The sequence below is a fragment of the Synechococcus sp. M16.1 genome (assembly GCF_014279895.1).
Lineage (GTDB): Bacteria > Cyanobacteriota > Cyanobacteriia > PCC-6307 > Cyanobiaceae > Parasynechococcus.
Map to the genome: position 1 here is coordinate 1,959,442 of NZ_CP047954.1, position 55,150 is coordinate 2,014,591.

Below are 55,150 nucleotides of genomic sequence, written 5' to 3' on the forward strand. Positions count from 1 at the left end.
TCAATATGATCTACAGTCTCCATTGACTTGTCAAAAAGCATATTATTTTGCTGAACGAATTTGCTGTAGTAAGGAAAAATTTTACGCAGATAATTCTCCATTTCCGAAGAAAGTAGCAATCGCGAAGAGAGTAGAGAAAGTTTGCCAAGAAATTTATTCCTAGCAAACCCCAACATCGATTCATCAATGAAACCATTAGCATCTATGCTTATTTTCTTATACCTATGCGTAGCTTGGGAATAGTAAAAGGGAGCAATTTTGGAGTTTTTTATTTTCTCAAGCTCTGCGACAATTGAATCAATTTGTGAAGCAGGAAAGGCATTTTTGATTACCACAAAGCCTTCTTTTAAAAACTCAGAATTTAGCTCCCAATCTGCGCCTATATTCATTTTCAAATTCTAATAATAGCATATGTAGTCAAATCAACGCAATAAGATTGATGTCCTTACACTTGGTGGGCTGCCGACCAAAACTTACTGACAGACCCACTACAGCAAGTTTGAGGTCCATATGAGACAAAAAAAGAGCCAGCACCATGCCCAAGCAAACAGCACTTCTGCATGATACTGTGATAAAAACAAAGAGACATGAATGATTGGCAAACTTTTAGACGTTTATTCCCACTTTTTCGCAAAGGTTAAATTCAGAAAATTCAACAAATTTCTTTTTCTCGCGGGAGCGAGAGGTCTTGGAATCCTTAATTACAAAACCTCCTGGGCAAGCGGTGAAGAACCATTTCTGAGGAGATTTCTTATGGATTATGACAACTCAGACTCAATTGTTTTGGATGTAGGGGCGAATAAAGGCCAGTTTGCATCATGGGTGCTACGCAACTCTTCCAAGCTAAAGGTATTATCCTTTGAACCCAACCCTGCAGCAGCAGTCATTCTGAAGAAAAATATTGACTCAAGCAAACGACATTTGTTAATAGAAAAAGGCGTATCGAGTTCTATTAAAATAGGAAAAATATACGATTACAGCAAAAATGCTGGGAGCGGACATGCATCTATGTATAACGAGGTCATTACTGAAATTCATAACCACAAAACTTTTTCAGAAACCCCAATTGAACTAACAACCATTGACCATGAATTAGAAACACTTCCGACAAAAAGAGTATGCCTTCTCAAAATTGATACCGAAGGCCATGAAAAAGATGTCCTAATAGGCTCCAAGATCCTCTTATCATCGAACCCCCCCGCAGCAGTACTGGTTGAGTTCAATGAGATGAATGCGGTCAGCAACACACAATTCCGCACAATAAAACAACTAATAGGTGATAAGTATATTCCCTATAGATTACTGCCAGGAGGCTCTCTCCTTCCTCTAAAAGGGCAATCACCTTTGTATACAGAGATCTATGCATATCAAAACCTTGTATTCCTAAGAGAAAACTAGAGGGACTAAATTTATCGAAGTGGCAATAGATTTGATTCAACAAATTCCTTCTAGCTACCTTTTGCATCTCCTATTCTTCAATATGGCTATGTAGTTTTTAATTTTAATGGGAATGAAAGGCCAAAAAAGGCTTTATAATATGTTTTTATGAATTAAGTCGTGTAATCGGCGTTGATGCGCACGTACTGATCCGATAGGTCACATCCCCAAGCCTGACCACAGCCGGGACCATGCCCCAAGCCGAGGCGAATCGGAACATGCTCCTGCTTCAAAACATTGCTGGCTGCAGCGCGATCAAAGGCCACGGGTTGACCAGCCGCCATCAGTTGATGGGGACCAATCCAAAGAGCAACCGCATCCGGATCGAAAGACACACCAGAGCGACCCGCGGCCGCCACGATCCGCCCCCAGTTCGGATCCCGGCCGTGGACCGCTGTCTTCACCAGAGACGAACCACAGACCGTGCGCGCCACCTGCAACGCCGCGGCCTCGTCAACCGCACCCTCCACCTGCACCTCGATCAGACAGGTCGCCCCTTCGCCATCCCGGGCAATGGCCTGGGCCAGCTGTTGCATGGCCTGGGTGAGGCCCTGTTCCAGAACGGCATGGTGTTGTTGGGCCAGCGCTGGGCCTGCCGCAAACGCCAGCACGGTGTCGTTGGTGCTGGTGTCTCCATCCACGGTGATGGCGTTGAAGGAACGCTGCACCGCACGTCGCACCATCCCCTGCCAAACGCTGGCATCGATGCCGGCATCACAACTGAAAAAGCCGAGCATCGTGGCCATATCGGGATGAATCATTCCCGAGCCTTTGGCCATCCCTCCGATGCGCACCCGGCGCCCCTCCAGTTCCAGTTCGAGCGCCACCTGCTTGTCCACCAGATCGGTGGTGAGAATGGCGTTGGCCGCAGCATCACCCCCCGCGTCATCCAAGGCCTCCACCAAAGGAGCCAACCCGGCCAGAAGGGTGGGCATCGGAATCGGCACACCGATCACGCCCGTGGAGCAGATCAACACCGACTCCGCATCGACGCCAAGCTGATCGGCCAGCACCTGGGTGGCGCGCTGACTGTCGACCAGACCGCGATCGCCGGTGCAGGCATTGGCCTGACCGGAGTTGATCAACACGGCACGGGCCTGGCCGGCAGTACTGACGAGGCGATCACGGCAGAGGTCAACACAGGCCGCCCGCACCACGGAGGTGGTGAAGGTGCCGGCACAAACGGCCGTCACCGGTGCCAACACCAGCGCCAGATCAGGCTTACCTGAGGGCTTAAGACCGGCAACGATGCCAGCGGCCTGGAACCCATTCGGTGCCGTCACACCACCCTGGATCGGTTGCCAAGAAGAAGCCATCGCCACCGCTGATCCGCCGCGAGACACTGGGTGCATCCTGCTCCGACACCATGGCGCCTGGCGAGCCGTTCTCGCAACGACGCATCGGACTCACGGGCGGGATTGCAAGCGGCAAGAGCAGCGTGGGCCATTGGCTGGCGCAGCAAGGGCTGCCGGTGCTGGATGCGGATCAATTCGCCCGAGAGGCCCTTGCACCCGGTCGCCCCGCCACGACCAGCGTGATCCAGCGGTACGGCGCTGGAGTCCAGGCTGAAGGGGGCGCAGCCGTCGACCGCGCTGCCCTGGGTCGGATCGTGTTCCAGGACCCCGCGGAACGGCGGTGGCTCGAGCAACTGGTTCACCCGATCGTGCGGGAGCGCTTCGACCAAGAACTCAGCCTCCATGCCAAGACACCAGCCGTTGTGCTGATGATTCCGCTGTTGTTCGAAGCGGGGCTGGAGTCGCTCTGCAGCGAAATCTGGCTGGTCGACTGCGATGCATCCCAGCAGCTCGAGCGCTTGATCGCGCGGGACGGGCTCAGCCCTGACGCCGCTCAAGCCCGCATTGCCGCCCAATGGCCCCTAAGCCGCAAACGTGGCTTGGCAGATCACGTTCTTGCCAATCGAGGCCAACCCGGCGCCTGGAAAGCCCAGGCGATGGGTCTGCTCAACGCGTCGCTGCCAGCAGATCCCGGTTAACCGTTCCTCCCGAAGTCGGCACGGAACCACTTGGTGATCACCCATTTGTGGCCCGCCTGCACCGGCAAGGCCTCATGCAGCGTGAAGGGGTTGGGAGTGCCATCGGCCTGGAGGTTGTTCCAGGCCAACGCCATTCCAGGCACAGGCGTGAACGAGCGCCCCAGGCGGCGGAACAACGTCTCTCCACCCCGCTCCACAGGGTTGAGATAAACCATCACCGTCCACGTGCGTTGCCCGCCACTGTCGGTATGGGTGGCGTATTCCTCCGTGCCCGGCATAAACCAATCCGTGTGTTCCTTGAAGTATTCGCCAGGGTCGTAGCGCTGCCCCTGAATCGGTTCCGAGAGCCGCGGATCCACGCCGAACAAGGCCGCAAAGCGCTGATCAAGGCTCGCCGCCAGCTGGGGATGGTTTTGGCGCAAATGACAGGTGCGACTGGTGCGGTAATCGCTGCTGCCGCGGGTCACCGTTGACGGCTGCAGTGACGTGTTGATGGCGTCGATCACCTGCTCGCATTCCTCGTGGCTGAGCAGCCCTGGCAGCTCGTAGACCTGGGCCAGCGACGTATCCAACCGCCAGGCGCGAGGCCGGTGCTCTGGCCGGGTGAGGGGGGACTCGAACCAGGCGAGCCAATCGGGCGATGGTGGGTCCGTGGTTGTGAGCCGAAGGAACGACGAATCGAGAACTGCCGCAATCGCCTCTTGCGCAAACCCCTGGTCGAGGGCCCGCTGCATCAAGCCTTGAGGATCACAGCCGCGATCCCGGTTCTGCAGCAGCCATTCCTTCCAGGCATCGGGAATGACTGCCGCTCCGCTCATCAACCCTTGAGCTTCTTGCTCAGAATCTGGTTGGCGAGCTTGGGATCCGCCTTACCGCCGGTCTTCTTCATCAACTGTCCGACGAAGAAGCCCTGCAGCTTGGTCTTGCCCCCGCGGAAGGCCTCCACCTCATCGGGGTGGGCCCCCAACAGCTCATCAACGATGGCTTCGATCGCCGCCGGATCGCTGATCATGCCGAGACCGCGCTCGTCGACAATCGCCTTTGGTGAGCCGCCTTTCTCAAGCAGCTCCGGAAGGATCTCCTTGGCGATCTTGCCGCTGATCTTGCCGCCATCAATCAGTTGCACCATCTCGGCCAACTGCTCCGGCCGGAAGGGCAGTTCGGCATAGCTGAGCCGATTGCTGTTCACGTGGGCGGCGATGTCGCCGGTAATCCAGTTCGCCGCAAGCTTGGCGTCAGCGCCGGCACCCACCACGGCCTCGAAATAGTCGGCCATCGGTCTCTCATCGGTGAGCACCCGCGCGTCGTACTGGGAGAGACCCAGCTCATCGGCGTAGCGATGCCGCTTGGCCGCTGGAAGCTCAGGCAATTCAGCACGCCAGGACTCCCGCTGATCCGCGCTCACCTCAATCGGGCCGAGGTCGGGATCCGGGAAGTAGCGGTAATCGCTGGCGCCTTCCTTGCTGCGCATGCTCTTGGTGAGCTGCTTGCCCTCATCCCAGAGGCGGGTCTCCTGAACGATCGGCTCACCGGTTTCGTAGGCCTTGATCTGACGCTTGATCTCGTACTCGCAGGCCTTTTGGATGGCCGAGAACGAGTTCATGTTCTTGATCTCCACCTTCGTGCCGAAGGGCGCATCCGGCCCCCGTCGCACGGAGATGTTGACGTCGCAACGCAGGGATCCCTCCTGCATGTTTCCGTCACTCACCCCCAGATACCGCATGATCCGGCGGATCTCCGAGGCGTACTCCGCCGCTTCACGGCCGGTGCGCAGGTCCGGCTTGCTGACGATTTCCGCCAAGGCCACACCGGCCCGGTTGTAGTCCACGAGCGAATGGGTGGAACCCGCCAGGCGGTCACTGCCGGCATGCACCAACTTGCCGGCGTCCTCCTCCATGTGCAGTCGTTCGATGCCGATTTTCTTGAGATAGGTGTCCTTTCCCTTCTCCGCCACTTCCACCTCGATCCAGCCCTCCTCGGCGATCGGCTGGTCGTACTGGGAGATCTGGTAGTTCTTCGGCAGATCTGGATAGAAGTACTGCTTGCGGTCGAACTTGCTGTGTTCGGCGATGTTGAGGTTCAACGCCATCGCTGCCTTCACCGCATACTCGAGCACCTTCTGGTTCAGCACCGGCAATGTGCCAGGCAGACCGCACACCACCGGGTCGATATGGGTGTTGGGGTCATCACCAAAGGTGGTGGACGCAGCCGTGAAAATTTTGCTGTCCGTTCCCAGCTGCACGTGGGTCTCGAGACCGATCACGGCCTCCCAGGCCGGTTGGGTTGCTGCGTCGGCCATGCGCCCGTGATGTGAAGCAGATTCCGGGATCCTATGGAATCAGGATGAAGCCCTCTCCTGACACCATGACCAGCAAGGGCCTTTCTTGCGCATGACTGCCGCCTCTGCCTCAGCCGTCTGTGTTTTGGGCGGGGGACTGATGGGCTTAGCCGTTGCCCATCAGCTGGCCCGTCGCGATCAGCGCGTGACCGTGATCAGCCGCCGCCGCAGCGAAGCGGCAGGCTTTGTGGCTGCAGGGATGCTGGCGCCCCATGCCGAAGGCTTGAGCGGCAACCTGTTGGAGCTGGGTCAAGCCAGCCTCGCGCTGATCCCCCGCTGGGTGGCGCAGATCGAGGCGGACAGCGGCCTGAGCTGCGGCCTGCGCACCAGCGGCATCGTGGTGCCGTTCCGAACAGCGACCGAGCGGGACGCTTACCCCACCGCCAGCCTTGGGCAAACCCTGGACCGCACCGGCCTTGAGCGGGAAGTCCCAGGCCTGGGGCCGGAGTGGAGCACCGGGCTGCTGTTCGAGCAGGACGGCCAGATCGACAACCGCAGGCAGTTGATGCGGGCCCTGGAGCGGGCCTGCGTGTCCCTGGGCGTGCAGTTCATGGAAGGGGCCGAAGTGCTTGATCTGGAGCGGGAGTCCGCCGGACAGCTCTGCGGCATCCATCTGCGCAGCGCCGAAGGAGAACAGCAGCAACTGCGCTGCCAGCAAGCCGTGCTCTGCAGTGGCGCCTGGAGCCAACAACTGGTGCCGCAACTGCCCGTGTTCCCGGTGAAAGGGCAGATGCTGTCACTGCAGGGTCCGCGGGAGGCACTGAAGCGGGTGATCTTCGGCCCTGGCACTTATCTGGTTCCACGCGAAGACGGATTGATCGTGGTGGGGGCCACCAGCGAACGGGACGCCGGATTTGCCGAAGGCCTCACCCCCGATGGCCAGAAACAACTGCAAGCGGGGATCGCCAGCCTGCTGCCAACAGCGGCCACATGGCCCCCGATGGAGCGTTGGTGGGGGTTCCGGCCCTGCACGCCCGATGAAGGCCCCTTGCTCGGCCCTGGTCCGCTACCTGGTTTATGGCTGGCCTGTGGGCATCACCGCAATGGCGTTCTGCTTGCCGCCATCACGGCTGAGCTCACGGCCGGCGGCGTCATGAAAAAAGCCCCCAACGCCGCCGAAGAGACGTTGTTGGGGGCATTCCGCTGGAACCGGTTCGAAAACTGAGCGATCAGCCTTCGACGCGCCACTCCTGATCGGAAGGAGACCAGTCGTTCAGCTCAGAGGCTTCAAACCAAAGGCCGATCTCGAAGGCAGCGGTTTCCGCAGCATCGGAACCGTGGATGACGTTGCGGCCGATGTTGACGGCCAGATCGCCACGAATGGTGCCGGGCTCAGCCTCGAGGGGCTTGGTGGCACCGATCAGCTTGCGGGCACTGGCGATCACACCATCGCCTTCCCAGACCATGGCCACCACGGGGCCGGAGGTGATGAAATCGACCAGACCAGCAAAGAAGGGACGCTCCTTGTGGACGCCGTAGTGCTGCTCAGCCAGGGCGCGGCTGGGAGTGATCTGCTTCAGACCCACCAGCTTGAAGCCCTTGCGCTCAAAGCGGCCGAGGATCTCGCCCACCAGGCCGCGCTGGACGCCGTCGGGCTTGATGGCGATGAACGTGCGTTCGGCCATGGATTGGTGTGAAGTAAAAGCGCCGCCATCGTCAGTGCTGGCCACCCCGCTTGGCAAGCACTGACCTTGGGCAGCGCAGGGAATGTCCCTAGATTCCGGCCATCCACTTCAAGCAGACGCAGGTGTCAGACAGCGAACACTGGTCGATTCAGGACAGTGCTGCGCTGTACGGCCTCGACCGCTGGGGCGATCCGTATTTCTCCATCAATGGGCGCGGCCACATCAGCGTTCAACCCCAAGGGGATCGCGGCGGCAGCCTGGATCTGGTGGATCTGGTGTCGGAGCTGAAAAGCCGCAACCTGGCGCTGCCGTTGCTGATTCGCTTCGACGACATCCTCGAAGACCGCTTGGAGCGGCTTCATGCCGCCTTTGAACGCGCCATCGCGCAATACAGCTACCCAGGCCGGTACCAGGGCGTCTTCCCAGTGAAGTGCAACCAGCAACGCCACGTGGTGGAAGAGTTGGTGAGCTGCGGAAAGCGCTGGAACTTCGGGCTGGAAGCGGGCAGCAAGGCGGAGTTGCTGATCGCTCTCTCGCTGCTGGACGACCCCGAAGCCCTGCTGATCTGCAACGGCTACAAGGATCGGCTCTACATCGAGACCGCGATCCTGGCGCGACGGCTGGGACGGCAGCCGGTGGTGGTGATCGAACAGCCGGACGAAGTTGACCGGATCATTGAAGCCAGCAAGAGCCTGGGGGCAGCGCCCTACATCGGTGTAAGGGCCAAGCTCTCCAGCCGCAGCACAGGGCGCTGGGGCAGCTCCGTCGGCGACAAGGCCAAATTCGGCCTTTCGATTCCCGAGTTGCTGGCCACAGTGGAGCGGCTGCGGGAGAACAACCTGCTCCCCGATCTGCGCCTGCTGCACTTCCACATCGGCAGCCAGATCAACGACATCGCCGTGCTCAAAGACGCCCTCCAGGAGGCGGGGCAGATCTATGTGGAGCTCACCCGACTGGGGGCTCCGATGGGGTTCCTGGATGTGGGTGGTGGACTCGGCATCGACTACGACGGCAGCCGCACCGCATCAGCCGCCTCCACGAACTACTCGCTGCAGAACTACGCCAACGACGTTGTGGCCACGGTGCGGGAATGCTGCGAACCCAATGGTGTGGCCGTACCCACGCTGGTAAGCGAAAGCGGCCGCGCCATTGCCAGTCATTTCTCCCTGCTGGTGTTCGACGTGCTGGGCAGCAGCGCACTGCCGGCATCGGTTCCCAAGGCCAGCGGAGATGAACCACTCACCGTTCGCAACCTGCGGGACACCCTCGCCACAATTCAAGAGTTATCGGCGACGGCGGATGCGCAATTGGTGCGTCTGCAGGAAGCCTGGAACGACGCCTTGAAGTTCAAGCAGGATGCGCTGGCCGCATTCCGGCTCGGGTACATGGGGCTGCCCGACCGCGCCACCGCTGAACAACTGACGTGGGCCTGTGCTGATGCGATTGCGCAGCGACTGCCCAAGGATCAAGCCATCCCGGAAGAGCTCGCAGCCCTCAACAAGGCATTGGCGGGAACGTATTACGCCAACCTGTCGATCTTCCGCTCAGCACCCGACACCTGGGCCATCGACCAGCTGTTTCCAGTGGTGCCCATCCAGCAGCTGGATCAACGACCGACCCGACTGGCCAACCTCGCCGACCTCACCTGTGATTCCGATGGTCGGCTGGATCGCTTCATCGGAGAAGGACAACCGAAACACCTATTGGAGCTGCACGAACTCGACGACAACAACCCCTATCTGATCGGCCTGTTCCTCAGCGGTGCCTATCAGGAGGTGATGGGCAATCTGCACAACCTGTTCGGCACCACCAACGCCGTGCACATTCGCCTCAGCCCCGGCGGTAGCTATCGCATTGACCACGTCGTGCGGGGTGACACCAATGCCGATGTGCTGGAGGCCATGGAGCACGACCCCCGTGCCTTGCTGGAGCGGTTGCGGGTGGCGGCGGAAGCGGCCATCAACAACGGCCAGCTGCGCATCGACGAGTCACGCCGGCTGCTGGATCACCTCGAAAGCAGCCTGCGACAGACCACCTACCTTCAGGACTGAGCCAACGCTGCCGCCAGCTCGGAGCGAGCGGACTCAAGAGCAGCAGGGAGGGCAGCACCATCGCGTCCCCCGGCCTGGGCCAGGTTCGGGCGTCCACCGCCGCCACCGCCGCACTGTTTGGCAATGCCTCCGATGAACTTGCCGGCCTGGAGCTTGGCAGCGATCACCTGCTTGCCGAAGGCCGCCACCAGGATCACCTTGCCCATGTCGCCAGGATCCGGCAGACCGCCGATCACCACGGCCGCACCATCCCCCAGCTGATCCGCCAGGCTCTGGGCTGCACCCTGCAAACCAGCGCCATCCACGCCGTCGAGGCGTTCCACCAGCAGTTGGAAGTCGCCCACGGCCTCGGCCTTAGCGGCCAGAGCGCCGGCTTTCGCCACCGCCAGTTCCGCCTGAGCCGCGGCCAGCGCCTTGCCGGTGGCCTTGAGCTCCTCCTGAAGGGCCGCCACACGATCCACGATCTCGGCCGGCTGAGCCTTGAAGCGATCCCCCAGCTGCTTCACCACTGCATCGCGCTCGTTCAGATACGCGAGCACAGCGGGACCAGCGACGGCTTCAATCCGGCGGATACCGGCCGCAACGCCACTTTCCGCCACGATCTTGAACAGGCCGATCTCAGCGGTGTTGGCCACGTGGGTGCCGCCGCAGAGCTCCATCGACACACCGGGTACGTCGACCACCCGCACCACATCGGCGTACTTCTCACCGAACATCGCCACGGCACCGGCCGCCTTGGCCTGATCAATCGCCATCTCCTGCACCTGGAGCGCATGGGCCTCGTTGATCCAACCGTTGATCAGGGTTTCAACCTGCTGCAACTGATCCGCCGTCACCGCCGTGGGGCAGTGGAAGTCGAAGCGCAGGCGATCGAAATCCACCAATGATCCGGCCTGGCCGATGCCTGGATCCACCACCTGCTTGAGCGCTGCTTGCAGCAGGTGGGTGGCGGTGTGATTCGCCTGGGCCCGACGCCGGCAGGCACGATCCACCTGGGCCTTCACGGTGTCGCCCAAGGCGAGCTCGCCGCGTTCCACCCGCCCGGCATGGACGAAAACATCGCGGCTGCGGCTCACCGACTCAATCCGAACAATCAGATCGCTGCCTGCAAGCACGCCGCGATCGCCCACCTGACCGCCGCCTTCTCCATAGAACGGCGTGTTGTCGAGCACCACCTGAACCGCATCACCCGCCTTGGCGGTGCTGGCTGGCTCACCGTTCACCACCAACGCCCGCACACAGGAGGCGTGATCGAGGGCTTCATAGCCCTCGAAACAGGTGGCCGCCTGATCTGCCACCACCTGGTCGATCGCATCCTGCAGGGTGAGATCGATGCTCACCGCGGCCGCCTTGGCCCGCTGGCGCTGTTCCTCCATCGCCGCCTCGAAGCCATCGAGGTCAACGGCCAGGCCCTGCTCCTCAGCGATCTCCTGGGTGAGCTCCAGCGGGAAGCCATAGGTGTCGTACAGCTCAAAGGCCTGGGCACCGCTGATCTGGGTGGGCTTGGAGGCCAGCACCTCCGCCAGCAACTTCTCGCCGCGCTCGAGGGTCTCGAGGAAGCGGGCTTCCTCCCGCTGGAGCTCGGCCAGGATCACCTCCTGGCGCTCGATCACGCTGGGGTGGGCCCCCTTCAGCAGGGCAATCGCCGCCTCGCCCATGGTGACGAGGAAGGGTTTGTCGATGCCCAGCAGGCGGCCATGGCGCACCACCCGGCGCAGCAGACGCCGCAGGATGTAGCCGCGGCCCAGGTTGCTGGCGGTGACGCCATCGCAGATCAGCTGCGTCACCGCACGGCTGTGATCGCCGATCACCTTCAACGACGTCTTGCCCTTGTCGTTGAGCTGGTGGTAGTCGACCCCCGCCAGATCCGCGGCCGCTTGGATCAGCGGGAAGATCAGATCGGTTTCGTAGTTGTTGGGAACCTTCTGCAGAATTTGGGCCATCCGCTCAAGGCCCATGCCGGTGTCGATGTTGCGGTTGGCCAGCGGCGTGAGGGTGCCCTCCGCGTCGCGGTTGTACTGCATGAACACCAAGTTGTAGAACTCGATGAAACGGTCGTCGTCCTCGAGATCGATGCCCTCATCCCCAAGCTCGGGTTTGAAGTCGAAATAGATCTCCGAGCAGGGGCCACAGGGGCCGGTGGGGCCGGAGGCCCAGAAGTTGTCGGCCTCATCCATGCGGATGATCCGCTTGGGGTTCACCCCCACCACATCACGCCAGATCTGCTCGGCTTCGTCGTCTTCCCGGAAGACGCTCACCACCAGGTTCTTGGGGTCGATGCCGTAAACGCCGGTGCTGAGCTCCCAGGCCCACTCAATCGCCTGCTGCTTGAAGTAATCCCCAAACGAGAAGTTGCCGAGCATCTCGAAAAAGGTGTGATGCCGGGCCGTACGCCCCACGTTCTCGATGTCGTTGGTGCGGATGCACTTCTGCGAACTGGTGGCCCGGGGCGCGGGTCGCTCCTGCTGGCCCAGAAAAACCGGCTTGAACGGCAGCATTCCTGCAATGGTGAGCAGCACCGTTGGGTCTTCGGGAATCAATGAGGCGCTGGCCATCCGCTTGTGGCCGCGCTCGGCATAGAAGTTGAGAAAGGCCTCACGGATCTCCTCCCCACTGCGCGGTGCAGACGCTGCAGAAGACGACGATGCGGCGGCAACCATGACAGGAAAGGGGGATCCTGCCGTCATGATCGCCTTTGAACCGCCGGCGCCCGTGGCCGTTCCACCCAGTGATCCCGAGATTCGCCAGCGACTGCGGCTGCAGTCGATCGGTTGGGCGCTGGCTGCCGGCATCAGCGCAGGGCTGCTGAGCTTGCCCTGGGGTCTGGAAGCTGCGGTGCGTTCGGGCGGTTGTGGCCTCTTTTACGGCCTGCTGGCTTTCCACCTGCAACGGGTGGACCCTGATGACGGGCATTTGCAGGCGGGTCTGGTGGGGGCGGTCTGCGGGTTGCGCAGCCTCGGCATGCCCCTACCCCTTGACAACTGGCAGGTCGATGGCCTGGCATCATTACTACTGGAGCTACTTCAGGCCTGGCTGCCGTTGATCGGCAGTGCTCTCCTGCTCCACGGCACCCTCCGCTTCCTGCCCGCGTCGCGGCCATGAGCCTGCTGCACGCCACCTGGCTTCCCGCCATCCGCACCTCCAGCAGTTCCGGTCAACCGGCACTGCTTGTTTGGGCTGACACCTGGCGGGTGGCCACACCGGAAGGCCCCGGCCTCACCCCCGCGCTGCACCCCTTCACCCTCAGCCATGAAGACCTCAGGGCCTGGCTGAGCGAACGCGACCTTTTGCCGGGCGGCTGCATTGATGCCACGGCCTGTCTCACCCTGCCGAGCCGCACGGTGAAGCCGCGCAAAAGCCGCAGCAAAAAAGAGGAGCCAACACCGGAACCACCTGGCTGGACCGGGCTACCGATGCAGGCCGGCGAACCGATCCCCAAGCAAACCGAATGGTGGCCCTGGCAGGTGCAAGGGCTCGCGGTGGAACCATCAGCTGCGACGGAGTGGCTGTCCCGATTGCCCCTCTCCGGCACCAATCCAGACCTGGCTGACGAGCTGCGCTGGTGGAGCCATCTACAGCGCTGGGCCCTGAGCCTGGTGGCCCGGGGCCGCTGGATTCCCCAGATGGAGCTCAGCAAAGGGGAGGGTTATCCGCATCGGGCCCGCTGGGTGCCGCTGCTCAACCGGGAAGAAGACCGGCGCCGGCTGGAGGATCTGGCGGCCAGCCTGCCGCTTGTGGCCACCTGTGCCTTGCCCTGGCGAGAACCCCTTGGGCGCCGCAGCAACCGCACCACCCGGTTGCGACCGGAGGCCATGCGGGCCGCCAACCCTGTGGCCAGCTGCCGGCCCCGCAGCGGACGCCTGCGGGTGGCGACGCTGCTGGAAGACCTGGTGGACGCGCAGCTGCGCAAGGACTTTGAACCATCCACCGATGGGCTTAATCCCCTGCTGACCCTCTGGCAGGAGGCCCTGGGGTCGGAGACCGGGGTGATCGAGATCGGTGATGAAGAGGCCGAACGCCTGGCCACCGCCAGCCATCACTGGAGGGAAGGCATCGCCGGCGGTTTTGCTGCGGCCCGCACCTGCCTTGAGCTGCACACCCCGCCGGATGGGGAAGATCTCTGGGAGCTGCGCTTCGGGCTGCAGGCGGAAGCCGACCCCAGCCTGAAGCTCCCGGCAGCCGCAGCCTGGGCCTCCGGCGCCGAGATGCTGCAACTCGGGGAGATCCAGGTGGATCAACCGGGCGAAGTGCTGCTGGAGGGCCTGGGACGAGCCCTCACGGTGTTCCCACCGATCGAACGGGGGCTGGAGAGCGCGACGCCGGACACGATGCAGCTGACCCCTGCCGAAGCCTTCGTGCTGGTGCGCACGGCTGCCCGCCAGCTGCGGGATGCCGGCGTGGGGGTGGAGCTGCCGCCGAGCCTCTCCGGCGGCCTGGCCAGCCGGCTGGGCCTGTCGATCAAGGCCGAACTCCCGGAACGCTCCCGCGGCTTCACCCTGGGCGAATGTCTGGACTGGGAGTGGGATCTGATGATCGGCGGGGTGACGCTCACCCTGCGGGAACTGGAGCGTCTGAGCGGCAAGCGCAGCCCCTTGGTGCGCCACAAGGGGGCCTGGATCGAACTGCGGCCCAACGACCTCAAGAACGCCGAACGCTTCTGTGGCGCGAAACCGGAACTGAGCCTCGATGACGCGCTGCGGCTGACAGGAACGGAAGGGGAACTGCTGATGCGGATGCCGGTGCATCGCTTCGACGCCGGCCCAAGGCTCCAGTCGGTGCTGGAGCAATACCACCAGCAGAAGGCGCCCGATCCCCTGCCGGCTCCTGAGGGATTCAGCGGTCAGCTGCGGCCCTATCAGGAGCGGGGCCTCGGCTGGCTCGCCTTCCTGCACCGCTTCGACCAGGGGGCCTGCCTGGCTGACGACATGGGCTTGGGCAAAACCATCCAGCTGCTGGCGTTTCTGCAGCACCTCAAAGCAGAGCAGGAACTGAAGCGCCCGGTGCTGCTGGTGGCCCCCACCTCGGTGCTCACCAACTGGCGACGGGAGGCGGAATCGTTCACCCCGGAGTTGAGGGTCACCGAGCATTACGGCCCCCGCCGCCCCTCCACACCGGCCGAACTCAAGAAAGCGTTGAAGGAGGTGGATCTGGTGCTCACCAGTTACGGACTCCTGCAACGGGACAGCGAACTGCTGGAAACCCAGGACTGGCAGGGGGTGGTGATTGACGAAGCCCAGGCGATCAAGAACCCCGGCGCCAAACAGAGCCAGGCCGCCCGGGATCTGGCCCGACCCGGCCGCAGCAAAAGCAACCGCTTCCGCATCGCCCTCACCGGCACCCCCGTGGAGAACCGGGTGAGCGAACTGTGGGCCTTGATGGACTTCCTCAACCCCAAGGTGCTGGGGGAAGAGGACTTCTTCCGCCAGCGCTACCGGATGCCGATCGAGCGGTATGGGGACATGTCGTCCCTGCGGGACCTCAAAGGCCGCGTGGGTCCGTTCATCCTGCGCCGGCTGAAAACAGACAAAACGATCATTTCCGATCTGCCGGAGAAGGTGGAGCTGAGCGAATGGGTGGGGCTGAGCAAGGAGCAGAAATCCCTGTACAGCAAGACCGTGGAAGACACCCTCGATGCCATTGCACGGGCACCGCGCGGGCAGCGCCACGGGCAGGTGCTGGCCCTGCTCACCCGGTTGAAACAGATCTGCAACCACCCCGCCCTGGCCCTGAGCGAAGGGGCCGTGGACGATGGCTTCCTGGGCCGTTCGGCCAAGCTGCAGCGGCTTGAGGAAATCCTCGATGAGGTGATCGAAGCGGGCGATCGGGCCCTGCTGTTCACCCAGTTCGCCGAATGGGGGCATCTGCTGCAGGCCTGGATGCAGCAGCGCTGGAAATCAGAGGTGCCCTTCCTGCACGGCGGCACCCGCAAGAGCGAGCGCCAGGCGATGGTGGATCGCTTCCAGGAGGATCCCCGCGGTCCGCAGTTGTTCTTGCTCTCGTTGAAAGCAGGTGGTGTGGGCCTCAACCTCACCCGGGCCAGCCACGTGTTCCACATCGACCGCTGGTGGAACCCAGCTGTGGAGAACCAGGCCACCGACCGGGCCTATCGGATCGGCCAGACCAACCGGGTGATGGTGCACAAATTCATCACCAGCGGCTCGGTGGAGGAAAAGATCGATCGCATGATCCGCGAAAAATCACGCCTGGCTGAGGATGTGATCGGCTCCGGCGAGGATTGGCTGGGAAGCCTCGGTGGCGATCAATTGCGCGATCTCGTCGCCTTGGAGGACACCTGACCATGACCCTCAGCAACGGCAGCAGCAACGGCATCACCGCCATCGGCGACGACGGCCTGGGCCAACAGCCCTGGTGGGTGGAGCAGTGGATGGAGCTGATCAACGGCTACCGCTTCAAGAAACGGTTGGAGCGGGCCTGGGGCTACGCCCGTGAAGGCCATGTGACCTCGATCCGCTTCGAAGGCCGCCGCGTGCATGCCCGCGTTCAGGGCACCGATGAAGCGCCCTACAAGGTGAAGCTCTGGCTGGATGTGCTCAACGATGAGGACTGGGGCTATGTGCTGGAAGCGCTGACCCAGAAAGCCCGCTGGTCGGCCCAGCTGCTGGCGGGGATCATGCCCTCCGACATCGAACGGGCCTTTGCCGCCAGCGGCAAACGCCTGTTCCCGTTCAAGTTGCAGGAGGTGCGCAGCGAGTGCAGCTGCCCCGACAAAGCCAACCCCTGCAAACACATCAGCGCGGTGTATTTCCTGATGGGGGATCGCTTCAGTGAAGACCCCTTCGTGCTGTTCCAACTGCGGGGCCGCAACCGGGCTCGGCTGCTGGAAGACCTGGCAGAGCACCGGCGCAAGGCCCTGGCCGAGCGGGCGGCGGCAGCCAAGGAGGAGAACAAAGCCAGCACATCTGAAGAGGCAACACCGCTGCCGCCCCATGCGGCGGTGCAGGACCCGGCCCTGTGGTGGCGCTACAACCGCAGCCTCGATGGCGACCTGGTGGTGATCACCCCAGCCATGGAGGGCGACACGGGCCTCGATGCCGCCGGAGAGCTGCCGCTGGCCGAAGACCCACGCTTCGCCGATGCGCGCAGCACCTTCCTGAACAACCTCAAGGCCCATGGCCAGGCCAGTGCCCAGAAGGCGATGCTGCAGGCCATGGCAGCCGGCAGCTGACGCGGAGCAGAGCCATGGCCCGTGAAGCCGCCTGGCTCACCGCCGACAAACAAAGGCTCGCCGCAGTGCTGCTGCAATCGCATCAACGGGCCTTCAGCAGGCCGCTGATCGCCTCCGCCCAACCGGGCCAGCCGAAGCGGCTGCTTTGCCAGAACCTGTTTGCCTGCGGCTTTCCGGTGCTGGCTCACGGCACTGAGCAGGATCCCTCACTCAGTTACGCCAACGCTGCGGCCCTGCAGCTGTGGGACAGCCACTGGGATGGGCTGATTGGCATGCCCTCACGGCTCACCGCCCCGGACAGCGAACGGGCGGAACGCAGCAGCGCCCTGGGCCAGGCCAAACGCCTCGATGCCGTGCAGAACTATCGCGGCATTCGCATCAGCCGCAAAGGGCGGCGATTCATGATCAACAAGGCCCGGATCTGGACCCTCTGGGATGCAGAAGAGCGGATCTGCGGCCAGGCGGCCTGCTTCAGCGACTGGTGGTGGCTTTAAGGAGATTCGGTTTCAACACCATCCCTGTGGTGCCAGCCGAACCTGGTGGTACAGACCGAATCAAAACGGACGGTTCTCACGCTTCTGGTTCTCATCCAAGCGGCGCAGATTGTGATGGCGGGCGATCAACCCAGTCCGCAGATGTTCATTCTTCGGAGCCACCATCATGCTGACCCTGCGCCAATCCCCCTTTGATCTGTTCGAGCGTCTCGAACAACAACTGGCCACCGCTGAGCGCGTTCCCAACGCCGAAATCCGCGAAACCGAGACCAGCTACACCGTGCAACTGGAACTGCCCGGGGTGGACCGCGACTCGATCGACGTCAAGGCCACCGATCGCAACCTGGTGATCAGCGCTGAACGCCCAGCCACAGGCAGCGATGACAGCAACGCACCGCTGCTGAGCGAATTCCGCAGCGGCACCTGGAGCCGCAGCTTCCGTTTCCCCCAGAGCCTCGATCGCGACCAGCTCAAGGCCAGTTATCGGGACGGCATTCTTGAAATCAACGCCGGCAAAGCGGTGGAACACACCAGCGTTTCGGTGAAGGTGGAGAGCTGATCAGGTCCTGAATCAGAACCTGAGCACTAAGCCTTGAGCTGGACAAGCCCAACACACCAAGACAAGAAGAACGGAAGCCCAACCCCTGCCAACGGCAGGGGTTTTTTGTTGAAGCAAGGGCGAAATCAGCCGCCGAGGCCGAGGAAGAAACGGCCGATGAACAGCAGGCTGAAGCCACTGAAAAACACCAGACCGAACCAGCAGAAGGCCTGGGTGAGCCGCCCATAACGGTGCGCCACTGGAACCAAGGGGCTGTTGATCGTGTCCATGGCCATCCAGGCGAACAGAGGAGCGGTGAGGAAGCTGCCGGTCATCGCCCCGAAGACGAAATCCTTCACGCCGATTCCGCCGCTCTTGGCCACCACCAGCGCCAGCACAGCGGCCAGGAAATGCACGATCACCCAGATGTCGAAGCGACGCTGCATGGGCCCCGGCGCTGAATCTCCACTGTCGTGATGACGCAGCAGCCCCTAAATCGCCGCAATGCTGCGGGGATAGGCATCCAGGCAGGTGAGGGTGGTGCTGAACATGGCGGAAAAGGCCGCCGGGATGATCACCCAGGCCGCCCAACCACCCATGGCGGCGGTGTAGAGCTTGATCAGCTTCTGGGCGAAGGACACGCCACTGCCGGCCAGCATTCCGTCTCCGCTGCCGTACATCGTGTAGGCGCCCAGGATCACAAAGAACATGGCCGTCACGACGGTGACGCCATAGCCGAGGTTGAAATCGAACTCGGCCTCCTTCGGCGTCGCGGTGTGCTCGGTGTCGCGCGCCCGGGAGAACATCCACAACGATGGCCACACGCACATCTCCACCGGTCCGGGCATCCAGCCCATCAGGGGAATCAGGAAGGCCAGGTTGGCCAGGGTCCAGGGGCTGGGATCCGTGCTGACCCAACTGGCCGCCACATCCCCGACGGGGCCGCGGATCAGCAGCGATGCAGCCGCAATCCCCGTGAGCAGGGTGAGCAGCACCACCAACAACTTGGAGAGACGGTCGAGCGCCCGGTAATGCCCCAGCAGCAGCACCAGGCCACTTACCGCCAGCACGGCGATGGACAGTCCGTAGGGGTCCAACCCCGCCAGCAGAGGGATGTTGGTGAGCAGCAGCCCCGCCACAAAACTCACCGCCGCGATGGTGAAGGTGCCGGTGACCAGGCTCACCACCAGGTACAGCGGCAGGTAGAGGGGATTGCGTTTCTGGAAACCCTCCAGCAGCGACAGTCCGGTGGCCGCTGTGAAGCGGGTACCCACGCGCAGGAACGGGTACTTGATCAGATTGGTGAGCAGGATCAGGCCCACCAGCGCAAAGCCAAATCGGGCACCCGCCGTGGTGGACGACATCAAGTGGGATCCACCGATGCAGGCACCGGCCAAAAGGATCCCGGGTCCAATGCTGCGTCGCAGCGTCGATGACGCCATCACAAGGTTGCGGTTGCTACCAGTCTCCGCCGCCTTGCCCCGCTGAATCTCCGTAGAGTCGACTTCCGTCACGGTCGGTTTCATGGTCGTTGCTCCCGCTGCTCCGAAGCTGTCGCTGCAGTGCGAGGCCATCGCCGCCGACACCACCACGATCCGCTCCCTCGACTGGGACCGCAGCCGCTTCGACATTGAATTCGGCCTGCGCAACGGCACCACCTACAACGCCTTCCTGGTGCGGGGGGAACGCACCGCCCTGATCGACACCAGCCACGCCAAGTTCCGCGACACCTGGATCCCCCTGCTCAAGCAGCAGATCGATCCAACTGCGATCGATGTGTTGATCGTGAGCCACACCGAACCCGACCACTCCGGATTGATCGGTGACCTGATCGATCTCAATCCTGAGATCGAAATCGTGGGATCGAAGGTGGCCCTGCAGTTCCTCAAGGACCAGGTGCACAGGCCGTTCAAATCCCGTGCGGTGAAGTCGGGCGAGGAATTGGATCTCGGCACCAACCCCGAGAGCGGCATCCAGCACCGCTTCGAATTCCTCAGTGCTCCGAACCTGCACTGGCCGGACACGATCTTTTCCTTCGATCACGGCACCGGCATCCTTTACACCTGCGATGCCTTTGGTCTGCATTACTGCTCTGACGACGTCTTCGACGCCGACCCCGGCGCCATCGCCCCTGATTTCCGCTTCTACTACGACTGCCTGATGGGCCCGAATGCCCGCAGCGTGCTGCAGGCCCTCAAGCGCATGGATGGCCTGCCGAAGATCAACACCATCGCGGTGGGCCACGGGCCGCTGTTGCGGCATCACCTCAGCCACTGGATCAGCGACTACCGCGAGTGGAGCGGCCAGCGCAGCAAAGGCGAGAGCTATGCCGCCGTTTGTTATCTGAGCCAGTACGGCTTCTCCGATCGGATCAGCCAGGCCATTGCCCACGGCATCGGCAAGGCAGATGCCCCGGTGCAGCTGGTGGACCTGCGGGCCACCGACCCCCAGGAACTCACCGCCCTGGTGGGCGATGCCAAGGCTGTTGTGGTGCCGACCTGGCCCGCGGAACCGGAACCGGATCTCCAGGCCTCGATCGGAACCCTGCTGGCGGCCCTGCATCCCAAACAACTGGTGGGGGTGTACGACGCCTTCGGCGGCAACGATGAACCGATCGACGCCGTCGCCGATCAACTGCGCAGCCAGGGGCAGAAGCAAGCCTTCAGCCCATTGCGGATCAAACAGCTGCCCCAGGGCAGCGACTACCAACGCTGTGAGGAGTCGGGCACCGACCTCGGCCAGCTGCTGACCAAAGAAAAGACAATCGCGGCGATGAAAAGCCTCGATGGCGACCTCGACAAGGCCCTGGGTCGCATCAGCGGTGGCCTTTATGTGGTGACCGCCAGCCAGGGGGAGGGCGAATCGCAACGCCGCAGCGCCATGGTGGCCAGCTGGGTGAGCCAGGCCAGCTTCACCCCACCGGGCCTCACCATCGCCGTCGCCAAAGACCGTGCGATCGAAGCCCTGATGCAGGTGGGCGACCGCTTCGTGCTGAACGTTCTACGGCAGGACAATCATCAACAACTGATGCGCCATTTCCTCAAGCGCTTCCCCCCCGGTGCCGATCGTTTCGCTGGGGTGAACGTGCTGGAGGGAACCGCTGATGGCGGCCCGGTGCTCGCCGATGCCCTGGCCTTTCTGGGCTGCCGAGTGGAGCAACGGATGGAGGGCCCCGATCACTGGATCATCTATGCCGTGGTGGAGCAGGGCAATGTGGCCGATGCCGAGGCCAGCACGGCGGTGCACCACCGCAAAGTGGGGAACCACTACTGATGAGCGTGACCAGCACCGCAACCTCGCGTCGCACGATCCAGCTGCCGATCGACGATGGGGTCGTTGGTCTGCGCGGTCTGAGCCCTCAACGGCACCGCTTTGAACTGGAATACGCCCTGGAGCGGGGCAGTACCGCCAACAGTGTTTTGTTCGAGGCCGGTGATGGCGCCCCTGCTGTGCTGGTCCATCCCCCGGGGGTGGCCTACAGCGCGGCCTTTCTACCGGTGCTTGCCGAAGCCCTGCCCAGCAGCGACGCACCGTTGCTGGTGGTGGTGGGCCACGTCAACCCCAACCGCGTTGCCCTGCTGCGGGATCTGGCGGAGGCCTACGCCGGCCTTGAACTGATCGTCTCCAACCCCGGCGCCAAGCTGATCGAAGAGCTGTGGAGCCAGCGCAAGCCGGCCCCTCCCGGTGAGACGAGCGAGCAACCACCACTGCCCGATCTGCCGCCCCTACGGGTGATCCGCCAGGAGCAAACACTTCCGCTCAGCCATCAGCGCAGCTTGATGCTGCTGCCGGCCCCAACCCCCCGCTGGCCCGGCGGATTGCTGGCCTTCGAGGAAAGCCTGGGCCTGCTGATGAGCGACAAGTTCTTCAGTGCCCACCTCTGCACGGACAGCTGGTCCGAAAGCAACCGCAGCAGCACCGAAGAAGAACGCCGGCACTTCTACGACTGCCTGATGGCCCCCATGGCCCGTCAGGTGGATGCCCTGGTGGAACGACTCGAAGAACTCGACATCCGCACGATCGCGCCGGGCCATGGCCCGGCCATCGAAGCCAGTTGGCGCAGCCTGCTGAATGACTACCGCCGCTGGGGCGAAGGCCAGCAGAACGCCAGCCTGACGGTGGCTTTGCTGTTTGCCAGCGCCTACGGGAACACCGCAGCCATTGCCGATGCCCTGGCCCGCGGGGTCAGCCGCACCGGCATCCGGGTGAGCAGTTTGAACTGCGAATTCACCCCCGCCGATGAACTGGTGAGCACGATCCAGCAGGCCGACGCCGTGTTGATCGGCTCACCCACCCTGGGGGGCCATGCCCCCACACCGATCGTCTCGGCCCTGGGAACCCTGTTGGCGGAGGGGGATCGCAGCAAGCCCGTGGGGGTGTTCGGCAGCTTCGGCTGGAGCGGCGAGGCGGTGGACCTGCTGGAAACGAAGCTGCGGGATGGCGGCTTCAGCTTTGGTTTCGAGCCGATCCGGGTGAAGTTCAGTCCGGATGCCGCCCGGGTGAAGGAGCTGGAGGAAACCGGCACCCGTTTCGCCCGCCAGCTGCTGCAGAGCCAGAAACGGGCGCAACGTCGCAGTGCAGGGGGCTTGAGCGAAAGCCGCAGCGATCCAGCGGTGCTGGCCCTGGGCCGTGTGATCGGCTCCCTCTGCGTGCTCACCACCCGCAAAGCGGAGCTGAGCGGCGCCATGGTGGCCAGCTGGGTGAGCCAGGCCAGCTTCAGTCCTCCCGGCATCACCGTGGCCGTGGCCAAAGACCGCGCCGTGGAAGCGCTGCTGCACAAGGGCGATCGCTTCGCCTTGAACGTGCTGGCCGAAGGCCGCGAAACCGCCCTGATGAAGCAGTTCCTGCAACCGTTCGAACCCGGTACCGATCGCTTTGCAGGCCTCGAGCTGGACACCAGCCCCGCCGAACAGCCCTTACTGCCGGATGCTCTGGCCTGGCTGGACGGCAAGGTGAGTCAGCGGATGGAATGCGGCGACCACTGGCTGATCTATGCCGAAGTGGATCGCGGCGGGGTGCTGGATGCGGAGGGCAGCACCGCGGTGCACCAACGCCGCAGCGGCGCCAACTACTGAGCCGGCAGCCTGATCCGGCCAACCGAACTTCCTGCTAACTCATACTCACTATGAGTTAGAGCTAGGCTGATGGAACGATCCCCGGGGCCATCGATGGACCTTTCCAAGCCTTCCACCCACGCCAATCTCGAGGCCGCTTTCGGTGGCGAGAGCATGGCCAACCGCAAATACCTGTTCTTTTCAGAGGTGGCCAAACAGCTGGGCCACAAGGACCTGGCCAAGTTGTTTCGTGACACCGCAGCGCAGGAAACGGAACACGCCTTCGCCCACTTCCGCCTGCTGCACCCTGAGTTTGTGGTGAACGATCCCGAGCAGCTCAGCGACGAGGAGAAGCAGGCCATCCTGAGCCGCTGCCTGGAGCTGGCGATTGAAGGCGAAACCTACGAGTACACAACGATGTATCCGGAGTTCGCCGCCCAGGCCCGGCAGGACCGGGACAGCGGAGCCGCAGCGGAATTCGCCGAGCAAAGCAGCGAATCCAAGGAGCATGCGGGCCTATTCCGCTCCGCCGCCAAGAACTTCGGCCTGCTGACCCCGATCGAGCAGCATCACGCCGAAACCTATGGCGTTGCCCTCGAGGCCCTGCAAGGCAAGGGCACCGCAGGCCAGGCCGATCAACCGATCCCGGGCAAGTGGATCTGCAAGGTGTGCTCGATGATCTACGACCCCGCCGAGGGGGATCCTGATTCCGGCATCACCCCAGGCACGCCGTTTGAGGCGATTCCCGACGATTGGCACTGCCCGATCTGCGGCGCCCGCAAAGCCAGCTTTGTTCCTTACCGCGAAGCCGAATTGAAAACGGCCTGACGCCCTTGCACGATTCCATCAAGAGCCTTCGTCTCCATGCCCTCCGACCTCATCGTTCTGACGGCGAGCAATGGCGAAAACCGGAAGCTGGCGGAACGCTTCGTGCAGGCCGCCGCAGCTCAGAACGCCAGCGCCGAACTGATCGATCTCACGCAGCTCAACCTGCCCCTGTTCACGCCACGGGTCCAAGCAGCAGGGGCCGGCCCTGACCTTGTCGCCCTGCACGACCAGCTGCATGCAACCCCACGCTGGGTGATCTGCGCCCCGGAATACAACGGCTCGATTCCGCCGTCGCTCACCAATGCCATTGCCTGGCTCTCCGTAACCGACGACGACTTCCGATCCCTGTTCAACGGGCGGCCAATCGCCATGGCCACCTTCTCCGGCGGTGGCGGCATGGAACTGCTGGTGTCGCTGCGCATCCAGCTCACCCACCTCGGGGCCCAGGTGGTGGGGCGTCAGCTGCTGAGCAACCACGCCAAACCCGCCCAGGACGACAGCATCAACGACCTGGTGCAGCGGCTTCTGCAGATGCAACCTCTCCAACTCTGAACACCTCGATGTCCCGGATGGCCACGCCAACAGGCCAACACGCCACCACCTCAACCGTGATCCTGCGACCCGCAGACCAGCGCTTCCACAGCCAGCTGGACTGGCTCGATTCCTGGCACAGCTTCAGCTTCGGCAGCCATCAGGATCCGAACTGGATGGGCTTCGGCCCCTTGCGGGTGATCAACGACGACACCATTGCTGCAGGCCAGGGGTTCGGCATGCACCCCCACCGGGACATGGAAATCATCACGGTGATGGTGGAGGGGGCCCTGAGCCATGCCGACTCGATGGGCAACAGCGCGGTGCTGCATGCCGGCGAGGTGCAACGGATGAGTGCCGGCAGCGGCATCGTTCACAGCGAAATCAACCAGACCGGCGCGCCCTGCAGGCTGCTGCAGATCTGGATTGAGCCTGCACAGCTGGGCATCCAGCCCGCCTACGAGCAGAAACCCTTCGCCATCGGCGAGGGCTGGACGCCCCTGATTGAGCCCGACGCCACCGGAGATGCGATGGCCATCGAACGTCCCGTGCGCCTCTGGCGTGCACAACCGCAACGCCAACAGCAGTTGCCATTGCCCGCCGCCAAGGAGCGATGGCTCTGGCTTCAGATGATTGATGGGGAGCTGACGCTCAACCGTGAAGGCTCCCCCACGCAGGCGCTGCGGCGGGGCGATGGGCTGGGCCTGATCCAAGACGCAGCAACACAAGGCGAGCTGATCGGCCTCAGTGAACGCGCCGACGTGCTGCTGTTTGCCCTGGCGTGAAGCAATCCGGAAAAGATCTGGTGCAAGTGCGTGACACCAGATCTTGTGCCCTGAAATGACGAAGTCACTTCCAAACAATCCCTAGAGCGATGGGATTCATGAACGGTCAGGAGGCCTCGGTTCGGTACCGCGGCTTTCTTTTGATGCCTCAAACCAACCGGAGCTGGCTGGTGAGGCCGGAACGCAGCCCGATGCGATTGCTGCCCTTCCGCACACCAACCTGCTCATTGGCCGACGTCAAAGCCCTGCTGGACTGGCGTCTGGCCCAGGAAGAATCGGAAATCGGCGTGGCCTGAACTCAGGCCGCCGCCGGCGGTGGAGTGGGATCGCCCACCGGTTGAAAAGGAATCACCAGGGTGGCCCAGTGATCGGGCCGCTCGGGGCGGCTGCGACGAGAACGGCGCGTGCCAAAGGGAACCCGAATCACATTGGTTCCTTCAATTGACAAGGTATGGCCGCGATTGAAGGCCGATTCCAGACCCTCAGGAAGTTGAGGAAGGGCAGGCCCTTCAACGCTGCTGAGCGCAGATTTCTTGTTGTTGTCCCGATCCATGGTGTCCCCCGACAGACGAATCAGTTGTCGAACAGTTTGACCGAACTCGCAAGGGCGATGAACGGAATCAAACCAATTTTTCCACTTTCAGTGAAAATTTACATGCTCTGAACCCCTTGCACCAGGGCTTCAAGCCGCCACAGCCACCGCTTCCACCGACGGACAGGTGCACACCAGGTTGCGATCACCAAAGGCGTTATCAATCCGTGCCACCGCGGGCCAGACCTTGTTCGCCTGCTGGCCCTCCATCGGGAAGGCGGCCTGCTGACGGCTGTAGGGACGATCCCAGTCATCCGCTGTGACGGCAGCGAGGGTGTGCGGAGCCCGCTTGAGCGGGTTGTTCCGAGGGTCGCTGCTGCCGGCTTCAATGGCGCGAATCTCCTGGCGGATCGCCACCAGGGCATCGGCGAAACGATCCAACTCCGCCAGGCTTTCGCTTTCGGTGGGCTCCACCATCACCGTGCCGGCCACCGGCCAGCTGACGGTGGGCGCATGGAAGCCGTAGTCCATCAAACGCTTGGCGATGTCATCCACATCGATCCCCGCATCCCGCTTGAGCGGGCGCAGGTCAAGGATGCATTCATGGGCCACCCGGCCGGTGCTGCCGCGAAACAGCACGGGGTACGAGGCGTCGAGCCGATGGGCCAGGTAGTTGGCCGACAACAGCGCCACAGCACTGGCCTGCCTTAGGGCCTCCGCCCCCATCATCCGCAGGTACATCCAGCTGATCGGCAAGATGCTGGCGCTGCCGAGCGCAGCTGCGGATACCGGACCGATGGCCGATGCGGCGCCGGCCTGCAAAGGGTGCCCCGGCAGGTAGGGCGCCAGATGCGCCGCAACACCAATGGGCCCCACGCCTGGGCCACCGCCCCCATGGGGGATGCAGAAGGTCTTGTGCAAGTTGAGGTGACAGACATCGGCACCGAAAGCACCGGGACGGCACAGCCCCACCTGGGCATTGAGGTTGGCCCCATCGAGGTACACCTGCCCGCCGTTCCGATGCACCACCGAGCAGATCTCACGGATACCGGTTTCAAACACGCCGTGGGTGGAGGGGTAGGTGACCATCAGCGCCGCCAGCCGGTCCGCGTGCTCGGCCGCCTTCGCCGCCAGATCCTGCTGATCGATGTTGCCCTCGTCATCACAGGCGACGGCCACCACCTTGAGGCCGGCCATCACGGCACTGGCTGGATTGGTGCCGTGGGCGCTGGTGGGGATCAGACAGATGTCGCGATGGGCTTCACCGCGGGAGCGGTGCCAGGCGCGGATCACCAGCAGCCCGGCGTATTCCCCCTGGGAACCGGCATTGGGCTGCAACGACACGGCGGCGAAGCCCGTCAGGGCGGCCAGCCATTGCTCCAAATCGTCGGCAAGACGGCGATAGCCCTGGGCCTGATCGGCTGGGGCAAAGGGATGCAAGGCCGCAAACGCAGGCCAGCTCACCGGCTGCAGCTCAGCGGCGGCGTTGAGCTTCATGGTGCAGCTGCCCAACGGGATCATCCCGTGCACCAGCGAGAGATCACGACTCACCAACCGCTGGATGTAGCGCAACAGCTCTGATTCGCTGCGGTACTGATGAAAAACCGGCTGGCTTAGCCAGGGCTGGCTGCGCTGCGGCAGGGAAAGGGACGGGGGCTGCTCAGCCTCGAGCTGCGGGGTGGCCTGACCGCAGGCCTCCGCCAGCAGAGCGAGCAGGGCTTGCAGCTCCTGTTGGTCCGAGAGCTCATCGAGGCTGATACCGAATCCGGTGGCGTCCGCCGGCGCTGCACCATCAGGCAGCACCCGCAGATTGAAACCAGCAACGGCGGCAGCGCGGTGCACAGCCGGTGCCGACGCACAGTGCACGGTGACGGTGTCGAAGCGGTCAGCCAGCTCCAGCGGATAACCAAGGACCCGCAGGCCCTGCTCCAACTGGCTGCGCAGGCCAGCGATGCGCTGGGCGATGGCCTGCAGACCATCAGGGCCATGGAGCACCGCATAAAACGAGGCCATCACGGCCAGCAGCACCTGGGCCGTGCAGATGTTGCTGGTGGCCTTGTCGCGACGGATGTGCTGCTCACGGGTTTGCAGCGCCAAGCGCAGGGCCGAACGGCCTTCCGCATCCTTGGACTGCCCCACAAGACGGCCCGGGATCTGGCGCTTGTAGGCCTCAACGGTGGAGAAGAAGGCGGCGTGAGGACCACCAAATCCCATCGGCACCCCCAGGCGTTGGGCGCTGCCCACGGCAATGTCGGCCCCGAGGGATCCCACGGGCGCCATCAGGGTCTGCGCCAGGGGGTCGATCGCCACGGTGACCAAGGCACCGGCGGCATGGGCCGCTTCGATCACGGCGGTTGGATCCCAGAGGCATCCATCAGCGCCGGGCAACTGCAGCAGAACACCAAACACCGAGGCATCGATAGGCGCTGTGGCCGGGTCGATTCGCTCAAGGCTGATGCCGAGGGGTTCGGCGCGGGTCTGCAGCACCGCCCAGGTCTGAGGCAGCACATTTGCGTCCACCAGGAACCGTGTCGCTTCAGGGCGACGGCACACCCCGAAGCTGAGGCTCATCGCCTCGGCGGCAGCGGTGGCTTCATCAAGCAGCGACGCGTTGGCGATCGGCAAGCCCGTGAGCTCACTGATCAGGGTTTGAAAGTTGAGCAGAGCCTCCAGACGACCCTGAGCGATTTCCGCCTGGTAGGGGGTGTAGGCGGTGTACCAGGCCGGATTCTCAAAAACGTGGCGCTGGATCAGGGCCGGGGTTGCCGTGCCGTAGTAACCCAGCCCGATCAGGGAGCGACGCAGCGTGTTGGTTTCACTCAACTGCTTCAGCTGCTGGAGGGCCTCCGCCTCCCCGCAACCCTCGGGCAAGGCCTCAACCGGCGGCTTGGGATCAAGGATGTCGGCGGGCACGACATCAGCGATGAACTCCTGCAGATCGCTGTAGCCCAGGGCATTGAGCATGCGGAGTTGTTCCGCCTCACTCGGGCCGATGTGCCGCTGCGCAAAAGGAGAAGTCAACGTCGAATGCACAGCCCGCCGGACGATCGTAAGAGCGAAGCCCCGGCGCTGATGTCAGCCGGCGTCGATGTCAGCCGGCGTTGACCTTGGCGCCGTAGGCCTCGGCGGTCATCAGGCTGTCGAGCTCGGAGGGATCCGACGGACGCAGCACCAGCAGCCAGCCCTCACCGTGGGGGTCGTTCTGCAGTTCCTCCGGACTGGCCAGCACCGCTTCATTGCGTTGCACCACCTCACCGGCAATCGGTGCATACATGTCTTCCACAGCCTTCACCGACTCCACCGAGCCAAAGCTGGTGCCCTTCGCCAGGCTGACGCCCACATCCGGTAGATCCACGAACACGATGTCGCCCAGCTGATCAACGGCGAAGGCACTGATGCCCACCCGCACCAGCTCGCCATCGGCATTGGCGTACTCGTGGCTGTCGGCGAAGCGAAAAGAGTCGGGGAACGCGAACGCCATCGAGGCAGTTTCAGGTGGTCCCAGTCTGCGGGAGATTGATCAGTCCTGCCGCATTGAGGTCACACAACGCACGGGAGAGGGCCAGGCGGATGTGGGCGCGATGGGTGCCGCCCTGCACATAGAGGTTGAACGGTTCCCGCAGCGGCGCATCGGCCGAAAATTCACTGGTGGAACCGTCGATGAAGGTCCCCCCGGCCATCACCAGATCCGAGGCATAGCCCGGCATCGAGGCCGGCACTGGATCGAGGTAGGCCCCGATCGGCGACATCGCCTGGAAGGCACGGCACACCACCTTGAGGGCATCGGGACTGCCCAGCCGCACCGCCTGAATCAAATCGCTGCGCACGGCCCCGGGCGCTGGATTGACTGGGAAGCCCAGCCGCTCAAACACCCCCGCCACCAGATCGGCACCAATCAAGGCCTCAGACACCATCTGCGGTGCCAGGAACAGCCCCTGCAGCACCAGCCGCTGCAGGTCAAATCCCGTGCCGCCCTCACTGCCGATGCCCGGCGCCGTGAGCCGGCAGCAGGCCTGCTCCACCAGATCGACCCGTCCAGCGATGTAGCCGCCGGTGGGGGCGATGGTGCCGCCGAGGTTCTTGATCAACGATCCAGCGATCAGATCCGCCCCAACCGCCGTCGGCTCCTGCTCCTGCACCAACTCGCCGTAACAGTTGTCGACAAAGACAACGCAGTCGGGCTGGCGGGCATGGATGCGCTCACAAAGCCCGGCGATCTGCTCAACCGTGACCGACGGACGCCAGCTGTAGCCGCAGCTGCGCTGGATCAGCACCATCCGGCAGGGCTGCTCCAGGGCCTGGTTCAAGGCCGCCTCATCCACCGCCCCATCCGGCTGCAGGTCGATTTCGTCGTAGGCAACCCCGAATTCCGCCAGGGAACCCTGGCCCCTGCCCCGCAGACCGATCACCTCCTCAAGGGTGTCGTAGGGACGACCCGTGATTGAGAGCAGACGATCTCCGGGCCGCAGCACGCCGAACAGTGCAGCGGCGATGGCGTGGGTGCCGCTGACGAATTGCAAGCGCACCGCGGCGGCTTCGGCCCCCAGCACCCGGGCAAAAACCCGATCCACCACCTCGCGCCCCTGATCCCCGTGGCCGTAACCGGTGAGCGACGCAAAGTGCTGGGTGCCGACGCGCTCCGCCGCCAGGGCCTCCAACACGCGCTGCAGGCGTTGCCCCACCGCCGCCGTCCTCGCTGCAGCCAGGTCGGCCTGCTCCCGCGCCACCGCGTTGATCAGGTCCTCTGCAAACGCACTGATCACCACTTGCCTGACGGATGTCATGCCTTCCTAAACCCTGGACAACGCCAGGATTCACAACTCGGCAAGCCGCTGCGATGCGGCAACTCCTTTAGATTTCTGTCACTAACGGCACCATCCGCTCCCTGGTTTTCCTGTCTGAGCGGCTTTGTCAATCCAAGGAGAATCCGCTTGGTTTCCTCGCAAACAGCTGACACCCGCGAGCTTCGGCAGCGGGCCGCGGTGATGGCACCGCGCGACCGACTTCCCGCGCGTCAGCGCAAATTCAAGATGGGAACCACCAGCTTCATGCTGGTGATGCACGTGCTCGCCACCGTGGCGCTGCTGCCGCGCTTCTGGAGCTGGCAGGGCGTTGTGGCCTTCGGCGTTCTCTATTGGATGACGGTGCTGGGCGTCACACTGGGCCTGCACCGTCTGGTGGCGCACCGCAGCCTGGTGGTGCCGGTGTGGGTCGAGCGCATCCTGGTGCTGATGGGCACCCTGGCCTGCCAAAGCGGCCCGATCGAATGGGTGGGTCTGCACCGCCATCACCACCGTTTTTCGGATCAGCCCACCGATCACCATGACGCTGGCCGTGGCCTGTGGTGGGCCCACAGCGAGTGGATGCTGCACGACATCCCGGCGCTGAAGGAACTCGACCGCTACGCCGGCGACCTGCAGTGCGACCCCTTCTACCGCTGGCTCGACCGCTGGTTCCTACTGCTGCAGATCCCCCTCGGCTTGGGGCTCTATTGGTTCGGCGAAGCCGCCCAGATGCACGGCGGTGGCCTTGGCCTGGTGCTTTGGGCCATTCCTCTGCGCCTCGTGGTCGTTTATCACGTGACCTGGCTGGTGAACTCCGCCACCCACGCCTTCGGCTACCGCAATTTCGATTGCCCCGACCTCTCCCGCAACTGCTGGTGGGTGGCACTGCTCTCCTTCGGTGAGGGTTGGCACAACAACCACCACGCCCATCCGGCCAGTGCACGCCACGGTTTGCGCTGGTTCGAGTTCGATCTCACCTGGCAGCACGTGCGCTTGCTAAAGCGTCTCGGACTGGCCAGCCGAATTCGCACGGCCCGCTACGTCCCCGGAGCCTCCTGAGGCTCAAAGCAACCTTCAACAACCGTCCACGTCGTAAGGTGGTCGATCGCACCCGTCTCCATCCTTCATACCGGTCCCATGCCTAAGCGTGTACAAGTCGTTCTGAATGAGGACGTCCTCAGCCTCGGCAAGGACGGAGACCTGGTGGAAGTGGCTCCGGGTTACGCCCGTAACTTCCTGCTGCCCTTCGGCAAAGCTGTGCCCCTCACCCCTGCGGTGATGAAGCAGGTGGAGCACCGCCGGGCCAAGGAAGCTGAGCGTCAGGCCGCCCTCAAGCAGGAAGCCCTCGACTTCAAGACCGCCCTCTCCACCATTGGTCGCTTCACCGTGAAGAAGCAGACCGGTGAAGACAACGTGCTGTTCGGCACCGTCACCAACGGTGACGTGGCAGAAGCCATCGAAACCGCCACCAAGAAGGAGATCGACCGCCGCGACATCGTGGTGCCTGAGATCCACCGCACCGGCAAGTACACCGTGACGGTGAAGCTGCACAGCGAAGTCACCGCTGAGATCAACCTGGAAGTGATCGGCTACTGATCGCTGTCAATTGACACTCAACCGGCTCATTCGAGCCAGAGTGTGATTCCTTCGCTTCACGCCCTGCCGCCATGGTGAGCGTCCCCCTGCCAGAGAACAACGATGGGGGACGCCGTGGTTTTGGCAAAGGCCGCCGCGACGACGAGCCCAATTTCGAGGCTCTGCCCGATTCGCTTCCGCCCCAAAACCTGGAGGCGGAGGAAGCGGTGCTGGGCGGCATCCTGCTGGATCCCGATGCGATCGGGCGTGTGGCCGATGTGCTGCAGCCGGAAGCGTTTTATCTGAACGCCCACCGGGAGATCTTCCGCACCGCCCTGATGCTGCACGGCCAGGGCAAGCCGACGGATCTCACCGCCATGAGTGCCTGGCTGGCCGACACCGGCGCCCTAGAGAAGGTGGGCGGCAACAACCGACTGGTGGAGCTGGTGGAGCGGGTGCCGTCCACCGCCTCGATCGAGCAGGTGGCCCGGCTGGTGATGGACAAGTTCCTGCGCCGCCAGCTGATCAGATCCGGCAACGAGGTGATCCAGCTGGGCTTTGATCAGAGCCTGCCGATGGAGCAGGTGCTGGACCAGGCGGAGCAAAAGATCTTTGCCATCAGCCAGGAGAAACCCTCCAAGGGGCTCACCCCCACCGCCGAAATCCTCACCCAGACCTTTGAGGAAATCGAAAGCCGCTCGCTGGGCACCTCGGTGGCCGGCATCCCGGTGAACTTCTACGACCTGGATGCGATGACCCAGGGCCTGCAGCGCAGCGACCTGATCATCGTGGCGGGCCGGCCGGCCATGGGCAAAACATCGATCGCGCTGAACCTGGCCAAGAACGTGGCCCAGCTGCACGACATGCCGGTGTGCCTGTTCTCCCTGGAGATGAGCAAGGAGCAGCTCACCTACCGCCTGCTCTCGATGGAGGTGGGCATCGAAGCGGGGCGGCTGCGCACCGGCCGCCTGCAACAGGAGGAATGGCCGCTGCTGGGTCAGGGCATCAACAGCCTGGGGCAACTGCCGATCTTCATCGACGACAAACCCAACTCCGGCGTGCTGGAGATGCGCTCGCTCTGCCGGCGGCTGATGGCCGAACAGGGCAAGGAGCTGGGGCTGGTGATGATCGACTACCTGCAGCTGATGGAAGGCTCGGGCTCCGACAACCGGGTGCAGGAGCTCTCGCGCATCACCCGGGGTCTGAAGCAGATGGCCCGGGAACTGAACGTGCCGGTGATTGCCCTCTCCCAGCTGAGCCGGGGTGTGGAGGCACGCACCAATAAGCGACCGATGCTGAGCGACCTGCGGGAATCGGGCTCGATCGAGCAGGACGCCGACCTGGTGTTGATGATCTACCGCGACGAGTACTACAACCCGGAAACCCCGGACCGCGGTATCACCGAAGTGATCGTGACCAAGCACCGCAACGGTCCAGTGGGCACGGTAAAGCTGCTGTTCGAGCCGCAGTTCACCCGCTTCCGCAACCTGGCGGCCTAAGCCAGATCAGATAATGAGGGCATGAGCTTCAGCGCCGCCCCCACCGAATCCTTCGACGTGATCGTGGTCGGCGGCGGTCACGCCGGTTGTGAAGCGGCCATCACCGCCGCCCGGCTGGGCCTGAACACCGCTTTGTTCAGCCTCAATCTTGATCGCATCGCCTGGCAGCCCTGCAACCCGGCCGTCGGCGGCCCCGCCAAAAGCCAGCTCGTCCATGAAGTGGATGCCCTCGGTGGCGTGATCGGCCGCCTGGCTGATGCCACCGCCATCCAGAAGCGCATCCTCAACGCCAGCCGCGGCCCAGCGGTATGGGCCCTGCGCGCCCAAACCGACAAGCGCCTCTATTCCCGCCAGATGCTGCAGCTGCTGCAGCACACCCCCAACCTCGCCCTGCGCGAAGCGATGGTGACCGGCCTGGAAACCCGCGGTGAAGGCGACCAGCAACGAATCAGCGGCATCCGCACCTACTTCGGCAGCGTCTACGGCGCTGAGGCGGTGATCCTCACCGCCGGCACCTTCCTGGGCGGCCGCATCTGGGTGGGGCATCAATCGATGGCCGCCGGCCGCGCCGGAGAGCAGGCCGCCGAAGGCCTCACCGAAGCGCTGCAGCAGCTCGGCTTCCAGACCGACCGGCTCAAAACCGGTACCCCCGCCCGGGTGGACCGGCGCAGCATCGCCCTCGATCAACTGGAGGAGCAGCCCAGCGATGCGGCCGATCGCTTCTTCTCCTTTGACCCGGCCGCCTGGGTGAGCGGTGAGCAGATGAGCTGCCACATCACCCGCACCACCGCCAAAACCCATCAGCTGATCCGCGACAACCTGCACCTCACCGCCATCTACGGCGGCGTCATCGACAGCAAAGGCCCGCGCTACTGCCCCTCAATCGAGGACAAGATCGTTCGCTTCGCGGACAAGCACAGCCACCAGATCTTCCTCGAGCCGGAGGGGCGCGACACCCCGGAGATCTACGTGCAGGGCTTCTCCACCGGCCTACCGGAACCGATCCAGCTGCAACTGCTGCGCAGCCTGCCGGGTCTGGAGCAAGCCGTGATGCTGCGGCCGGCTTACTCGGTGGATTACGACTATCTGCCCGCCACCCAACTCAAGCCTTCCCTGGAAACCAAGCGGGTGCGCGGCCTGTTCAGCGCCGGCCAGCTCAATGGCACCACGGGCTATGAGGAAGCCGCAGCCCAGGGCCTGGTGGCCGGCGTCAACGCCGCCCGACTGATCGGTGGCCAGGAGCCGGTGCACTTCCCCCGGGAGGGCAGCTACATCGGCACGATGATCGACGATCTGGTGAGCAAGGACCTGCGCGAGCCCTACCGGGTGCTCACCAGCCGCAGCGAATACCGCCTGATCCTGCGGGGCGACAACGCCGACCGCCGCCTCACACCGTTGGGCCGTCAGCTGGGCCTGATCGACGACCGGCGCTGGCAGCTGTTCGAAGACAAACTCCAGGCGATGGAGGGCGAAAAGCAGCGGCTGGAAACCGTGCGGCTCAAGGTGAGCGATCCGGTGGCCCCAACGGTGGAAGAGGAAACCGGTGCAGCGATCAAAGGCTCGATCACCCTGGCCGACCTGCTGCGCCGGCCCGGCATGCACGCCGCCGACCTGGTGCGCCATGGCCTGGCTGATGCCGATCTGCCCCTGCCCGTGCGCGAGGGCGCCGAGATCGACATCAAATACAGCGGCTACCTGCAACGGCAGCAGCAGCAGATCGATCAGGTGAAACGCCAAAGCCAGCGCAAGCTGCCGGCCGATCTCAACTACGCCGGCATCGGCACCCTCTCGAATGAAGCACGCGAAAAGCTCACGGCGATTCAACCCAGCACCCTGGGGCAGGCCAGCCGCATCCCTGGCGTCAGCAAAGCGGACATCACCGCCCTGCTGATGTGGCTGGAACTGCAGCAAAGGGAACGCCAACCCCTCGCCCCCACCGCAGAAGCTCGATAGCGTTGGACTCCTGAAACCTCTGCCTTGCCAGCCCGGGTTCCCACCTCACGTGCCTATTGGAACCTGCGGGCTGAGCAGGTGATGGACAACGTGTTCGACCGCGAGACGGTCACCGCCCCAAGCCAGCCGCACCTGGTGCCGGTGGATGTGGATGTGCACGAACCAACAACCAAACCAAGCGAACCCAGCGAACGCCGCTCCCCCTCCACCTGGCTGCTGCCGCTGATCAGTGGCATCGCCGTTGCCGGAGTGATCTGCAGCGCCTGGCTGGTGAGCAGCCTGCAACGCTCCCGCCTGGAGCTGGAACGGAAGCAAAACGCCGCCCTGATCGAGCAGCTGCGCGAGCAAGTGGCGGCCCGAGAAAGCCGGGCAGAAGAGACAGCAACGTCCGAGGAGGCCTCCCTTGCCATCCAAAGCCTCGAACCGCTGACCGTGCCGATCCAACAACCACCGATCCAACAGCCGTTGACGGTTGAGCCGCTGAGCAGCGATCAGGCATTTGCGCCGATGGGACCGATCCCGCAACTCACCGGTGTGGTGAAGGGCCCCGGTGGCAACAGTTCCGCCATTTTTCAACTGGGGCAGGGATCGGTGTCCGCCGGCATCGGTGAAGCGATCGGCAGCAGCGGCTGGGTGCTCAGCGAGGTCACCGACAGCGGTGCCGTGATCAGCCGCAACGGCCAACGCCAAACCCTCTCGGTGGGAGGGCTGTTCTGAACCCCACCCCCCGTCTTCACCCATCCCCGCACCAGCTCTGGCAAGCCCCCACCGATGCGGTGCTCTCAGCGGAGGGGCCGCGTCAACTGCCCGGCCCCTGGCGGCTGATGCTGCTGGGCGATGGCAGCCCAACCCGCCACCTGCGCCTGCTCACCGGTTCGCCCGTTGCCGTGGATCTGATCGCCATGGAGGCCGACCAGACCGACCACCCCGGGGCACCGGAGGAGGTGAAGGAATTGATGGCACCACTGCTGCGCCGCCAGGTGTGGCTCACCTGCGGCGGCACCCCGCTGGCCTGGGCCGAGAGCTGGTGGAACCAGGCCGAAGCGGATTGGCACCTGCGGGACCGCAACCAGCCGATCTGGAAAAGCCTCACTGAAGGGCGTTCCGAGCTGTTCCGTGAGGTGGATGGCTTGGCACTGGTGGAGGGTGACTGGCTCGACCAGACCTTTGGCCATCGCGGCCCCTACTGGAGCCGCCATTACCGCTTCTTCCGCCAGGGCAAGGCCCTCACCGTGATTCGCGAAGTGTTCAGCCCGCAACTCGAAACCTGGCTCGGACCCACGCTGCGCCAGGAGTTTCAACAAAATTCATGAACAAACCTGCGGGTTTGTTGGGATTTGCTCTTGACAACTTGCCATTGTTTGTGCTCACAGGAAGATGTGGCCAATTCGGTTCACCGTGTCATGGCTGCAACCACCTCCTGGCTCAGCCTCACCGACCTCGGTCGGATCTACGGCATTTCGGCGATTCACTGCGGCAAGACCCTCGAGCATCAAGGCTGGCGTGACAGGCGAGGCCGCCCCACCCAAAGCGCCCTCGACGCCAACGCCGCCATGCAGACCGGCCCCCATGGCCAGGGACGCACCGTGCTCTGGAACCGCACGGTCTGCAGCGCGCTGCTGGAACAGAAGGGCTATGAGCCGATGAGCCGCAGCCTGCAAGTGGAGCAGTGGACCCAACTGCTGGAAGCGCTGCAGGTGGGATCCCCATCGATCACTGCCACAGCGGACCAGATGGCCGAAGAGATGCCCGGAGAGCTGCTCGAGGATGTGAACCACCAGCTCGCTGCACGGGGTTGCCGCTACCGGGTCAGCCCACGCTCATTGCACGCGAGGCATTAGTCGATCCGGCGGCGGCTGGAGCGCGGCAAGGCCCGGCGGGAGCCGGTGGGATTGGGCGCGGCTTCGGGTTCCGGACGAGCTGCCGGCTGGGCAGAGCGCGACCAGCGCTGCACCCGGAAGCTGTCGTCCTCCGGCCACTCGCCCTGTTCTGCTGCGTTGAACTCCTGAGCCACAGGTGGCGTTGATGGGGGCGCTGGAGTCTGCGCTGCTGCTCCGCGGCGGCTGCGGCGGGAGATCGCATCAAGGGGGCGACGGGCGGAACGCATCGAACGTGCAGGCTCTGGCCGACCACGGCCAGCCTCTTGCCAGGGCTCCTGCCAGTCGTCGTCCTCCTCCAACAGCCACTCGACCTTTTCGCCGACCCAGCGGCCCACCGAATCGAGATCCAAACCGGAGCGCCGCCCTCCAGGCCGTTGTCCTGGTCGCCGACCGGACACCCCATCGACGAGCTGACGGCCGGTTTCCAAGAACTGGTCAAGACGGCGATCCCGCTGATCACGGAACCGGTCCAACCGATCGAAACGCTCCTCCATTCCCTGACGTTACCGACGGCGGCGGCGCAACCACTGTTCCCGCCGTAATCCCAGCAACACAATCACCACACCACCGCACTCCAGGGTGAGCCAGAACACCTCCATCTAGCCCTCCGCCTCCACATAACTGAGCACGCAGCTGGCATCCCAGCATCCATGGAAATGCTCGACGCAACAGGCCCGGCACGCGGCATTGCGTGTGCGCCTTCGGCATGGGGTGCGACGGCCGCAACGGGGACAGACCGCCAGCCAACGGGGCGGCCGGGACGGCACGGGATAGCTGTGGCGAATGCTCACCTGAAACCGGCTCTGGGCCGCATTGATGGCGGCCATCCGGGCCCGGAACAGCGGCCCGTGGCTTTCGCGGCGACGCTGCACCAGATCCACCCAGGCGTGGATCATCTCGTGGCAGAGCGTGCTTTCCGTGGCGATCTGCGGTAAGGGCTCAAGCACCGGCCGCGACAGCACGATCTCGCTGCCGCGGCCCTCACCCACACCGGGGCCACGGCGGTAGAACCCCGCCGTGCGGCTCATCCGGCCATCGCTCCAGCGCACCGCCGTCAGCGGCTGACCCCCATCCACCAAAGCACCGCCGAAATGCTCCCGGTTGAGGCGGTGAAACAGCGGCAGCAGGGGCTGCAAAGGCACAGAACGGGGGGGGAGGAGATCCGAATCAGCGCCATCCTGCCGTGGTCAGTCAGACTCGGCCCTGCTTTGACAGCTGGTGATGGAACTGGGACTGGTGCGGGAGATCGGCAGCAAAGCTCTGCTGGCCGGGGGTCTCACCCTGCTGGGGTACTGGATCTACAACGCCGTGAAGCTGGTGCTCGACGCCCGCGGCATCAATCCCCTGATCAAGCAGTTCTTCACCCAGGTGGCTGCCGGCCGCATTGATGCCGCCTACCTGCTCACCACCAAGGCCTACCGCCAGCACGTGAGCCGCCAGCAGTTCATCCGCTTCCTGGCGGGCCTGAAGCTGAACAAGTTCCGCAATCTCAAGTCCGGCCGCCCCCGCGTGCAGGAAGGCAACTTGATCCTCACCGTGAAGCTGAAGTCCGAAGGCGACGAAGAGCTCCCCCTCGACTTCACCTTCACCAAGGTGGACGACAACTGGCGCATTGCCCGCATCAACCAGGTCAATGGCTGATCCGCACGAGCGGGCCGCGGAACTGCGGCAGCTGCTCAACCGTGCCGGCCACGCCTATTACGTTCTCGATGCGCCAGTGATGGAGGACGCGGTCTACGACCGCCTCTACCGCGAGCTGCTCGAACTAGAACAGAACGATCCGGGCCTGCAGCGGTCCGACAGCCCCACCCAGCGGGTGGGCGGAGCTCCGGCGGAGGGGTTCACCAGCGTTGAGCACCGCGTGGGCATGCTCAGCCTCGACAACGCCTTCAACCGCGACGACTTGCAGGCCTGGCACGAGCGGCTGCTCAAGGTGCTGGACCGTCCCAGCGACACCCGCCTGCCCCTAGTGGGGGAACTGAAAATTGACGGCAACGCCCTGGCCCTGAGCTACCGCAATGGGGTGCTGGAGCGGGCCACCACCCGGGGCGATGGCAGCCGCGGTGAAGAGATCACCGCCAACGTGCGCACGATCAGTTCCATTCCGCTGCGGCTGCAGATCGAGAACCCACCGGAATGGGTGGAAGTGCGAGGGGAGGCCTTCATCCCTGATGCCACCTTCGCGGCGATCAATGCCGAACGGGAGCAACGGGGTGAAGCGCTGTTCGCCAATCCCCGCAACGCCTGCGCCGGAACCCTGCGCCAACTGGATCCGAAGGTGGTGGCCGCCCGCCGGCTCGACTTCTTCGCTTACACCCTGCACCTGCCGGGTGACGCCCAACCCCCCGGCCAATGGGCGGCTCTGGAGTGGCTGAAGACGGCCGGTTTCCGCGTGAACCCGAACCGGGAACGCTGCGAAGACCTGGCCGCCATCCAGCGCTTCTGCGACCACTGGGAGCAGGGACGTCATGACCTCCCCTATGCCACCGACGGCGTAGTGGTGAAGCTGGACGACCTGCAGCTGCAGGACGAAGCCGGCTTCACCCAGAAGGCCCCGCGCTGGGCCATCGCCCTCAAATACCCAGCCGAAGAAGCCCCCACCCGTCTGCTCCGCGTTGGTGCTCAGGTGGGCCGCACCGGTGCCATCACCCCCGTGGCTGAATTCGAAGCAGTCGCGCTGGCCGGCACCAGCGTCAGCCGCGCCACCCTCCACAACGCCGATCGAATCGCAGAACTGGATCTGCACCTGGGCGACACCATCGTGGTGCGCAAAGCCGGGGAGATCATTCCCGAAGTGGTGCGAGTGCTGCCGGAGCTCAGGCCCAGTGACGCCACCCCGGTGCAACTGCCGCAGCACTGCCCCGAATGTGGCTCCAACCTGGTGCGAGAGGGAGATGAAGCCGCCACCCGCTGCGTGAACAGCAGCTGCCCGGCGATCCTGCGGGGTGGCCTGCGGCACTGGGTGAGCAAGGGTGCCCTGGATGTGGATGGGCTCGGCAGCAAGTTGATCGAACAGCTGGTGGACCGCGGCCTGGTGGGCTCGCTGGCCGATCTCTACCGCTTGGATGCGGCCCTGCTCGCCAGCCTGGATCGGATGGGCGACAAGTCGGCCACCAACCTGGTGGAGGCCCTGGAGGCCTCCAAACAGCAGCCCTGGCATCGCCAGCTCTATGGCCTGGGCATCCGCCACATCGGCGAGGTCAACGCCAAAGCCCTCGCGGCCGCTTTCTTCAGCATCGACAGCCTGGCAGCAGCAGCACTGGAGGCCCCGGAGCAGATCGCCGAACTGCATGGCATCGGCCCGGAAATCAGCGCCAGCCTGGGCCAATGGCTGCGCACCCCCGCCAACCAGCAGCTGCTGCAGGACTTGCGCAGCGTTGGGCTCTCCCTGGAGGCGAGTGCCTCCGAACAGGAGGCCGCCAGCCAAGCCGGAGCTGACGCCGACGGCGTGCTGCGGGGCAAAACCCTGGTGCTCACGGGCACACTCCCCAACCTCAGCCGCAGCGAAGCCAAAGCGCTGATCGAAGTGGCCGGTGGCAAGGTGAGCGGCAGCGTCAGCAAGAAAACCGACTACCTGGTGGCGGGCGAAGCCGCCGGCAGCAAACTGACCAAAGCCGAGAGCCTCGGGGTGACGGTGCTCAGCGAAGCCGACCTCACCGCCCTGCTGCAGCCATGAGCCCATCCACACCTGCCCTGCACCGCTGGATCAAGACCGACTGCGGACGGGCCAAGTTGGCTGAGCTGCAGCAGCGCACCGGCCCAGCCAAGCGCGCACGCCTGGCCTGGTTCATCCTGATCGCTGCCCTGCGGGACTGGCGTCTGCCCAATCCCGATCAGAGCGACGTCTCCACATCCTGAAGCGCCCGCCGGGCCGCTCGGCTCACCAGCCAGACCACGGCCAGCGTGGCGAGCACCCCCACCAGCCGCAGCGCCCAGGTGCCGGCATCCGCCTCACCCCCCAGCACCTCACCGAAACGGGCCACATCGCCGGCCAGTGCCCCCAAACCGCAGAACAGCACCGTGCCAGGGAGGATGCCGATCAAACCGATGCTGTAATCCCGCAGGCTCACCTCACTGAGGCCGTAAGCCAGGTTGAGCAGCGAGAAGGGGAAGGCGGGCGAGAGGCGCGTCAGCAACACCAACTTCAGGCCCTCCTTGCTCACGGCACGCTCCACCGCCTGCAACTTGGGGAGCTGCTCCAACCGGCGCCGGGCCCAGTCGCGCAGCACCGACCGCCCCAGAAGAAACACCACCACCGCCCCGAGGCAGGCCCCAACAAACACCAGGCCACTGCCAAGCCAGGTGCCGTAGAGCACCCCGGCCAGCATCGACGCCCAAACCCCCGGCAGCAGCAGCGTCACCCAGAGGGCATAGAGCGGCATGAACAGCAGAGCCCCAGCGGGGGAGCGCAGCAGCTCCAACACATCCGGCAGCCAGTGCTGAACCAAGGAGATCAAGCGAAATCACCCACACATGGCGTGGAGCATTGCACTAACTCGATGCTGAGGTGTAGAAGCGCAGGGCAAAGAGCCAGAAGGCCCGCGCCGCCGCAAAGAACAGCACCGCAAGAGCCAAGCCCGCCAGCAGCATCGGTGCGGCGGCCTCACCCAACAACACCTGGGCCGGAACCGTGGTGAGAAAGGCCACCGGCAGCACCAGGGTGAACAGCAGGCGCAGGGCAGGCGGGTAGGCGTTGAGGGGATAACGGCCGGAGGCCAGCAGGGCCCGCAACACCTCAGTGGCATTCCAGGTTTTGACGAACCAGATGCTGGTGGCGGCGATCAGAAACCACAGCGAATAGAGGATCAAGCCACCGGCCAACAGCATCACCAGCACGGTGAACAGCGCAAACAGACTGAGCTCCACACCGGCCTGATGGCTGCCCCAGGCCAGCAGCCCAAGCCCCAGGCCGATCTCCGGCAGCCCCGCCGGCGAAAGCGTGCGCAGCGACAACCAGAACTGGCTGTCGATCGGTTTGAGCAGCACGAAATCCAGGGTGCCCTCGCGCACATGGGTAACGATCGCCCCGAGGTTCGGGCGCAACCAGGTGGTGGCCATGCCATCGAACACCGTGTAAAGCCCCTGCACCATCAGGGCCTGGGCCCAGCTCCAGCCCCCCAACGTCTGATCGGGGCCATAGAACAGCGAGAGCAGGAACAGGCTGCCGCTGAGGCTCATCGCCACCGCCAGCAACTCGATCAGCACGTTGGCCTGATACTCCAGCTGCACGGCCACGGCCGTGCCCCAGAAGCGACGCAGGGTTCGCCAGTAACGCCCCATCAGGCCCCCATGGCGCTGTATCGCCGCACGCCAGCACGCCAGAGCAGCAGCACCAGCGGCAACAGCAGAGCGATCCAGACCAGTTGCGCCCCGAAGCCCGCCACCAGATCCACCGGTTGGCCCGCCAGCACCCGGGCTGGGAAATCGATCAAATACGGGAAGGGCGTCCACTGGGCCAGGGCCCGCACCGCCGGCGGAAAGGCCGTGAGCGGTGCCAGCAGACCGGACAGGAACAGGAAGGGAATGAACTGCAGACGCTCCAGGGCACTGGCCTTCTCACTCCAGAAGCAGAGGGCCGCAATCAGGCTCTGAAACAGAAAGGCGATGGCGAAGGCCATCCAAGTGGCCAGCCAGGCCAGCAGGAAGCCCCCCAACGACGGCAACCAGAAAACCTGGGGCCGCACCACAAAAAACACCGCCGCAATCAGGGCCGCAAAGGGCAGACGGGTGAGCTGCTCGCCGAGGTGGGCCGCCACATAACGCCAGAGCGGATGCAGCGGCTGCAGCAGGTAAGGAGACAGCCGGCCCAGCAGGGCGTCTTCCTCGAAGGCATAGACCACCCACACCACCGAGAACTGGCGCACCAGAAAGGCGCTGAGGAAATAGCGATCCAGGGCCACACCATCCAGCCCCAGCCCCGAGCGCGCGTCGCTGCCGCTCCAGACGCTGAGCATGATGAACGGCAGCACCCCGGACAAGGCCCAGAGCGCGATCTCGGCGCGGTACTCGAGCATGTGGGCGTACTGGGAGCCCAGCAACACCCGGATGATCCGCCGGTTCAGCCCGAAGATCCGCATCAGACACGCCCCTGCCGGAACAACCCACCGATCAGCTCTTCGATCGGTGGATCGGTCACATCCAGATCACGCACGGGGAAGCGATCCAGCAGTTGCGCCACCACGGCGGTGAGCTGATCGCGGGGAACCAGCAGCCGCACATCACAGCCCTCCAGCTGCTCCAAACGCCCCAACCCCGCCAAGTCATCGGCTGAAACGGGCGACTCCAACTCGAGCCGCACCTCCCGCTCCGGTGCCAATTGATCAGCCAGCGCTTCCAGGGGACCGTCGTGGAACAAGCGCCCCTGGTGGATCAACAGCACCCGGGGGCAGAGGGCCGTGATATCAGCCATGTAGTGGCTGGTGAGCAGCACCGTTGCCCCCGTACGGCGGTTGTACTCGGCCAGGAACTGCCGCACCCGGGCCTGGGCATTCACATCCAGCCCCAGGGTCGGTTCATCGAGGAACAACACCTCCGGCTCGTGCAGCAGCGCCGCCAACAGTTCGGCCTTCATCCGCTGGCCCAGGGAAAGCTTGCGCACCGGCCGGGTGAGTTCCTCCCCCAGCTCCAGCAGATCGGCCAGCTCCTTGATCCGCCGCCGGGCCACAGCATCAGGGATGCCGTAGACCGCTGCATTCACCCGCAGCGAATCCATCGGCGGCAGGTCCCAGAGCAGCTGCTGCTTCTGCCCCATCACCAGGGTGATCCGGCGCAGAAACTCCGCCTGACGGCGCTGGGGCCGGTGCCCCGCCACCTGCACCTCGCCGGCGCTGGGGTGGATCAAGCCGCAGAGCATCTTCAAGGTGGTGGTTTTGCCGGCGCCGTTGGCACCGAGAAAGCCCACCATCTCCCCAGGTTCAATCCGGAAGGAAACGTCCTGCACCGCGGTGACGTCCCGGGTGCGGCGGCGAATGAAATGGCGCAGGGTGCCGGCCAAGCCGGGCTGCTTCTCGGCAACCCGGTAGATCTTGCTCAGCCCCTCAACCTGAATCACCGACTCAGCTCAGATCCGCCAGGCGCTTGCGCGCCAGATCGGCCTGGGCCTGCTTCTCATCGAGGTTGGCTTGGCATTCCGCCACCACCTCCGGCGGGGCTTTGTCGGCGAAGTTGGGGTTGCCCAACCGGTCCGCCAGGCCCTTGATCTCCTTCTCCGCCTTGGCGATGTCTTTCTCGAGGCGCCCTTTCAGTGCATCGAGATCGACAAGGCCTTCGATCGGCAGCAGCACCTGCAGCTCACCGCTCACCCCCGCCAGGGCCTTGGCCACCGGAGCCGCATCAGCCTCCGCCGGCGCCATCACCGCCACCGACTCGGCTCGCGTTAACGCCGTGATGTCGGCCGTGCCCTTGCTGAGCACAGCCGCCAGCTCACCGCGGCCGGTGACGAAGCGCACCGGTACCGGTTGCGAGGGCTTGAGGCCCGCCACCGCACGCAGGTTGCGCACCACACGGATGGCACCGATCAGCTCAGCGAACGAGGCTTCCAACGCATCATCCAAAGCACTTTCATCCAGCTCCGGCCAGGGCTGCAGGGCCAGGAAGGTGGTCTCCGGCTCGCCGGTGACGCTGTGCCAGAGCTCCTCGGTGAGGTGGGGCATCAGCGGATGCAGCATCAAGTGCATCTGACTGATCACCTTGGCCAGCACCTGCTTAGCCACCCGCTGATCGGCGAGGGCCTCGGCTGAGGGGTTCTCACCGGGGTTGAGCCGGCGCTTGCTCAGCTCCAGATACCAGTCGCAAACGTCGTTCCAAGCGAACTCGTAAAGCCCCTTGGCGGCTTCACCCAGGCCATAGCTGCTGTAGCGCTCGGCCGTCTCCCGGTTCACCCGGGCCAGGCGGGAGAGGATCCAGCGGTCCGCCAGCTGCAGGGCAGCGTGATCGGGGTCACCGAGTTGGGCCGGCGTTTCGCCGCCCAGGTTCATCAGGGCGAAGCGGGTGGCGTTCCAGAGCTTGTTGGCGAAGTTGCGCGACGCCTCCACCGTGGCGGAGGTGTCCTTCTTGCGGTCGTAGTCCAGACGAATGTCCTGACCGGCACCGGCCACTTCCCGCACCAGGGCGAAGCGCAGGGCATCGGTGCCGTAACGGTCGATCAGCAGCAGCGGATCGATGCCGTTGCCGGCGCTCTTGCTCATCTTGCGGTTCTGCTCGTCCCGCACCAGGCCGTGGATGTAGACGTCCTGGAAGGGCATCTCGCCGGTGAAGGCGCCGGCCATCATCGTCATCCGGGCCACCCAGAAAAAGATGATGTCGAAGCCCGTCACCAGGGTGCTGGTGGGGTACCAGCGCTGCAGGTCGGCGCTGTCAGCATCGGGCCAGCCCAGGGTGGAGAAGGGCCAGAGGCCGCTGGAGAACCAGGTGTCGAGCACGTCTTCGTCCTGCTCGATCTCCGCCGCGGCGCCATACTCCGCCTTGGCCTTCTCCAGGGCTTCGGTTTCGTTGCGGGACACCACGTAGGGCGTGGTGTCGGTGTACTTACCACCGGTCTCGCTGATCACGAACCAGGCGGGGATGCGATGGCCCCACCAGAGCTGGCGGCTGATGCACCAGTCGCGGATGTCCGTGAGCCAGTCGCGGTAAACCTTCTCCCAGCGCTCGGGGATGAAGCGGGGATCCTGCTTCTCGAGGGCCTCACGGCAGCGGGCCGCCAGGGGCTCGGTTTTGACAAACCACTGGGTGGAGAGCAGCGGCTCCACCGGCACCTTGCCGCGGTCGGAATAGGGAACGCTGTGGCGGTAGTCCTCCACCTTCACCAGCAGCCCCAGCTCCTCCAGGCCGGCCACCACAGCCTTGCGGGCCTCGAAGCGATCCAGCCCCTCGAACTGGCCGGCCTCCTTGTTCATCGTGCCGTTCTTGCGCATCACTGTGATCTGGGGCAGACCGTGGCGCTGGCCGATGGCGAAATCATTGGGGTCGTGGGCCGGCGTCACCTTGACGCAGCCAGTGCCGAAGTCCTTCTCCACGTGGTCATCGGCCACGATCGGAATCTCCCGCCCCACGAACGGCAGGGTGAGGGTCTGGCCCACCAGGTGGGCATAGCGCTCATCGGTGGGATTCACCGCCACCGCTGTATCGCCCAGCATCGTTTCGGGCCGGGTGGTGGCCACCTCCAGGTGGCCGTCGCCGCTGCTGAGCGGATAGCGGAAATGCCAGAGGTGGCCGTCCACCTCCTTCATCTCCACCTCCAGATCACTCACCGCCGAACCGGAGGCGGGACACCAGTTCACCAGGTATTCGCCGCGGTAGATCAGCCCCTGCTCGTGCAGCCGCACAAAGGCCTCCTTCACCGCCTCACTCAGGCCCTCATCGAGGGTGAAGCGCTGGCGCTTCCAATCCACGGAATAGCCCAGGCGCCGCAGCTGAGCCACGATCCGGCCACCGCTCTCTGCCTTCCACTGCCAGGCCCGCTCGAGGAACGCCTCACGGCCGAGGTCGTGGCGGGTCTTGCCCTCCTCTTTGAGCTGCTTCTCAAGGATCGTCTGCACCGCGATCGAGGCGTGATCGGTGCCGGGCAAGCAAAGAACGTTCTTTCCCGCCAGGCGCTGATAGCGCACGATCGTGTCGATCAGGGCCGTGTTGAAGGCGTGGCCCATGTGCAGGCTGCCGGTGACGTTCGGCGGCGGGATCACCACAGAGAACGGTTCACCGGGGGCCTTCGGGTCGGGATGGAACGCTCCCTGGTCCTCCCAGGCCTGCTGCCAGCGGGCCTCCGTGCCAGCCGGGTCGTAGGTCTTGGCCAGTTCGGGCACAGGAGGCAGGGAGTTCAGTCAAGCCATGGTCGCAAAAGGTGCTGCAGTACCCACCACCACAGGCGTTCACGGTGGATTTCGCCGACTCCTCGATCAACTACAAACTGCTGTTCTGGGTGCGCAATCCCCTGGAAGCTTTTGCGGTCGACAGCGACCTCCGCCAGGCGATCTGGACGGCGTTCGACAAGAACGGCATCGGCATTCCCTTCCCCCAGCGCCAGGTGTATCCGATGGAATGGCCCCCCTCCAAGGAACAAACCCACCGGATCGGCAGCCCCACCAATCAGCTCCAGGCCGAAGCAGACAGCGATCCTGCCAACGACTCAGCTGGCGAGACGCCGTAGGTAGTCCTCCTGGCGTCCGGCGTTGATCCAACCGGTGGCGATCAACTTGCTGGCGCTCTCATTCACCCGTCCGCGGTGAATGTGGGACGGACCAGCCGGAAAGATCACCAACTTGCCCCGCTCCGCCGGTTCGTGGTGGTCCTGCCAATGGAACTCGGTGCCAGCCTCATCCACGTCGTTGCAATAAAGAATCCAGGCCAGCACCCGGTGCACCGGTTCGGTGGCCTCATCGCTGATGGTCCAATCGCAGTGCCATCGCTTGAACCCTTCCCCCGGGGCGTAGTGCTGGAGGTTGAAGATCGGATTCACAAACAGGCTCTGCTGCGGGCAGCACTGCCGGAACAACGGCCGCTCCTGCAGATAGCGCTCCAAGCCGGCCGTCACCCCCCGCAGGATCAGTTGCGAGAGGGCAAAGGATTCGGGTTCCGAGCGATCAATCGCCACCAGGCTGATGTCGGTGCTCTGTTTCGCCGGTTCCCCCTCACCCTCGGGCCCGAAGGCCACGCCAGGCCGCTGTAAGTCCACCCGGCGCTCGAAGAACTCACGCACCGCATCGGCCACCGAGGCGTAACCGGGATTGCTGTAGCGCCCGATCAGGTTCATGCCGCGGCCTCCAAGCGAGGTATCGCCACCACAGCTTCGAGCTGCTGCCATCGCGACCGGTCAGCCACCACGTGGTCTTGCAACTGCACCTGTTCGATCACCGTGGCAGCGCGCTCAAGATCCAGGGGAACACCCGGGCCCATCGGCAACACCAGCACCTGCTGCTCAGCCGGATCAGCCATCACCTGAAGATCGAGGGCCTCCAGCTCCCGCTCAAAGAACACCCGCCGCATCCGGGTGGTGAGGCTTGGCCCAAGCGCCTCGACGAACCGGGCCATGCCGGCTTCATCCCCGGAGCTGCCGCAATTCAGCGACAACCAAATCAGCAGCTTCACCCAACTTTCCGCCGTCCACAGGGGTTGGAAGCTCTCCCGGTGCTGCCGCACCAGCTCAGCGATTGAAAAATCAAACAGCGTGGCCTGCAGGCCAGTGGCATCAGCGGAATCCATGCTGTTCATCCTCTCCTGCGAAAGGTCAGACTGGGGCGACTGGCTATTCGCACCATGGCCCTGGACCTGAACGATCCCGAACTCGAGTTCTCCGATCTGGTCTACGCCTACCAGAGCTGGGTGATGGCGGTGATCAATGACGAAAAGCTGGACAGCGACGACAAGCTGCTCACCGACGACATCGCCGAGGACGCCCTCAACTCAATGCGCTTCCTGCCGGGCGAGGTAACCAACGCCATCGAAACCAGCCTGGCCCGCGTCTACGACGTGGACGCCGACGAACTGGCCGAGCTGCTCTTCCCTGAGGACTGAGCCCAGGCTCAGGTGAAGCGATGGGTTGGTCCGCGGCTGACATCCCGAACCAGCAGGGCCGTATCGCCCTGATCACTGGAGCCAACAGCGGCCTGGGCCTGGAAACCGCGCGCGCCTTGAAACGCTGCGGGGCCACCGTGGTGTTGGCGTGCCGCAGCCCCCGCAAAGCCGAGAGGGCCAAGCAGGAGTTGCTGCAGGAGCGCGATGGGGGAGCGGTGGATCTGGTGGGCCTGGATCTGGCGGACCTGACCAGCGTGCAAAAGGCAGCGGCCACCGTCGGGGAGCGCTACGGCTGCCTTGATCTACTGATCAACAATGCTGGCGTGATGGCACCGCCGCGCCGCACCACCGCCCAGGGGCATGAATTGCAGTTCGGCGTGAATCACCTGGGGCACATGGCCCTGACCCAGGCCCTGATGACACTCCTGCAGAACCGTCCCGATCCCCGCGTGGTGACGGTGACCTCCGGAGCGCAGTACTTCGGCAAGATCCGCTGGGACGACCCCAGCTGGAGCAAGGGCTATGACCGCTATGGCGCCTATGGCCAAAGCAAACTCGCCAACGTGATGTTCGCTCTTGAGCTGGATGCACGCCTGCGCGAGCAGGGCAGCCCCATCCGCTCTCTGGCCGCCCATCCCGGCATCGCGCGCACAGAACTGCAACCCACCGCGATCGCCAGCGTCGGCAACCGCTTCGAGGCTCTGGCCTACCGGCTGATGGATCCCTTGTTCCAAAGCGCCGGCATGGGTGCCCTACCCCAGTTGCATGCCGCCACCGCGGCGACGGCACAGGGTGGCGAGCACTACGGCCCTGAACAGTTCGGTGGATTGCGGGGTGCACCGGCGCTCTGCCGTGTGGCGCCCGCGGCGAATCAACCCGCCGAACGGCAGCGGCTCTGGAGCTTGAGCGAGCAGCTGATCGGTGGCTAAATCCCACGCTGTGATGTTGAGTGGCCGCTGGTTGGTCGCCCTTTGAAACCATGGCCACTCGCCGCCCCGCCACCCAAATCAATTCCCGCCAGCAGGTCTTGCTGGCGAGCCTGCAGGCCTGTGGTGATGAGATGAGCGGTCAGCAGCTGCACCGCAGCCTGGAGCCCGAACAGGCCATGGGCCTCGCCACGGTGTACCGGAATCTGCGCCAGCTGCAGCAACGGGGCCTGGTGCGCTGCCGCCACCTGCCCAATGGCGAGGCGCTCTATGCGCCGCTGGAGCGGGATCGCCACCACCTCACCTGCGTCGATTGCGGCAAGACCCAGGCGCTCGACCACTGCCCGATTCACGACCTGGAGGTGCCCGAAGACGGTCGCAAAGGCTTCGATCTCCTGTTTCACACGCTTGAATTCTTTGGTCTCTGCAGCGACTGCCGCGAGCGGCAGCAAAGCCCGTCATGACCCTGGCCGCCACGTACTTCGGAGCCAATGGCTGGTTGCTCGAATTCGATGATCTCCGCGTTCTGGTGGATCCCTGGTTGCGCGGCAGCCTGAGCTTCCCCCCCGGGGAATGGCTGCTCAAAGGGGAACTGCCCTGCGAGCGCAAGGCGCCCGAGAAGCTGAACCTGCTGTTGCTCACCCAGGGGCTCGCGGACCACGCCCATCCGGAAACCCTGGCGCTTCTCCCCAAGGACCTGCCCGTCATTGGATCGGTAGCTGCAGCACGGGTGGTGGAACGCCTGGGCTTCACCAGCGTGAAAACCCTCTCCCCCGGAGAGAGCACCAACCACCAGGGCCTGCAGGTGCGCGCCAGCGCCGGTGCACCGGTGCCAATGGTGGAAAACGGTTATCTGCTCGAGCATCCGGCCGGATCGCTCTATCTCGAACCCCACGGCTTTCTCGATCCAGCCCTGGAGCCACAGCCCCTGGATGCCGTGATCACGCCGATGGTGGATCTGGGGCTGCCGGCGCTTGGAGCCTTTGTTAAGGGCTGCTCCGTGGTGCCGCAACTGGTGGAACGCTTCCAACCCACCACGGTGCTCGCCAGCACCTCCGGCGGTGACGTGCGCTTTGGCGGCGCATTGAGTCGGGCCCTGCAAATGAAAGGATCCGTGGCCAGCACTGGTGCCCAGCTGCCGGCCAGCAGCTCCTGGACCGATCCAAGACCAGGGGAACGACTGCTGCTGAAAAACTGATTCTTCGGATTAAGCTTTGTAACAACAGCTTGAGTTCGATGAAATTCACGCAAGCCAGCGATTCCTGGTTCCAAGGCGTCGCTGCCCGCGACATCCACATGGAGCAGCTCAAAAAGGCCGAACGCTTCAACGGCCGTGCCGCCATGGTCGGCATCGTGATCGGAATCATCACCGAGGGGCTCACCGGTGCCGGCATCGTTCACCAGATCGGGCTGGGTCCCCTGGTGGATGGCTATGCCGCCTGCCGCACCCAATTCCTGCCCTTCTGCTTCTGATTCGGAAGGGGGACCACCCCCCCGATGACGAGAATGGTGCGATTCACGTTCGAATCGAATGGCTGCTGACAAGGAACTGCTGAGGGAAGTGGCCCTGGAGCTGTGGAACACCACCAAAAAGCTTCGTCCCGGCCTGCCCAAAGCGCCTCGCGCCCAGCTGGTCTTAAAAGCCCTGCTCACCATCGGTGACATGAGCGATCAGCTGGAAGCCGCCATGGTGCTTGGAGTGATTGAGGCGCAGGAACCCGACGACGAGCCCGGGCAGGGAGAAGCGGCCGGCGAAGACAAGACGGTGTCTGAAACAGATGCCAAGACCGAGCGGGAGACCCCCAGGGTTGTGCGCAAGCGCTCCAGCAGCCGCTGATCAAGACCCCCTGATGACAAGCCACCCATCCCGCTCTCTCCCTGGGGATGGGTCAAGCTTTTGAAAGCGCTTCGGCGAGACGGTTTAACGCTGCAGAGCAACCACAGCCGCAGCGGCAGCAAGGGCCACGATTCCAGCCATCCAGATGCTGCCTTGGCGTTCCAAAAACCACCCAGCGTTGCGAGAGATCGACAACCTGCCAGTTGCCAACAGCGCAGTGAACCCCACCAGCAGAACCACGGGAAGCACAAGCGCCAAGACCAACTGCATCACAAAGTGTCTTGGAGGCCTACCTTTCAATGATGATGATGTGGTGGCAAAGCGAGCTACGTCTCTACGTCCGCACCACAGCCTGAATCTTGACTCTGTTGATCGTCACGGCCGGTTTCATTGGTCTGCTTTGGCTCACGCAAAGCCTGATCAGACGTGGCATGGATGACGGCAGCAATAGCTGAGGCGCCTTCATTCCGCTGACGGGACGAACCTCGTCAGCGATGCCTGGGCTCCCCTGGGGCCTGCTCGGCTTCCGCCTTCAGGAAACGGCGATGCTGAGATGAGGCATAACCGCTGAGGTCAATTCTGCTGGCATTGCTGCCAGCCTTTCGCCACTCCCTCGGGGGAGTGCTGGATCTTCTGTTCATGGCATCGAGTTATCGGTTCTCGCGCAGTGGGCCTTCAATCAGGCTCTTTGGCGTCGCCCCACCTTTGCACACCCACCCGTCCGACGCACCGAGCGGATGAGTAATTGCAGCTACGGCAAGCCATTCGAATCGGACCGATACTCCGCCCAACGGCAAACAGCTTGTGACTCCTGAAGAGCAGTACGTGCAATGCATGGATGCTGCCTACGCCGCTGCTGACAGGGACACCTGCCTGAAAATGATGCGAAGGGCAGAGGGCGTCCTGCGCGGTGAATTCAGCGCCCAGCCAATGAGCGATGGCCCTGGAGAGCGAGCGCTGGCGAACTGAAGCAAAAACCCAACAAAACCCAGTGCAGTACTGCGTTTTGAAATGGGCGATACTGGGATCGAACCAGTGACAATCTCCTTGTAAGGGAGGTGCTCTACCGCTGAGCTAATCGCCCCACCGGGCAGATTCTGCCCTAACGCGTCAGCTTGGGGGCACACGACAGCCCCGAAGACTTGGCAACGGGTCGCCACCACGATCAAAGCATCTGGGTCCTGAGCCTCCCGCTCGGCATCGCTGTTGGCTTGGTGCTGGGATGGGCTGCAGCCTTGATCGCCGCCGCCAGCTGCCTGGCTGGCGGTTTATGGCTGTCCCCAGACCTGGATACCCGCTCCAACGCGCTGCGGCGCTGGGGAGTCCTCGGCTTTCTCTGGTGGCCCTACCGCCTACTGATTCCCCATCGCTCGCTCTGGTCCCATGGTCCGCTGCTGGGAACAACCGCGCGCATGGCGGTGCTGCTCGCCTGGTGCCTGATCGTGAGCATGGCGGTTCCAACACTCTCACCAGCGGTGCTGCTGACGACGCTCCAGCAACTGATGCATCAGCACCCACAGGAGTTCATCGCTCTGCTTGTGGGTTTCGAGGGCAGTGCCTGGATCCACCTGATCCTCGATGGCGACCCCTGGCCCCAGGAATGGTCGAAGAAACGACAGCGATGAGAAGGTGGGCGTTGCCCCAGTTGTTGCCCCGGCATGGCCAACGCTCCTTCTGACGCCATCCAGCGACTGATCGATGTTGTGGCCCAACTCAGGGATCCAACAACGGGCTGTCCCTGGGATCTGGAGCAGACCCATGCCTCGCTGGTGCCCTACGTGCTGGAAGAGGCCCATGAAGTGGCCGATGCGATCCGCCAGGGCAGCGATGCCGAGATGAAGGAGGAGCTGGGGGATCTGCTTCTGCAGGTGGTGCTGCATGCCCAGATCGCTCGGGAGCAGAAGCGCTTTGATTTGAATGCGATTGCCGACGGCATCAGCGACAAACTGATTCGCCGTCACCCCCATGTGTTCGGTGATGCCGTCGCCAGCACCAGTGGCGAGGTGCGACGCAGCTGGGAGGCCATCAAGCTCGAGGAGCAGGCCGAGGCCCTGGCGGGCTCCTCCAGCCCCCTCAGCGACCGGCTCAGAACCAAGGTGCGGGGCCTGCCGGCCCTGGCTGGAGCCATGACCATCTCCAAGAAAGCGGCCAAAGCCGGCTTCGAGTGGGATGACATGGCCGGCGTCTGGGAGAAGGTCCATGAGGAGCTGGACGAACTCAAGGAGGCGGTGGCCAACGGCGACAAAGGTCATGCCCAGGAGGAACTGGGCGATCTGCTGTTCACCCTGGTGAATGTGGCCCGTTGGTGCAGCATCGAACCCGAGGAGGGTCTCGCCGGCACGAATCAACGCTTCCTCGACCGCTTCTCCCGCGTTGAAGCTGCCCTGGAAGGGGATCTGCAGGGCCGCAGCATCAACGAATTGGAAGCCCTCTGGAAACAGGCCAAAGCGGCGATCCGAGCAGAACACTCGCCCTCCTCTGGATCCGATTAGTCGTCCAGGGAGGGCCGACTGCGCCGTTGACGCTTGAGGTCACCACGCTTTTTCTTGGTGTCCAACCGCCGCTTCACGGCACCACGACCCGGCCGGGTGGCCTTTCGGGCACGCGGTGCTGGCTGCAAGCCCTCCCGCAGCAGCTCCCCCATGCGATGCAGAGCCTTCTGTCGGTTCTGCCATTGGGAGCGTTCTTCTGCGACCACAACCCGTAGGCAGCCCTCCACCAAACGGGTCTGGAAGTGCTCCAGCAATCGGGCACGGCGAAATGGACCCAGACAGGAGCAGTTCGCCAGATCCAGAAGCAATTCCACACGGGAATCGGTGGTGTTAACCCCCTGCCCGCCGGGGCCAGATGAGCGGCTGAACCGCCAGCGCAGCTCCCTGGACGGAATGGTCAACCGCTCGTTCACCACCAGGTCTTGCACCAGCCATCTCCTGGCTCAAGAACAACAGGATGGTCCCACCGGGTTGATGCCTCGGAGAGGAAACACGTGCATCAACCAGGAGTCCTATCGGTAAAACAAAAGCCTTGATCTGACGAAAAAGGCTTTGGAGCTGCCCTCTTCCACAGCAGCTCCCCAACCAAACACATTCAACCTCCACATGTTGTGTTCGTCAATCCCAAAAGCACCACATCTGGTGTTTGGGAACAGCCCTCCTGGGTCCTTAGCTGGAGAGATGCCCACCACAGCCCATGAGCAGCTGGATTGACGAAGAACACCGCGGCGTCCGCTATGGATTGAAAGGAGAGGTGCTGGTCGAGGAGACCAGTCCGTTCCAGCGGATCAGCGTGATTCGCAGTGAGCGCTACGGGCGGGGGCTGCTGCTGGATGGCTGTTGGATGACAGCGGAACAGCAGGAACGCCACTACCACGAGGCTTTGGTGCACCCAGCCCTGTGCAGCGCCAGCTCGATCGAGCGGATTCTGGTGATCGGAGGCGGGGACGGCGGCACCGCGCGGGAATGCCTGCGCCACCCAGGCGTCCAGCGGCTGGACATGGTGGAGATTGACGGGCGTGTGGTGGAACTCAGCCGGGAACACCTTCCCGACATTGGCGGATCCGCCTGGTCTGATCCGCGGTTCCAGCTCACGGTGGGCGATGGCATCGCCTGGGCAGCTGAGGCGGAGGACCAGAGCTATGACGTTGTCTTGGTGGATGGCTCTGACCCCGCCGGACCCGCCGAAGGCCTGTTCAACCGCGCCTTCTTTGAAAACTGCCGACGGCTGCTGAAGCCCGGGGGCGTGTTCGGCACGCAGAGCGAATCTCCGGAAGCCTTCCGCGATGTCCACATCGCCATGG

Annotated in this window: 55 protein-coding genes, 1 tRNA gene and 2 pseudogenes (2 of these 58 running past the window's edge); 35 read left to right on the forward strand and 23 right to left on the reverse strand. The window is 63.9% G+C overall.

Going from position 1 to position 55,150, the window contains the following annotated elements; all coding sequences use genetic code 11:
• Window positions 1-389: the start of a phytanoyl-CoA dioxygenase family protein gene (locus tag SynM161_RS11175; RefSeq protein WP_186541486.1), read on the reverse strand. It extends 556 nt beyond the left edge of the window; the window shows 389 of its 945 coding nt (coding positions 1-389); it begins with the start codon at window positions 387-389; the stop codon falls past the left edge of the window.
• Window positions 390-591: 202 nt separating this feature from the next.
• Here SynM161_RS11175 and SynM161_RS11180 point away from each other — a divergent pair, with 202 nt between their 5' ends.
• Window positions 592-1,398: an FkbM family methyltransferase gene (locus SynM161_RS11180; RefSeq protein WP_186541487.1), complete on the forward strand. Its 807-nt coding sequence runs from the start codon at window positions 592-594 to the stop codon at window positions 1,396-1,398.
• A 152-nt stretch (window positions 1,399-1,550) separates the two neighbouring features.
• Here SynM161_RS11180 and argJ read toward each other — a convergent pair whose 3' ends face one another.
• The gene (argJ, locus tag SynM161_RS11185) at window positions 1,551-2,753 is read right to left on the reverse strand and encodes a bifunctional glutamate N-acetyltransferase/amino-acid acetyltransferase ArgJ (protein WP_255441793.1); all 1,203 of its coding nucleotides are present in this window, start codon (window positions 2,751-2,753) and stop codon (window positions 1,551-1,553) included.
• 50 nt (window positions 2,754-2,803) lie between these two features.
• Here argJ and coaE point away from each other — a divergent pair, with 50 nt between their 5' ends.
• Entirely contained in the window at window positions 2,804-3,430 is a 627-nt protein-coding gene (gene coaE / locus SynM161_RS11190) for a dephospho-CoA kinase (RefSeq protein ID WP_186541489.1), read from the forward strand.
• On the opposite strand, the gene SynM161_RS11195 is transcribed toward coaE, so the two are convergent.
• Both SynM161_RS11195 and gatB read right to left on the reverse strand, forming a co-directional pair.
• The gene (locus SynM161_RS11195; RefSeq protein ID WP_186541490.1) at window positions 3,427-4,248 is read right to left on the reverse strand and encodes a 2OG-Fe(II) oxygenase; all 822 of its coding nucleotides are present in this window, start codon (window positions 4,246-4,248) and stop codon (window positions 3,427-3,429) included. The two genes, coaE and SynM161_RS11195, sit on opposite strands and share 4 nt — an antisense overlap.
• The gene (gene gatB, locus SynM161_RS11200) at window positions 4,248-5,729 is read right to left on the reverse strand and encodes an Asp-tRNA(Asn)/Glu-tRNA(Gln) amidotransferase subunit GatB (protein WP_186541491.1); all 1,482 of its coding nucleotides are present in this window, start codon (window positions 5,727-5,729) and stop codon (window positions 4,248-4,250) included. The genes SynM161_RS11195 and gatB overlap by 1 nt, the downstream gene beginning before the upstream one ends.
• Window positions 5,730-5,820: 91 nt before the next feature.
• Between gatB and thiO the strand changes: the two genes are divergently transcribed.
• Window positions 5,821-6,933 (forward strand): glycine oxidase ThiO, encoded by a 1,113-nt coding sequence (gene thiO, locus SynM161_RS11205; protein ID WP_186541492.1) that lies wholly within the window; start codon window positions 5,821-5,823, stop codon window positions 6,931-6,933.
• Window positions 6,934-6,937: 4 nt separating this feature from the next.
• On the opposite strand, the gene ndk is transcribed toward thiO, so the two are convergent.
• On the reverse strand, window positions 6,938-7,393 hold the full coding sequence (gene ndk / locus SynM161_RS11210; protein WP_025362563.1) for a nucleoside-diphosphate kinase: 456 nt from the start codon (window positions 7,391-7,393) through the stop codon (window positions 6,938-6,940).
• Between the two features lie 122 nt (window positions 7,394-7,515).
• Here ndk and speA point away from each other — a divergent pair, with 122 nt between their 5' ends.
• Complete coding sequence (speA, locus tag SynM161_RS11215; protein ID WP_186541493.1) at window positions 7,516-9,444, forward strand: biosynthetic arginine decarboxylase; 1,929 nt, start codon at window positions 7,516-7,518, stop codon at window positions 9,442-9,444.
• Here the strand turns inward: speA and alaS are convergent.
• Window positions 9,435-12,104, reverse strand: coding sequence for an alanine--tRNA ligase (gene alaS / locus SynM161_RS11220; RefSeq protein ID WP_186541494.1), 2,670 nt, complete (start codon window positions 12,102-12,104; stop codon window positions 9,435-9,437). The genes speA and alaS overlap by 10 nt on opposite strands.
• 25 nt (window positions 12,105-12,129) lie before the next feature.
• On the opposite strand from alaS, the gene SynM161_RS11225 reads away from it, so the two are divergent.
• From SynM161_RS11225 to SynM161_RS11245, 5 genes are all read left to right on the forward strand, one after another.
• The gene (locus SynM161_RS11225) at window positions 12,130-12,546 is read left to right on the forward strand and encodes a hypothetical protein (RefSeq protein ID WP_114987758.1); all 417 of its coding nucleotides are present in this window, start codon (window positions 12,130-12,132) and stop codon (window positions 12,544-12,546) included.
• Complete coding sequence (locus tag SynM161_RS11230; protein WP_186541495.1) at window positions 12,543-15,740, forward strand: DEAD/DEAH box helicase; 3,198 nt, start codon at window positions 12,543-12,545, stop codon at window positions 15,738-15,740. The genes SynM161_RS11225 and SynM161_RS11230 overlap by 4 nt, the downstream gene beginning before the upstream one ends.
• A gap of 2 nt (window positions 15,741-15,742) precedes the next feature.
• Window positions 15,743-16,630, forward strand: a complete 888-nt coding sequence (locus SynM161_RS11235) for an SWIM zinc finger family protein (RefSeq protein WP_186541496.1) — start codon at window positions 15,743-15,745, stop codon at window positions 16,628-16,630.
• Between the two features lie 14 nt (window positions 16,631-16,644).
• Window positions 16,645-17,124, forward strand: a complete 480-nt coding sequence (locus tag SynM161_RS11240; protein ID WP_115131317.1) for an MEKHLA domain-containing protein — start codon at window positions 16,645-16,647, stop codon at window positions 17,122-17,124.
• 166 nt (window positions 17,125-17,290) lie between these two features.
• On the forward strand, window positions 17,291-17,683 hold the full coding sequence (locus tag SynM161_RS11245) for an Hsp20/alpha crystallin family protein (RefSeq protein ID WP_006849794.1): 393 nt from the start codon (window positions 17,291-17,293) through the stop codon (window positions 17,681-17,683).
• 125 nt (window positions 17,684-17,808) lie between these two features.
• Here SynM161_RS11245 and SynM161_RS11250 read toward each other — a convergent pair.
• A pseudogene (locus tag SynM161_RS11250) lies at window positions 17,809-19,104 on the reverse strand (NRAMP family divalent metal transporter).
• Window positions 19,105-19,186: 82 nt separating this feature from the next.
• On the opposite strand from SynM161_RS11250, the gene SynM161_RS11255 reads away from it, so the two are divergent.
• The 6 genes from SynM161_RS11255 to SynM161_RS11280 all read left to right on the forward strand — a co-directional run bounded on the left by SynM161_RS11255 (window position 19,187) and on the right by SynM161_RS11280 (window position 25,156).
• A complete protein-coding gene (locus SynM161_RS11255; protein WP_186541497.1) occupies window positions 19,187-20,935 on the forward strand; it encodes a diflavin flavoprotein in 1,749 nt (582 codons plus the stop codon).
• The gene (locus tag SynM161_RS11260; protein ID WP_186541498.1) at window positions 20,935-22,737 is read left to right on the forward strand and encodes a diflavin flavoprotein; all 1,803 of its coding nucleotides are present in this window, start codon (window positions 20,935-20,937) and stop codon (window positions 22,735-22,737) included. Before SynM161_RS11255 ends, SynM161_RS11260 begins: the two co-directional genes overlap by 1 nt.
• Before the next feature lie 93 nt (window positions 22,738-22,830).
• A complete protein-coding gene (locus SynM161_RS12195) occupies window positions 22,831-23,544 on the forward strand; it encodes a rubrerythrin family protein (RefSeq protein ID WP_186542669.1) in 714 nt (237 codons plus the stop codon).
• A gap of 36 nt (window positions 23,545-23,580) precedes the next feature.
• Complete coding sequence (locus SynM161_RS11270; RefSeq protein ID WP_186541499.1) at window positions 23,581-24,096, forward strand: NADPH-dependent FMN reductase; 516 nt, start codon at window positions 23,581-23,583, stop codon at window positions 24,094-24,096.
• Window positions 24,097-24,104: 8 nt separating this feature from the next.
• Window positions 24,105-24,860, forward strand: coding sequence for a pirin-like bicupin family protein (locus tag SynM161_RS11275; protein WP_186541500.1), 756 nt, complete (start codon window positions 24,105-24,107; stop codon window positions 24,858-24,860).
• Window positions 24,861-24,949: 89 nt separating this feature from the next.
• Window positions 24,950-25,156: a hypothetical protein gene (locus SynM161_RS11280; protein WP_011365459.1), complete on the forward strand. Its 207-nt coding sequence runs from the start codon at window positions 24,950-24,952 to the stop codon at window positions 25,154-25,156.
• Between the two features lie 2 nt (window positions 25,157-25,158).
• Here SynM161_RS11280 and SynM161_RS11285 read toward each other — a convergent pair whose 3' ends face one another.
• From SynM161_RS11285 to SynM161_RS11300, 4 genes are all read right to left on the reverse strand, one after another.
• Entirely contained in the window at window positions 25,159-25,413 is a 255-nt protein-coding gene (locus SynM161_RS11285) for a hypothetical protein (RefSeq protein WP_011365460.1), read from the reverse strand.
• 129 nt (window positions 25,414-25,542) lie between these two features.
• Complete coding sequence (gene gcvP / locus SynM161_RS11290; RefSeq protein ID WP_186541501.1) at window positions 25,543-28,413, reverse strand: aminomethyl-transferring glycine dehydrogenase; 2,871 nt, start codon at window positions 28,411-28,413, stop codon at window positions 25,543-25,545.
• Between the two features lie 70 nt (window positions 28,414-28,483).
• Entirely contained in the window at window positions 28,484-28,873 is a 390-nt protein-coding gene (gcvH, locus tag SynM161_RS11295; RefSeq protein ID WP_186541502.1) for a glycine cleavage system protein GcvH, read from the reverse strand.
• A 10-nt stretch (window positions 28,874-28,883) separates the two neighbouring features.
• Window positions 28,884-30,176 (reverse strand): methionine gamma-lyase family protein, encoded by a 1,293-nt coding sequence (locus SynM161_RS11300; protein ID WP_186541503.1) that lies wholly within the window; start codon window positions 30,174-30,176, stop codon window positions 28,884-28,886.
• Between the two features lie 201 nt (window positions 30,177-30,377).
• On the opposite strand from SynM161_RS11300, the gene SynM161_RS11305 reads away from it, so the two are divergent.
• From SynM161_RS11305 to SynM161_RS11335, 7 genes are all read left to right on the forward strand, one after another.
• Window positions 30,378-31,235 carry a fatty acid desaturase gene (locus SynM161_RS11305; RefSeq protein WP_255441795.1) on the forward strand — a complete coding sequence of 286 codons (858 nt, stop codon included), beginning with the start codon at window positions 30,378-30,380 and terminating at the stop codon, window positions 31,233-31,235.
• Window positions 31,236-31,313: 78 nt separating this feature from the next.
• Window positions 31,314-31,772, forward strand: a complete 459-nt coding sequence (gene rplI, locus SynM161_RS11310; RefSeq protein WP_186541505.1) for a 50S ribosomal protein L9 — start codon at window positions 31,314-31,316, stop codon at window positions 31,770-31,772.
• A 71-nt stretch (window positions 31,773-31,843) separates the two neighbouring features.
• The gene (gene dnaB, locus SynM161_RS11315) at window positions 31,844-33,250 is read left to right on the forward strand and encodes a replicative DNA helicase (RefSeq protein WP_186541506.1); all 1,407 of its coding nucleotides are present in this window, start codon (window positions 31,844-31,846) and stop codon (window positions 33,248-33,250) included.
• 21 nt (window positions 33,251-33,271) lie between these two features.
• On the forward strand, window positions 33,272-35,203 hold the full coding sequence (gene mnmG, locus SynM161_RS11320) for a tRNA uridine-5-carboxymethylaminomethyl(34) synthesis enzyme MnmG (RefSeq protein ID WP_186541507.1): 1,932 nt from the start codon (window positions 33,272-33,274) through the stop codon (window positions 35,201-35,203).
• A 24-nt stretch (window positions 35,204-35,227) separates the two neighbouring features.
• Window positions 35,228-35,920 carry a pilus assembly protein PilZ gene (locus tag SynM161_RS11325; RefSeq protein WP_255441796.1) on the forward strand — a complete coding sequence of 231 codons (693 nt, stop codon included), beginning with the start codon at window positions 35,228-35,230 and terminating at the stop codon, window positions 35,918-35,920.
• Window positions 35,917-36,516, forward strand: coding sequence for a chorismate lyase (locus SynM161_RS11330; protein WP_170950531.1), 600 nt, complete (start codon window positions 35,917-35,919; stop codon window positions 36,514-36,516). The genes SynM161_RS11325 and SynM161_RS11330 overlap by 4 nt, the downstream gene beginning before the upstream one ends.
• Before the next feature lie 90 nt (window positions 36,517-36,606).
• Window positions 36,607-37,044 carry a hypothetical protein gene (locus SynM161_RS11335; protein ID WP_115161256.1) on the forward strand — a complete coding sequence of 146 codons (438 nt, stop codon included), beginning with the start codon at window positions 36,607-36,609 and terminating at the stop codon, window positions 37,042-37,044.
• Here the strand turns inward: SynM161_RS11335 and SynM161_RS11340 are convergent.
• Window positions 37,041-37,577 (reverse strand): hypothetical protein, encoded by a 537-nt coding sequence (locus SynM161_RS11340; protein ID WP_186541508.1) that lies wholly within the window; start codon window positions 37,575-37,577, stop codon window positions 37,041-37,043. The genes SynM161_RS11335 and SynM161_RS11340 overlap by 4 nt on opposite strands.
• 105 nt (window positions 37,578-37,682) lie before the next feature.
• A complete protein-coding gene (locus SynM161_RS11345) occupies window positions 37,683-38,225 on the reverse strand; it encodes a SprT family zinc-dependent metalloprotease (protein ID WP_186541509.1) in 543 nt (180 codons plus the stop codon).
• A 79-nt stretch (window positions 38,226-38,304) separates the two neighbouring features.
• On the opposite strand from SynM161_RS11345, the gene SynM161_RS11350 reads away from it, so the two are divergent.
• The 3 genes from SynM161_RS11350 to SynM161_RS11360 are packed head-to-tail and all read left to right on the forward strand — an operon-like array spanning window position 38,305 to window position 40,941.
• On the forward strand, window positions 38,305-38,724 hold the full coding sequence (locus tag SynM161_RS11350; RefSeq protein WP_114987734.1) for a hypothetical protein: 420 nt from the start codon (window positions 38,305-38,307) through the stop codon (window positions 38,722-38,724).
• Entirely contained in the window at window positions 38,717-40,759 is a 2,043-nt protein-coding gene (gene ligA, locus SynM161_RS11355; RefSeq protein ID WP_186541510.1) for an NAD-dependent DNA ligase LigA, read from the forward strand. Before SynM161_RS11350 ends, ligA begins: the two co-directional genes overlap by 8 nt.
• Window positions 40,756-40,941: a hypothetical protein gene (locus SynM161_RS11360; protein WP_115009844.1), complete on the forward strand. Its 186-nt coding sequence runs from the start codon at window positions 40,756-40,758 to the stop codon at window positions 40,939-40,941. The genes ligA and SynM161_RS11360 overlap by 4 nt, the downstream gene beginning before the upstream one ends.
• On the opposite strand, the gene SynM161_RS11365 is transcribed toward SynM161_RS11360, so the two are convergent.
• The 5 genes from SynM161_RS11365 to SynM161_RS11385 are packed head-to-tail and all read right to left on the reverse strand — an operon-like array spanning window position 40,917 to window position 46,883.
• Window positions 40,917-41,540: a TVP38/TMEM64 family protein gene (locus SynM161_RS11365; RefSeq protein ID WP_115009843.1), complete on the reverse strand. Its 624-nt coding sequence runs from the start codon at window positions 41,538-41,540 to the stop codon at window positions 40,917-40,919. The two genes, SynM161_RS11360 and SynM161_RS11365, sit on opposite strands and share 25 nt — an antisense overlap.
• Before the next feature lie 34 nt (window positions 41,541-41,574).
• Window positions 41,575-42,363, reverse strand: a complete 789-nt coding sequence (locus tag SynM161_RS11370; protein ID WP_186541511.1) for an ABC transporter permease — start codon at window positions 42,361-42,363, stop codon at window positions 41,575-41,577.
• Window positions 42,363-43,160: an ABC-2 family transporter protein gene (locus tag SynM161_RS11375; protein ID WP_115160946.1), complete on the reverse strand. Its 798-nt coding sequence runs from the start codon at window positions 43,158-43,160 to the stop codon at window positions 42,363-42,365. The genes SynM161_RS11370 and SynM161_RS11375 overlap by 1 nt, the downstream gene beginning before the upstream one ends.
• Entirely contained in the window at window positions 43,160-44,134 is a 975-nt protein-coding gene (locus tag SynM161_RS11380) for an ATP-binding cassette domain-containing protein (RefSeq protein WP_115160947.1), read from the reverse strand. The genes SynM161_RS11375 and SynM161_RS11380 overlap by 1 nt, the downstream gene beginning before the upstream one ends.
• Window positions 44,135-44,138: 4 nt before the next feature.
• Window positions 44,139-46,883 (reverse strand): valine--tRNA ligase, encoded by a 2,745-nt coding sequence (locus SynM161_RS11385; protein ID WP_186541512.1) that lies wholly within the window; start codon window positions 46,881-46,883, stop codon window positions 44,139-44,141.
• 35 nt (window positions 46,884-46,918) lie between these two features.
• On the opposite strand from SynM161_RS11385, the pseudogene SynM161_RS11390 reads away from it, so the two are divergent.
• Window positions 46,919-47,227 (forward strand): annotated as a pseudogene (locus SynM161_RS11390) (mechanosensitive ion channel protein); the annotation flags it as partial.
• Here SynM161_RS11390 and SynM161_RS11395 read toward each other — a convergent pair.
• Window positions 47,207-47,830 carry a 2OG-Fe(II) oxygenase gene (locus tag SynM161_RS11395; protein ID WP_114987741.1) on the reverse strand — a complete coding sequence of 208 codons (624 nt, stop codon included), beginning with the start codon at window positions 47,828-47,830 and terminating at the stop codon, window positions 47,207-47,209. The pseudogene SynM161_RS11390 and the gene SynM161_RS11395 sit on opposite strands and share 21 nt — an antisense overlap.
• Window positions 47,827-48,279 carry a protein phosphatase gene (locus SynM161_RS11400; RefSeq protein ID WP_186541513.1) on the reverse strand — a complete coding sequence of 151 codons (453 nt, stop codon included), beginning with the start codon at window positions 48,277-48,279 and terminating at the stop codon, window positions 47,827-47,829. Before SynM161_RS11400 ends, SynM161_RS11395 begins: the two co-directional genes overlap by 4 nt.
• Before the next feature lie 54 nt (window positions 48,280-48,333).
• On the opposite strand from SynM161_RS11400, the gene SynM161_RS11405 reads away from it, so the two are divergent.
• Genes SynM161_RS11405 through SynM161_RS11430 form a run of 6 tightly spaced genes read left to right on the forward strand, consistent with a single transcriptional unit; the run spans window position 48,334 to window position 51,354 of the window.
• Window positions 48,334-48,591 (forward strand): hypothetical protein, encoded by a 258-nt coding sequence (locus SynM161_RS11405; RefSeq protein ID WP_006852028.1) that lies wholly within the window; start codon window positions 48,334-48,336, stop codon window positions 48,589-48,591.
• 20 nt (window positions 48,592-48,611) lie between these two features.
• Window positions 48,612-49,520: an oxidoreductase gene (locus SynM161_RS11410; RefSeq protein ID WP_186541514.1), complete on the forward strand. Its 909-nt coding sequence runs from the start codon at window positions 48,612-48,614 to the stop codon at window positions 49,518-49,520.
• Window positions 49,521-49,570: 50 nt separating this feature from the next.
• On the forward strand, window positions 49,571-49,981 hold the full coding sequence (locus SynM161_RS11415) for a transcriptional repressor (protein ID WP_186541515.1): 411 nt from the start codon (window positions 49,571-49,573) through the stop codon (window positions 49,979-49,981).
• A complete protein-coding gene (locus SynM161_RS11420; RefSeq protein ID WP_186541516.1) occupies window positions 49,978-50,715 on the forward strand; it encodes an MBL fold metallo-hydrolase in 738 nt (245 codons plus the stop codon). The genes SynM161_RS11415 and SynM161_RS11420 overlap by 4 nt, the downstream gene beginning before the upstream one ends.
• Before the next feature lie 38 nt (window positions 50,716-50,753).
• Window positions 50,754-50,990, forward strand: coding sequence for a high light inducible protein (locus SynM161_RS11425; RefSeq protein ID WP_186541517.1), 237 nt, complete (start codon window positions 50,754-50,756; stop codon window positions 50,988-50,990).
• A 58-nt stretch (window positions 50,991-51,048) separates the two neighbouring features.
• Complete coding sequence (locus SynM161_RS11430) at window positions 51,049-51,354, forward strand: TIGR03894 family protein (protein WP_186541518.1); 306 nt, start codon at window positions 51,049-51,051, stop codon at window positions 51,352-51,354.
• An 84-nt stretch (window positions 51,355-51,438) separates the two neighbouring features.
• On the opposite strand, the gene SynM161_RS11435 is transcribed toward SynM161_RS11430, so the two are convergent.
• Window positions 51,439-51,624: a hypothetical protein gene (locus SynM161_RS11435; protein ID WP_186541519.1), complete on the reverse strand. Its 186-nt coding sequence runs from the start codon at window positions 51,622-51,624 to the stop codon at window positions 51,439-51,441.
• Window positions 51,625-52,366: 742 nt separating this feature from the next.
• A tRNA-Val gene (locus SynM161_RS11440) sits at window positions 52,367-52,438 on the reverse strand.
• Between the two features lie 31 nt (window positions 52,439-52,469).
• Here SynM161_RS11440 and SynM161_RS11445 point away from each other — a divergent pair.
• Together SynM161_RS11445 and mazG are read left to right on the forward strand one after the other, a co-directional pair.
• Window positions 52,470-52,979, forward strand: coding sequence for a metal-binding protein (locus SynM161_RS11445; RefSeq protein WP_370593073.1), 510 nt, complete (start codon window positions 52,470-52,472; stop codon window positions 52,977-52,979).
• A gap of 33 nt (window positions 52,980-53,012) precedes the next feature.
• A complete protein-coding gene (gene mazG / locus SynM161_RS11450) occupies window positions 53,013-53,846 on the forward strand; it encodes a nucleoside triphosphate pyrophosphohydrolase (RefSeq protein ID WP_186541520.1) in 834 nt (277 codons plus the stop codon).
• Here the strand turns inward: mazG and arfB are convergent.
• Complete coding sequence (gene arfB / locus SynM161_RS11455; protein ID WP_115009815.1) at window positions 53,843-54,274, reverse strand: alternative ribosome rescue aminoacyl-tRNA hydrolase ArfB; 432 nt, start codon at window positions 54,272-54,274, stop codon at window positions 53,843-53,845. The genes mazG and arfB overlap by 4 nt on opposite strands.
• 269 nt (window positions 54,275-54,543) lie before the next feature.
• Between arfB and speE the strand changes: the two genes are divergently transcribed.
• Window positions 54,544-55,150, forward strand: the 5' portion of a protein-coding gene (gene speE / locus SynM161_RS11460) for a polyamine aminopropyltransferase (protein ID WP_186541521.1). It continues 236 nt past the right edge of the window; 607 of the gene's 843 nt are visible here — the first part of the coding sequence; it begins with the start codon at window positions 54,544-54,546; the stop codon falls past the right edge of the window.

Bases quoted from the DNA above. Each gene is read 5' to 3' on its own strand.
- SynM161_RS11235 (WP_186541496.1), top strand. From the start codon at position 15,743: ATGACCCTCAGCAACGGCAGCAGCAACGGCATCACCGCCATCGGCGAC.
- SynM161_RS11230 (WP_186541495.1), top strand. From the start codon at position 12,543: ATGAGCCTGCTGCACGCCACCTGGCTTCCCGCCATCCGCACCTCCAGC.
- SynM161_RS11285 (WP_011365460.1), bottom strand. From the start codon at position 25,413: ATGGATCGGGACAACAACAAGAAATCTGCGCTCAGCAGCGTTGAAGGG.
- rplI (WP_186541505.1), top strand. From the start codon at position 31,314: ATGCCTAAGCGTGTACAAGTCGTTCTGAATGAGGACGTCCTCAGCCTC.
- argJ (WP_255441793.1), bottom strand. From the start codon at position 2,753: ATGGCTTCTTCTTGGCAACCGATCCAGGGTGGTGTGACGGCACCGAAT.
- SynM161_RS11415 (WP_186541515.1), top strand. From the start codon at position 49,571: ATGGCCACTCGCCGCCCCGCCACCCAAATCAATTCCCGCCAGCAGGTC.
- SynM161_RS11360 (WP_115009844.1), top strand. From the start codon at position 40,756: ATGAGCCCATCCACACCTGCCCTGCACCGCTGGATCAAGACCGACTGC.
- SynM161_RS11395 (WP_114987741.1), bottom strand. From the start codon at position 47,830: ATGAACCTGATCGGGCGCTACAGCAATCCCGGTTACGCCTCGGTGGCC.
- SynM161_RS11240 (WP_115131317.1), top strand. From the start codon at position 16,645: ATGGCCCGTGAAGCCGCCTGGCTCACCGCCGACAAACAAAGGCTCGCC.
- coaE (WP_186541489.1), top strand. From the start codon at position 2,804: ATGGCGCCTGGCGAGCCGTTCTCGCAACGACGCATCGGACTCACGGGC.
- SynM161_RS12195 (WP_186542669.1), top strand. From the start codon at position 22,831: ATGGACCTTTCCAAGCCTTCCACCCACGCCAATCTCGAGGCCGCTTTC.
- ndk (WP_025362563.1), bottom strand. From the start codon at position 7,393: ATGGCCGAACGCACGTTCATCGCCATCAAGCCCGACGGCGTCCAGCGC.
- SynM161_RS11405 (WP_006852028.1), top strand. From the start codon at position 48,334: ATGGCCCTGGACCTGAACGATCCCGAACTCGAGTTCTCCGATCTGGTC.
- SynM161_RS11195 (WP_186541490.1), bottom strand. From the start codon at position 4,248: ATGAGCGGAGCGGCAGTCATTCCCGATGCCTGGAAGGAATGGCTGCTG.
- SynM161_RS11340 (WP_186541508.1), bottom strand. From the start codon at position 37,577: ATGGAGGAGCGTTTCGATCGGTTGGACCGGTTCCGTGATCAGCGGGAT.
- SynM161_RS11370 (WP_186541511.1), bottom strand. From the start codon at position 42,363: ATGGGGCGTTACTGGCGAACCCTGCGTCGCTTCTGGGGCACGGCCGTG.
- gcvH (WP_186541502.1), bottom strand. From the start codon at position 28,873: ATGGCGTTCGCGTTCCCCGACTCTTTTCGCTTCGCCGACAGCCACGAG.
- SynM161_RS11270 (WP_186541499.1), top strand. From the start codon at position 23,581: ATGCCCTCCGACCTCATCGTTCTGACGGCGAGCAATGGCGAAAACCGG.
- SynM161_RS11275 (WP_186541500.1), top strand. From the start codon at position 24,105: ATGTCCCGGATGGCCACGCCAACAGGCCAACACGCCACCACCTCAACC.
- SynM161_RS11225 (WP_114987758.1), top strand. From the start codon at position 12,130: ATGATCGCCTTTGAACCGCCGGCGCCCGTGGCCGTTCCACCCAGTGAT.
- SynM161_RS11260 (WP_186541498.1), top strand. From the start codon at position 20,935: ATGAGCGTGACCAGCACCGCAACCTCGCGTCGCACGATCCAGCTGCCG.
- SynM161_RS11280 (WP_011365459.1), top strand. From the start codon at position 24,950: ATGGGATTCATGAACGGTCAGGAGGCCTCGGTTCGGTACCGCGGCTTT.
- gatB (WP_186541491.1), bottom strand. From the start codon at position 5,729: ATGGCCGACGCAGCAACCCAACCGGCCTGGGAGGCCGTGATCGGTCTC.
- SynM161_RS11305 (WP_255441795.1), top strand. From the start codon at position 30,378: ATGGCACCGCGCGACCGACTTCCCGCGCGTCAGCGCAAATTCAAGATG.
- SynM161_RS11300 (WP_186541503.1), bottom strand. From the start codon at position 30,176: ATGACATCCGTCAGGCAAGTGGTGATCAGTGCGTTTGCAGAGGACCTG.
- SynM161_RS11410 (WP_186541514.1), top strand. From the start codon at position 48,612: ATGGGTTGGTCCGCGGCTGACATCCCGAACCAGCAGGGCCGTATCGCC.
- SynM161_RS11420 (WP_186541516.1), top strand. From the start codon at position 49,978: ATGACCCTGGCCGCCACGTACTTCGGAGCCAATGGCTGGTTGCTCGAA.
- mnmG (WP_186541507.1), top strand. From the start codon at position 33,272: ATGAGCTTCAGCGCCGCCCCCACCGAATCCTTCGACGTGATCGTGGTC.
- SynM161_RS11425 (WP_186541517.1), top strand. From the start codon at position 50,754: ATGAAATTCACGCAAGCCAGCGATTCCTGGTTCCAAGGCGTCGCTGCC.
- SynM161_RS11350 (WP_114987734.1), top strand. From the start codon at position 38,305: ATGGAACTGGGACTGGTGCGGGAGATCGGCAGCAAAGCTCTGCTGGCC.
- dnaB (WP_186541506.1), top strand. From the start codon at position 31,844: ATGGTGAGCGTCCCCCTGCCAGAGAACAACGATGGGGGACGCCGTGGT.
- alaS (WP_186541494.1), bottom strand. From the start codon at position 12,104: ATGGTTGCCGCCGCATCGTCGTCTTCTGCAGCGTCTGCACCGCGCAGT.
- SynM161_RS11255 (WP_186541497.1), top strand. From the start codon at position 19,187: ATGGTCGTTGCTCCCGCTGCTCCGAAGCTGTCGCTGCAGTGCGAGGCC.
- SynM161_RS11430 (WP_186541518.1), top strand. From the start codon at position 51,049: ATGGCTGCTGACAAGGAACTGCTGAGGGAAGTGGCCCTGGAGCTGTGG.
- SynM161_RS11180 (WP_186541487.1), top strand. From the start codon at position 592: ATGATTGGCAAACTTTTAGACGTTTATTCCCACTTTTTCGCAAAGGTT.
- thiO (WP_186541492.1), top strand. From the start codon at position 5,821: ATGACTGCCGCCTCTGCCTCAGCCGTCTGTGTTTTGGGCGGGGGACTG.
- mazG (WP_186541520.1), top strand. From the start codon at position 53,013: ATGGCCAACGCTCCTTCTGACGCCATCCAGCGACTGATCGATGTTGTG.
- ligA (WP_186541510.1), top strand. From the start codon at position 38,717: ATGGCTGATCCGCACGAGCGGGCCGCGGAACTGCGGCAGCTGCTCAAC.
- SynM161_RS11375 (WP_115160946.1), bottom strand. From the start codon at position 43,160: ATGCGGATCTTCGGGCTGAACCGGCGGATCATCCGGGTGTTGCTGGGC.
- SynM161_RS11400 (WP_186541513.1), bottom strand. From the start codon at position 48,279: ATGGATTCCGCTGATGCCACTGGCCTGCAGGCCACGCTGTTTGATTTT.
- SynM161_RS11245 (WP_006849794.1), top strand. From the start codon at position 17,291: ATGCTGACCCTGCGCCAATCCCCCTTTGATCTGTTCGAGCGTCTCGAA.
- SynM161_RS11435 (WP_186541519.1), bottom strand. From the start codon at position 51,624: ATGCAGTTGGTCTTGGCGCTTGTGCTTCCCGTGGTTCTGCTGGTGGGG.
- SynM161_RS11335 (WP_115161256.1), top strand. From the start codon at position 36,607: ATGGCTGCAACCACCTCCTGGCTCAGCCTCACCGACCTCGGTCGGATC.